Annotated in this window: 61 protein-coding genes and 2 riboswitches (2 of these 63 running past the window's edge); of the genes, 15 read left to right on the top strand and 46 right to left on the bottom strand. The window is 64.4% G+C overall.

The genetic code is table 11. The annotated features are described in order from the left end of the window. The 7 genes from J2Z17_RS12745 to hemN all read right to left on the bottom strand — a co-directional run. Positions 1 to 406, bottom strand: partial view of a lipid A biosynthesis lauroyl acyltransferase gene (locus J2Z17_RS12745; protein WP_209945528.1) — the 5' portion only. It extends 524 nt beyond the left edge of the window; only the first 406 of its 930 coding nucleotides appear in the window; it begins with the start codon at positions 404 to 406; its stop codon lies off the left edge, out of view. Positions 407 to 411: 5 nt separating this feature from the next. Then, entirely contained in the window at positions 412 to 1,440 is a 1,029-nt protein-coding gene (locus J2Z17_RS12740; protein ID WP_209945526.1) for a zinc-binding dehydrogenase, read from the bottom strand. 63 nt (positions 1,441 to 1,503) lie between these two features. Beyond that, the gene (locus tag J2Z17_RS12735; protein ID WP_209945523.1) at positions 1,504 to 2,790 is read right to left on the bottom strand and encodes a beta-ketoacyl-ACP synthase; all 1,287 of its coding nucleotides are present in this window, start codon (positions 2,788 to 2,790) and stop codon (positions 1,504 to 1,506) included. A gap of 10 nt (positions 2,791 to 2,800) precedes the next feature. Continuing rightward, positions 2,801 to 4,006, bottom strand: a complete 1,206-nt coding sequence (locus J2Z17_RS12730) for a beta-ketoacyl-ACP synthase (protein ID WP_209945521.1) — start codon at positions 4,004 to 4,006, stop codon at positions 2,801 to 2,803. A gap of 102 nt (positions 4,007 to 4,108) precedes the next feature. Further along, on the bottom strand, positions 4,109 to 4,582 hold the full coding sequence (locus J2Z17_RS12725) for a 3-hydroxyacyl-ACP dehydratase FabZ family protein (protein ID WP_209945518.1): 474 nt from the start codon (positions 4,580 to 4,582) through the stop codon (positions 4,109 to 4,111). A gap of 30 nt (positions 4,583 to 4,612) precedes the next feature. After that, a complete protein-coding gene (locus J2Z17_RS12720; protein ID WP_209945516.1) occupies positions 4,613 to 4,891 on the bottom strand; it encodes an acyl carrier protein in 279 nt (92 codons plus the stop codon). A 106-nt stretch (positions 4,892 to 4,997) separates the two neighbouring features. Further along, positions 4,998 to 6,362, bottom strand: coding sequence for an oxygen-independent coproporphyrinogen III oxidase (gene hemN, locus J2Z17_RS12715; protein ID WP_209945514.1), 1,365 nt, complete (start codon positions 6,360 to 6,362; stop codon positions 4,998 to 5,000). A gap of 215 nt (positions 6,363 to 6,577) precedes the next feature. On the opposite strand from hemN, the gene J2Z17_RS12710 reads away from it, so the two are divergent. Beyond that, positions 6,578 to 7,303: a Crp/Fnr family transcriptional regulator gene (locus J2Z17_RS12710; protein WP_377300078.1), complete on the top strand. Its 726-nt coding sequence runs from the start codon at positions 6,578 to 6,580 to the stop codon at positions 7,301 to 7,303. Positions 7,304 to 7,353: 50 nt separating this feature from the next. Here the strand turns inward: J2Z17_RS12710 and J2Z17_RS12705 are convergent, their stop codons facing one another. The 5 genes from J2Z17_RS12705 to cobA form a co-directional block, all read right to left on the bottom strand. After that, positions 7,354 to 7,782 carry a L,D-transpeptidase gene (locus tag J2Z17_RS12705; protein ID WP_209945510.1) on the bottom strand — a complete coding sequence of 143 codons (429 nt, stop codon included), beginning with the start codon at positions 7,780 to 7,782 and terminating at the stop codon, positions 7,354 to 7,356. Positions 7,783 to 7,910: 128 nt separating this feature from the next. Further along, a complete protein-coding gene (cbiB, locus tag J2Z17_RS12700) occupies positions 7,911 to 8,885 on the bottom strand; it encodes an adenosylcobinamide-phosphate synthase CbiB (protein WP_209945508.1) in 975 nt (324 codons plus the stop codon). Between the two features lie 2 nt (positions 8,886 to 8,887). After that, positions 8,888 to 9,892 (bottom strand): threonine-phosphate decarboxylase CobD, encoded by a 1,005-nt coding sequence (cobD, locus tag J2Z17_RS12695; RefSeq protein WP_209945506.1) that lies wholly within the window; start codon positions 9,890 to 9,892, stop codon positions 8,888 to 8,890. Further along, on the bottom strand, positions 9,889 to 11,196 hold the full coding sequence (locus J2Z17_RS12690; RefSeq protein WP_209945504.1) for a cobyrinic acid a,c-diamide synthase CobB: 1,308 nt from the start codon (positions 11,194 to 11,196) through the stop codon (positions 9,889 to 9,891). Before J2Z17_RS12690 ends, cobD begins: the two co-directional genes overlap by 4 nt. Further along, a complete protein-coding gene (cobA, locus tag J2Z17_RS12685) occupies positions 11,193 to 12,029 on the bottom strand; it encodes a uroporphyrinogen-III C-methyltransferase (RefSeq protein WP_209945502.1) in 837 nt (278 codons plus the stop codon). The genes J2Z17_RS12690 and cobA overlap by 4 nt, the downstream gene beginning before the upstream one ends. Before the next feature lie 92 nt (positions 12,030 to 12,121). Between cobA and J2Z17_RS12680 the strand changes: the two genes are divergently transcribed. Together J2Z17_RS12680 and J2Z17_RS12675 are read left to right on the top strand one after the other, a co-directional pair. Next, entirely contained in the window at positions 12,122 to 13,249 is a 1,128-nt protein-coding gene (locus J2Z17_RS12680) for a cobalt-precorrin-5B (C(1))-methyltransferase (RefSeq protein ID WP_209945500.1), read from the top strand. Next, entirely contained in the window at positions 13,239 to 13,925 is a 687-nt protein-coding gene (locus tag J2Z17_RS12675) for a cobalt-precorrin-6A reductase (protein ID WP_209945498.1), read from the top strand. The genes J2Z17_RS12680 and J2Z17_RS12675 overlap by 11 nt, the downstream gene beginning before the upstream one ends. Positions 13,926 to 13,928: 3 nt before the next feature. Here the strand turns inward: J2Z17_RS12675 and J2Z17_RS12670 are convergent, their stop codons facing one another. From J2Z17_RS12670 to J2Z17_RS12620, 11 genes are all read right to left on the bottom strand, one after another. After that, complete coding sequence (locus J2Z17_RS12670; RefSeq protein ID WP_209945496.1) at positions 13,929 to 14,405, bottom strand: cupin domain-containing protein; 477 nt, start codon at positions 14,403 to 14,405, stop codon at positions 13,929 to 13,931. A gap of 212 nt (positions 14,406 to 14,617) precedes the next feature. Continuing rightward, positions 14,618 to 15,196 carry a hypothetical protein gene (locus J2Z17_RS12665; RefSeq protein ID WP_209945494.1) on the bottom strand — a complete coding sequence of 193 codons (579 nt, stop codon included), beginning with the start codon at positions 15,194 to 15,196 and terminating at the stop codon, positions 14,618 to 14,620. A gap of 70 nt (positions 15,197 to 15,266) precedes the next feature. Further along, the gene (locus tag J2Z17_RS12660; protein ID WP_209945492.1) at positions 15,267 to 16,229 is read right to left on the bottom strand and encodes a nucleoside hydrolase; all 963 of its coding nucleotides are present in this window, start codon (positions 16,227 to 16,229) and stop codon (positions 15,267 to 15,269) included. Between the two features lie 88 nt (positions 16,230 to 16,317). Then, the gene (locus J2Z17_RS12655) at positions 16,318 to 16,776 is read right to left on the bottom strand and encodes a GFA family protein (RefSeq protein ID WP_209945490.1); all 459 of its coding nucleotides are present in this window, start codon (positions 16,774 to 16,776) and stop codon (positions 16,318 to 16,320) included. A 60-nt stretch (positions 16,777 to 16,836) separates the two neighbouring features. Further along, positions 16,837 to 17,130, bottom strand: coding sequence for a DUF1905 domain-containing protein (locus J2Z17_RS12650; RefSeq protein WP_209945488.1), 294 nt, complete (start codon positions 17,128 to 17,130; stop codon positions 16,837 to 16,839). 11 nt (positions 17,131 to 17,141) lie between these two features. Beyond that, complete coding sequence (gene cobM / locus J2Z17_RS12645) at positions 17,142 to 17,927, bottom strand: precorrin-4 C(11)-methyltransferase (protein WP_209945487.1); 786 nt, start codon at positions 17,925 to 17,927, stop codon at positions 17,142 to 17,144. A 412-nt stretch (positions 17,928 to 18,339) separates the two neighbouring features. Further along, on the bottom strand, positions 18,340 to 20,484 hold the full coding sequence (cobJ, locus tag J2Z17_RS12640) for a precorrin-3B C(17)-methyltransferase (protein WP_209945485.1): 2,145 nt from the start codon (positions 20,482 to 20,484) through the stop codon (positions 18,340 to 18,342). Continuing rightward, positions 20,481 to 21,218: a precorrin-2 C(20)-methyltransferase gene (gene cobI / locus J2Z17_RS12635; RefSeq protein WP_209945484.1), complete on the bottom strand. Its 738-nt coding sequence runs from the start codon at positions 21,216 to 21,218 to the stop codon at positions 20,481 to 20,483. The genes cobJ and cobI overlap by 4 nt, the downstream gene beginning before the upstream one ends. Before the next feature lie 136 nt (positions 21,219 to 21,354). Then, a complete protein-coding gene (cbiE, locus tag J2Z17_RS12630; RefSeq protein WP_377300076.1) occupies positions 21,355 to 22,596 on the bottom strand; it encodes a precorrin-6y C5,15-methyltransferase (decarboxylating) subunit CbiE in 1,242 nt (413 codons plus the stop codon). Next, entirely contained in the window at positions 22,589 to 23,233 is a 645-nt protein-coding gene (locus tag J2Z17_RS25225) for a precorrin-8X methylmutase (protein ID WP_245224097.1), read from the bottom strand. The genes cbiE and J2Z17_RS25225 overlap by 8 nt, the downstream gene beginning before the upstream one ends. A gap of 932 nt (positions 23,234 to 24,165) precedes the next feature. Continuing rightward, positions 24,166 to 25,527 carry a sirohydrochlorin chelatase gene (locus J2Z17_RS12620; RefSeq protein ID WP_209945480.1) on the bottom strand — a complete coding sequence of 454 codons (1,362 nt, stop codon included), beginning with the start codon at positions 25,525 to 25,527 and terminating at the stop codon, positions 24,166 to 24,168. Between the two features lie 339 nt (positions 25,528 to 25,866). Between J2Z17_RS12620 and J2Z17_RS12615 the strand changes: the two genes are divergently transcribed. Next, positions 25,867 to 26,652, top strand: coding sequence for a TSUP family transporter (locus tag J2Z17_RS12615; protein WP_209945478.1), 786 nt, complete (start codon positions 25,867 to 25,869; stop codon positions 26,650 to 26,652). Positions 26,653 to 26,671: 19 nt separating this feature from the next. Here the strand turns inward: J2Z17_RS12615 and J2Z17_RS12610 are convergent, their stop codons facing one another. The 14 genes from J2Z17_RS12610 to crcB form a co-directional block, all read right to left on the bottom strand. Then, positions 26,672 to 27,097, bottom strand: a complete 426-nt coding sequence (locus tag J2Z17_RS12610) for an EamA family transporter (RefSeq protein ID WP_209945476.1) — start codon at positions 27,095 to 27,097, stop codon at positions 26,672 to 26,674. Then, on the bottom strand, positions 27,097 to 27,726 hold the full coding sequence (gene cobO, locus J2Z17_RS12605; protein WP_209945474.1) for a cob(I)yrinic acid a,c-diamide adenosyltransferase: 630 nt from the start codon (positions 27,724 to 27,726) through the stop codon (positions 27,097 to 27,099). The genes J2Z17_RS12610 and cobO overlap by 1 nt, the downstream gene beginning before the upstream one ends. A 3-nt stretch (positions 27,727 to 27,729) precedes the next feature. Next, positions 27,730 to 28,170, bottom strand: coding sequence for a GNAT family N-acetyltransferase (locus J2Z17_RS12600; protein ID WP_209945472.1), 441 nt, complete (start codon positions 28,168 to 28,170; stop codon positions 27,730 to 27,732). Continuing rightward, the gene (locus J2Z17_RS12595; protein ID WP_209945470.1) at positions 28,171 to 28,560 is read right to left on the bottom strand and encodes a GFA family protein; all 390 of its coding nucleotides are present in this window, start codon (positions 28,558 to 28,560) and stop codon (positions 28,171 to 28,173) included. Continuing rightward, a complete protein-coding gene (gene cobN, locus J2Z17_RS12590) occupies positions 28,553 to 32,770 on the bottom strand; it encodes a cobaltochelatase subunit CobN (RefSeq protein WP_209945468.1) in 4,218 nt (1,405 codons plus the stop codon). The genes J2Z17_RS12595 and cobN overlap by 8 nt, the downstream gene beginning before the upstream one ends. A 24-nt stretch (positions 32,771 to 32,794) precedes the next feature. Beyond that, positions 32,795 to 33,865 (bottom strand): cobalamin biosynthesis protein CobW, encoded by a 1,071-nt coding sequence (gene cobW / locus J2Z17_RS12585; protein ID WP_209945466.1) that lies wholly within the window; start codon positions 33,863 to 33,865, stop codon positions 32,795 to 32,797. A gap of 6 nt (positions 33,866 to 33,871) precedes the next feature. Beyond that, positions 33,872 to 34,384, bottom strand: a complete 513-nt coding sequence (cobU, locus tag J2Z17_RS12580) for a bifunctional adenosylcobinamide kinase/adenosylcobinamide-phosphate guanylyltransferase (RefSeq protein WP_209945464.1) — start codon at positions 34,382 to 34,384, stop codon at positions 33,872 to 33,874. Beyond that, the gene (locus J2Z17_RS12575; protein WP_209945462.1) at positions 34,381 to 34,677 is read right to left on the bottom strand and encodes a hypothetical protein; all 297 of its coding nucleotides are present in this window, start codon (positions 34,675 to 34,677) and stop codon (positions 34,381 to 34,383) included. Before J2Z17_RS12575 ends, cobU begins: the two co-directional genes overlap by 4 nt. After that, complete coding sequence (locus tag J2Z17_RS25415) at positions 34,670 to 34,798, bottom strand: hypothetical protein (RefSeq protein WP_280923364.1); 129 nt, start codon at positions 34,796 to 34,798, stop codon at positions 34,670 to 34,672. The genes J2Z17_RS12575 and J2Z17_RS25415 overlap by 8 nt, the downstream gene beginning before the upstream one ends. 46 nt (positions 34,799 to 34,844) lie before the next feature. Further along, positions 34,845 to 35,222, bottom strand: a riboswitch (cobalamin riboswitch). A gap of 107 nt (positions 35,223 to 35,329) precedes the next feature. Continuing rightward, entirely contained in the window at positions 35,330 to 35,911 is a 582-nt protein-coding gene (locus J2Z17_RS12570; RefSeq protein ID WP_209945460.1) for a hypothetical protein, read from the bottom strand. Between the two features lie 93 nt (positions 35,912 to 36,004). Next, positions 36,005 to 36,799, bottom strand: coding sequence for an ATP12 family chaperone protein (locus tag J2Z17_RS12565; protein WP_209945458.1), 795 nt, complete (start codon positions 36,797 to 36,799; stop codon positions 36,005 to 36,007). Then, positions 36,792 to 37,463, bottom strand: coding sequence for an HAD-IA family hydrolase (locus J2Z17_RS12560; RefSeq protein WP_209945456.1), 672 nt, complete (start codon positions 37,461 to 37,463; stop codon positions 36,792 to 36,794). The genes J2Z17_RS12565 and J2Z17_RS12560 overlap by 8 nt, the downstream gene beginning before the upstream one ends. Further along, complete coding sequence (locus tag J2Z17_RS12555; protein ID WP_209945454.1) at positions 37,463 to 38,455, bottom strand: RluA family pseudouridine synthase; 993 nt, start codon at positions 38,453 to 38,455, stop codon at positions 37,463 to 37,465. The genes J2Z17_RS12560 and J2Z17_RS12555 overlap by 1 nt, the downstream gene beginning before the upstream one ends. Positions 38,456 to 38,557: 102 nt before the next feature. After that, on the bottom strand, positions 38,558 to 38,932 hold the full coding sequence (crcB, locus tag J2Z17_RS12550; protein WP_245224068.1) for a fluoride efflux transporter CrcB: 375 nt from the start codon (positions 38,930 to 38,932) through the stop codon (positions 38,558 to 38,560). A gap of 243 nt (positions 38,933 to 39,175) precedes the next feature. Between crcB and J2Z17_RS12545 the strand changes: the two genes are divergently transcribed. Then, a complete protein-coding gene (locus tag J2Z17_RS12545) occupies positions 39,176 to 39,448 on the top strand; it encodes a hypothetical protein (protein ID WP_209945450.1) in 273 nt (90 codons plus the stop codon). 66 nt (positions 39,449 to 39,514) lie between these two features. Here J2Z17_RS12545 and J2Z17_RS12540 read toward each other — a convergent pair whose 3' ends face one another. Both J2Z17_RS12540 and J2Z17_RS12535 read right to left on the bottom strand, forming a co-directional pair. After that, positions 39,515 to 40,549, bottom strand: a complete 1,035-nt coding sequence (locus tag J2Z17_RS12540; protein WP_209945449.1) for a copper chaperone PCu(A)C domain-containing protein — start codon at positions 40,547 to 40,549, stop codon at positions 39,515 to 39,517. A 105-nt stretch (positions 40,550 to 40,654) separates the two neighbouring features. Further along, entirely contained in the window at positions 40,655 to 41,029 is a 375-nt protein-coding gene (locus J2Z17_RS12535; protein ID WP_209945447.1) for a hypothetical protein, read from the bottom strand. A gap of 204 nt (positions 41,030 to 41,233) precedes the next feature. On the opposite strand from J2Z17_RS12535, the gene J2Z17_RS12530 reads away from it, so the two are divergent. After that, positions 41,234 to 41,647 (top strand): ester cyclase, encoded by a 414-nt coding sequence (locus tag J2Z17_RS12530; protein ID WP_209945445.1) that lies wholly within the window; start codon positions 41,234 to 41,236, stop codon positions 41,645 to 41,647. Between the two features lie 14 nt (positions 41,648 to 41,661). Here J2Z17_RS12530 and J2Z17_RS12525 read toward each other — a convergent pair whose 3' ends face one another. Next, complete coding sequence (locus J2Z17_RS12525) at positions 41,662 to 42,135, bottom strand: MarR family winged helix-turn-helix transcriptional regulator (RefSeq protein ID WP_209945443.1); 474 nt, start codon at positions 42,133 to 42,135, stop codon at positions 41,662 to 41,664. A gap of 115 nt (positions 42,136 to 42,250) precedes the next feature. Between J2Z17_RS12525 and J2Z17_RS12520 the strand changes: the two genes are divergently transcribed. The 9 genes from J2Z17_RS12520 (at position 42,251) to J2Z17_RS12480 (ending at position 50,871) form a co-directional block, all read left to right on the top strand. Further along, positions 42,251 to 42,439, top strand: a complete 189-nt coding sequence (locus J2Z17_RS12520; protein ID WP_209945441.1) for a DUF3008 family protein — start codon at positions 42,251 to 42,253, stop codon at positions 42,437 to 42,439. Positions 42,440 to 42,519: 80 nt separating this feature from the next. Beyond that, positions 42,520 to 42,607, top strand: a riboswitch (glycine riboswitch). 162 nt (positions 42,608 to 42,769) lie between these two features. Then, the gene (gcvT, locus tag J2Z17_RS12515) at positions 42,770 to 43,909 is read left to right on the top strand and encodes a glycine cleavage system aminomethyltransferase GcvT (RefSeq protein ID WP_209945439.1); all 1,140 of its coding nucleotides are present in this window, start codon (positions 42,770 to 42,772) and stop codon (positions 43,907 to 43,909) included. 68 nt (positions 43,910 to 43,977) lie between these two features. After that, entirely contained in the window at positions 43,978 to 44,340 is a 363-nt protein-coding gene (gene gcvH / locus J2Z17_RS12510) for a glycine cleavage system protein GcvH (RefSeq protein ID WP_209945437.1), read from the top strand. Beyond that, positions 44,337 to 47,201 (top strand): aminomethyl-transferring glycine dehydrogenase, encoded by a 2,865-nt coding sequence (gene gcvP / locus J2Z17_RS12505; RefSeq protein ID WP_209945435.1) that lies wholly within the window; start codon positions 44,337 to 44,339, stop codon positions 47,199 to 47,201. Before gcvH ends, gcvP begins: the two co-directional genes overlap by 4 nt. Positions 47,202 to 47,331: 130 nt before the next feature. Then, positions 47,332 to 48,255 carry a DMT family transporter gene (locus tag J2Z17_RS12500; protein WP_209945433.1) on the top strand — a complete coding sequence of 308 codons (924 nt, stop codon included), beginning with the start codon at positions 47,332 to 47,334 and terminating at the stop codon, positions 48,253 to 48,255. A 540-nt stretch (positions 48,256 to 48,795) separates the two neighbouring features. Continuing rightward, positions 48,796 to 49,005, top strand: a complete 210-nt coding sequence (locus tag J2Z17_RS12495) for a cold-shock protein (RefSeq protein ID WP_209945431.1) — start codon at positions 48,796 to 48,798, stop codon at positions 49,003 to 49,005. Between the two features lie 440 nt (positions 49,006 to 49,445). Next, positions 49,446 to 49,727, top strand: a complete 282-nt coding sequence (gene rpsU / locus J2Z17_RS12490; protein ID WP_209945755.1) for a 30S ribosomal protein S21 — start codon at positions 49,446 to 49,448, stop codon at positions 49,725 to 49,727. Between the two features lie 167 nt (positions 49,728 to 49,894). Next, entirely contained in the window at positions 49,895 to 50,110 is a 216-nt protein-coding gene (locus J2Z17_RS12485) for a hypothetical protein (protein ID WP_209945429.1), read from the top strand. Positions 50,111 to 50,544: 434 nt separating this feature from the next. Continuing rightward, positions 50,545 to 50,871 (top strand): flagellar basal body protein, encoded by a 327-nt coding sequence (locus tag J2Z17_RS12480; protein ID WP_209945427.1) that lies wholly within the window; start codon positions 50,545 to 50,547, stop codon positions 50,869 to 50,871. 26 nt (positions 50,872 to 50,897) lie between these two features. Here J2Z17_RS12480 and J2Z17_RS12475 read toward each other — a convergent pair whose 3' ends face one another. From J2Z17_RS12475 to sufD, 6 genes are all read right to left on the bottom strand, one after another. Beyond that, positions 50,898 to 51,152 (bottom strand): hypothetical protein, encoded by a 255-nt coding sequence (locus tag J2Z17_RS12475; protein ID WP_245224067.1) that lies wholly within the window; start codon positions 51,150 to 51,152, stop codon positions 50,898 to 50,900. Positions 51,153 to 51,337: 185 nt separating this feature from the next. Further along, complete coding sequence (sufA, locus tag J2Z17_RS12470; protein WP_209945425.1) at positions 51,338 to 51,730, bottom strand: Fe-S cluster assembly scaffold SufA; 393 nt, start codon at positions 51,728 to 51,730, stop codon at positions 51,338 to 51,340. Positions 51,731 to 51,852: 122 nt separating this feature from the next. Then, positions 51,853 to 52,230, bottom strand: coding sequence for an SUF system Fe-S cluster assembly protein (locus J2Z17_RS12465; RefSeq protein WP_209945423.1), 378 nt, complete (start codon positions 52,228 to 52,230; stop codon positions 51,853 to 51,855). A gap of 9 nt (positions 52,231 to 52,239) precedes the next feature. Next, positions 52,240 to 53,490, bottom strand: coding sequence for a cysteine desulfurase (locus tag J2Z17_RS12460; protein ID WP_209945421.1), 1,251 nt, complete (start codon positions 53,488 to 53,490; stop codon positions 52,240 to 52,242). Then, on the bottom strand, positions 53,480 to 53,875 hold the full coding sequence (locus J2Z17_RS12455; RefSeq protein WP_209945419.1) for a VOC family protein: 396 nt from the start codon (positions 53,873 to 53,875) through the stop codon (positions 53,480 to 53,482). The genes J2Z17_RS12460 and J2Z17_RS12455 overlap by 11 nt, the downstream gene beginning before the upstream one ends. Beyond that, positions 53,868 to 54,559: the 3' portion of a Fe-S cluster assembly protein SufD gene (gene sufD / locus J2Z17_RS12450; protein WP_209945417.1), read on the bottom strand. 589 nt of this gene lie beyond the right edge of the window; 692 of the gene's 1,281 nt are visible here — the last part of the coding sequence; the start codon falls outside the window, past its right edge; the stop codon is at positions 53,868 to 53,870. The genes J2Z17_RS12455 and sufD overlap by 8 nt, the downstream gene beginning before the upstream one ends.

The raw sequence follows: 54,559 nt of genomic DNA, 5'->3' as shown, positions 1-54,559 counted from the left end.
CGGTAAAGACGATGAAGGGCCGCGGATTGTCCTTCAGCTCCATGAATATCGGGATGCCGCTGACTTCCACCCGGCCGGCATCGGGACGCTCGGGATCGAAGTCGAAGAGATGGTCGAGGAACACGTATTCAGCCGCCATGCGGCCCATATGGCCCCAGGCCGCATGGGCGATCCGCTGGCGTTCCGCCTCGTCCTTTTCCGGAAAGGCATTGGCAAGATTGGTCAGCATCAGCCGGTGGCGGGACGTCTTCGGCCCGATCCACCGCATCAGCCGATCCGCCATGTCGATGGCGAAATCGGCCGGAAGGATCTTCAGCGCGCTGAGCAGCCCGAAGACCAGCTGGGCAATCAGCCACTGGCGGAAATGCTCGAGGTTGAGGACCAGCCGGGTAAGGAAGAGCTTCAAGCGCGTCAGTCCATCCGCAGCATGATCTTGCCGAAGATCTGGCGACCTTCCATGCGCTCCAGCGCCCGGTCGATCTCGTCGAAGCCGACTTCGGTGTCGATCACCGGATGAACGACGCCCCGCGCCATCTTCTGCATCGCATCGGCCATGTTCTCCATCCGGCAGCCGAAGGAGCCGAGCAGCTTCAGCTGTTGCTGGAACAGCATCATCAGGTTCATCTCGGTCGAGACACCCGATGTCGAACCGCAGGTGACAAGACGCCCGCCACGCTTCATGCAGAGCATGGACCCGGCCCAGGTGTCCTTGCCGACATGTTCGAAGACGACATCGACGCCCTTCTTCTTGGTCAGCTTGCGCACGACTCCCTCGAAGCGATCCTTGCGGTAGTTGATCACGTGGTCGGCGCCGAGCGCCTTGGCAGGCTCGATCTTGTCGTCCGATCCGACCGTGGTGATCACCGTGCAGCCGGTCTTCTTGGCGAGCTGGATGGCGGCCGAACCGATGCCTGAGCCGCCGGCATGGACCAGGATCGTTTCACCGGGCTCAAGCTTGGCATTGTCGAACAGCATGTGCTCGACCGTGCCGAAGGTCACCGGCGAAAGCGCTGCTGCGATTGCATCGACACCGGGCGGTGCCGGCACCAGCAGGCGGGCGGGAAGGTTGATCTTCTCCTGGGCAAAGCCGTCGAGATGGAAACCGTGCACGCCGCCGACATGTTCACAGAGATTATCGCGGCCTTCGCGGCAGGGCTTGCAAAGACCACAGGTCCGCGCACCATAAACCGCCGCCAGTTGGCCCGGCAGGATATTACCGACGCCCGGACCGATCGCTTCCACGACGCCGGAGGCTTCCGCGCCGATGACGAGCGGCATCTTGCGCTTGGCAAACGCCATGCCGCGCCAGCCCCAGACATCGATATGGTTGAGCGCAACAGCCTTGACCCTGAGCGTCACTTCCCCCGGACCCGGAGCATCGGGCTCCGGCAGATCGGTGATTTCCAGTTTACGGTCTTCGACAAGTTGCAATGCGCGCATAATTCATTCCCCGCCCGGAGGCGTGTGTTGACTTCGATGGCCGGTCAGGCTTGGGCCCGTGACTTAAGCCGGTTCCCGCGTCATGACAAGGCTGGCGTTCTGACCGCCGAAGCCGAACGAGTTCGACAGCACGCCGGAGACATCCGACTGGCGCTTCACATTCGGCACGACGTCGAGCTCGATTGCAGGATCGGGATTGACGTGGTTGATCGTCGGCGGCAGCGTCCCGGTCAGCATGGTCTGGATCGAGAACACCGCCTCGACCGCGCCGGCCGCCGTCAGCGTGTGGCCGATCATCGACTTGTTCGACGAACAGGGTATCGACTTCATCGCATCGCCGAAGACCTGCAGCATGGCGCCATATTCCATCTTGTCGTTTTCCGGCGTCGATGTGCCATGCGCATTGATATAGCCGATGCCCTCAGGTCCAAGACCGGCATCGTCGAGCGCGGCGTGAATGGTGGCGACGGCCGGTCCGCCGTCCGGCGACGAGCGCGTGCGGTGGAAATGGTCGGCCTTCTCGCCGCAGCCCTTGATGATGCCGAGCACCCTGGCGCCCCGGCCAATAGCAGCTTCCAGCGATTCCAGCACCAGTGTTGCCGCACCTTCTGCGATGACGAAGCCGTCTCGGTCCTTGCTGAACGGCTTGGACGCTTTCTCCGGCGGATCATTCTGGGTCGACAGCGCCGACAGCAGCATGAAGCGGATCAGCGCCTCGGCGCTGACCGAGCCGTCGGTCGCAACCGTCAGCGCCCGGGTGGTCCGGCCCTGGCGGATCGATTCGACACCGAGCTGGATCGCCGTTGCGCCCGAAGCGCAGGCGGTCGACAGCGTCACCGGCAGTCCGCGCGTGCCGAACCTGTCGGACAGCCGCTCCGAGATCGAGCCGAACTGCACGGCCTCGCTGAAGGCGGCATCGGGATGGGCGCGCATGGCTGCCAGCATCCGCTTGTAGGCATGGCCCTCGTTTTCGCTTTCGGGCGTGCGCTCGACGACCCGGAAACGGGCATCCCATTCCGGCTCGATCGGCGGCGCTGCGAGAAACAGCGGGCCCTCGAAATCACCGTTGATGCTGGCCTGGGCCAGCGCCTCGATCGTCGTCTCGCGCGCCATCGCATAGGACCGCTCGACCGCGTTGACGGCCGGCAGATCGAGGAAGTCGACCGTGCCGGAAATGCGGGTGCGCAAGCCTTCCGTCGGGAAACGGGTGATATTGTGGATGCCCGAAACGCCGCCCGTCAGGCGCGCCCAGTTGTCGGCGAGGCCCTGGCCGAGCGAGGTGATGACGCCCATGCCGGTGACCGCGACGATCGGACGGCCGAGATGATCGGTAAATCGCGACTGGCTCATGCTGTTGTCCTCAAACCTCTGCCGCGAGACGGGCAACGCCCTCACCGCGGACATATCCAACCGTCGTGACAATCGCGCCCGATGCGGGCCCTGTCATTGCGCCTTCGGCCGCCGGATCGAAGGCCGGCACGACCGCCTTCTGGTCAAGTGCCAGGGCGGCCAGCGCCAGACCCACCGGGAACTGCGCTTCCATCGACTGACCGACGAGCCCGCTATAGCCGCGCAGGGCAGCTTTGGGCAGCTTGTCGGTCAGAACCGATCTTTCACCGGCCGTCAGGCCATGCAGGCCGCTGGCGCCCGAGAAGACCACGAGATCGTCGCCGGCGTCGTTTGCGGCATCGCCGATCATCCGGCCAAGGCGCTTTTCGAAGCCGCCATTCTCGCGCTTGCCGCGATCGCCCTCGATCGACGTCAGGGTCGCATAGATGTGGGCGCCGCGTGCCTCGGCATGGGCACGGCTTTCCATGACGAGAAAGGCGCCGACCGTGCCAAGCACCAGACCGCCCCCGGCACCCGCTTCGCGCTGCCAAAGCGGCTGCCAGTCGCCGGTCGCATGGGCATTGGTGCCCTCGACCATCAGGAAAATGTCATCCCGGTCGGCGACGAAGGCGCCGCCGACCAGCTGATGCGTCGACTGGCCGGCGAGAATGCGCGAATAGGCGGTGGCCACGGCCGAAATGCCGGCGGCCTCCTCGCCCATGAAGGTCCGCGACGAGCCGGTGACCTTGTGCACGATCGAGATATTGCCGGCGAGAAGATTGGACAGCTGGGCCAGAAACAGCGTCGGGCGCAGTTCGGTCGTCAGCTTCTCGTTGACCAGTTCGGCGCGGTCATTGCGCTTCAGGCCTTCGTCGATGATCAGCGTGTCGACCGCGATATCGCGTTCGCCACCGCCGGCCGCGACGATCATGTCCATGGTGCCGCAGAGGTCGGCATCGTCCTTCAGCCCGGCATCGTCAAGTGCGAGACCGGCCGCGTAGACGCCGAGCCGCTGCCAGTTTTCCATCTGGCGCTGGTCGCCGCGTTTGGGAATCTGCGTCGACCAGTCGATCTCCGGCAGGGGATGGATCGGATAAGGGGCGAATCGTTCGGCCTCCAGCACCGGCTGCGGCGTCGCGCCGGACTTGATCAGGTCGAGATGGACATCCTTGCCGGTGCCATGGCTTGTTACGATGCCAATACCGGTGATGACGACGTCATTCGGCTTCTTTGTCATATGTCATCCTCTCGCGTGCGAGACAGGCCCCGCAGCGGTAAAGAGCGCATGCCGGCAGTGCCGTCAACCACGTCGCTCATCTCAACGGGAGTGGCTGTGGGTTCAGGCGCCGGCCGCAATCGCGTCGATCAGGCCGACTTCGCCGGCGCGCGACTTGACCAGATCGCCGATCGGTATCTCGCCGAAGGGGATGGTCTTGAGCTTGAGCTGCGCGTCGCAGATCTTCTTGCCGCCGGCGGTGATCTTCGCCTTGGTGACGCCGAAACCCGACCCGTCATGCTCGAGCCGTGCCTCGACCTGAAGCTCGGTTTCGGGCTCGACGAAGCTGCGCATCTTGGCGCCGTCGACCGTCATCAACAGCGGCATGGCCGTGAACTTGTTGACGGCGAGCAGCAGGAAACCGGAGGCCTGGGCCATGGTCTCGATCAACAGCACCCCCGGCACCAGCGGCATTCCGGGAAAATGCCCCTCGAATACCGGGCTTTGGGCTGGAACGACGGAGCGCGCGACGAGCACGCCTTCCGTCAAATCGACGCTCTCGACCCGATCGATCATCTGGAAATATTCCAGCAGCATGCGCGTCTCCTTCGAGCCGTCCGAAGCCGATCAGGCCTTGGCGGCGCGCAGTTCGTCGATCTTGGCGCAGAGATTCTTCAGCACGAAATAGTCCTCGGTCGAGGCCTTGCCTTCGTTGACTTCCTGCGTCCACTGCTCGAGCGGAATCTTGATGCCGAATTCCTTGTCGATCGCAAACACGATGTCGAGGAAGTCGAGGCTGTCGATGCCAAGATCGTCGATCGTGTGGCTTTCGGGCGTAATCGTCTCGCGATCGATTTCGCTGGTTTCAGCAATGATGTCGGCAACCTTATCAAATGTAGCAGTCACGCTAGCGTACCTCTTGGTATCCAAATCTGGCCCCCAGATATGAAACTCTGGCCAAAATGCCAATGGCCTTGCACGCCGAATGCATCATTTCGCACCAAAGTGTTGCCTAAACAGCAATCGAATGACGCCCCTTGCCGGTCTGCAGATAGGTATCGAAGGCGGCCGCGACGCTGCGGGCGAAGACGCGGGCCTGCGGCCTGAGGCTCAGGGCGTCGCCATCGAGCGCCACGAGTTCTCCGCCATCGGCGGCCGCCAGGCGTCGCGCCTCGGCGATCAGCGGCTCGGCCGCCGGTCCCCATTCTGCCCGCAACTGCGCGAAATCGATGCGGAAATCGCACATCACCCGCTCGATCGCATCGCGCCGGATCCGGTCTTCCAAGGAAACCTCGATGCCGCGAACCACGCAGAGCGAACCGCTTTCGGCCATGCGCTGGTATTCGCCGGTCGCCGGCATGTTCTGCACATAGCCCTGCGGCAGCCGCCCGATGGACGAGGCACCCAGCCCGATCAGCGCACCGTTGGCGTCGTCGGTATAGCCCTGGAAATTCCGCTTCAGCCGCCCGTCCCGCATGGCGACCGCCAGCCTGTCGTCCGGCTTGGCGAAGTGATCGATGCCGATCGCCCGGTAACCGGCCTCCGTCAGCATGGCGCCCGCCCGCTGCATCTGCTCGAACCGCGCCTCCGCACCCGGCAAGGCCTCTGCCGGAATCATCTGCTGATGCTTCTTCATCCATGGCACATGGGCATAGCCGAACAGCGCGATACGGTCCGGATCAAGCGACAGGATGTCGCTGACCGTGCGTTCGAGGCCGGCCAGCGTCTGATGCGGCAACCCATAGAGCAGATCGCAATTGATCGAGCGGACGCCGCGGGCGCGCACCGAATCGACCACAGATCTGGTCTGTTCGAAGGTCTGAATGCGGTTGATGGTCTCCTGCACCTTCGGATCGAAATCCTGCACGCCGAGGCTGGCGCGGGTCATGCCGATCGCGGCCAGCGCGTCGTAGCGCGGCACATCGAGATCGTTCGGGTCCATCTCGACACTGATCTCGACATCGTCGGAAAACCGGAAGGCGACGCGCAGCCGGGCCATCAGGTCGACCATGTCTTCGGGCAGCAGCATGGTCGGCGAACCGCCACCGAGATGCACGGCGCGGACGCAAGCACCGGCCGGGACCAAGCCGCCAACCGTATCGATTTCACGGTAGAGCGCCTTCAGATAGGCGGTGATCGGCGCATAGCGCAGGGTCTGCCTGGTATGGCAGGCACAGAACCAGCAAAGACGGTCGCAATAGGGAATATGCACATAGAGCGAGAGGCCCTCGCCCGGATCCAAGGCCTGCAGCCACTGCGCATAATTGTCGCAGTCGATCCCCTGGTGAAAGTGCGGCGCGGTCGGATAGCTGGTATATCGCGGCACCTGTCCGCCAAACCTTGCAAGAAGAGACTGTGTTTTCAGATCGATAGCCATGGTGACCCTGCCCGTTTCGTATGTTTCGGATTGATAGTCGCCGGGCCGCGGCCTGGAGTTGACTTCAGTCAAATTGTCGATGGCTTTTTTCGCCCGTCCCGGTAGTATCCAATCGACTGGTCTTTCGCGACCGGTGGCGGTAAGACCGCTGCGGGCTAGGTGTCGGTTCGGGGATGAACCGACAGGCTTTACGACTTCAAAGGGGGTTGAGCACCGTGGACACGTCACGACGCGACCGCATTCTGGACGAGCTGCCAGCAGTCTGCCGCGCCTGCGAAGCGCGTCATGGCGGGCTTTGCGGTACGCTGACAACGACCCAGCTGGCCGAACTCAATCGCCATTCCTCGCGCCGCACCGTCGAGGCCGGAAGCGAACTCGTCGGCCAGGGCGACGACGTCGATCACTACAGCAATATCCTGCGCGGCGTGGTGAAGCTGTCGAAGATGATGAGCGACGGGCGCCAGCAGATCGTCGGCCTGCAATTCGCCCCCGATTTCCTTGGCAGGCCCTTCCATCCGGAAAGCGCGCTCTCGGTCGAGGCAGCTACCGATCTGCAGCTGTGCAGCTTCCCGCGCACCATCCTGGAACGGATGATCGTCGCAGCCCCCAGCATGGAGCGCGGCCTGCTCAACCAGGCCTTGAAGGAGCTGGACGAAGCCCGGGACTGGATGCTGACCCTCGGGCGCAAGAATGCCAACGAGAAGGTCGCAAGCTTCCTCTTTCTGATCGCCACCCATTATGATGCCGAGGAAAGCCGCACGACGGTGTTCGACCTGCCGCTGTCGCGGGCGGAAATCGCCGATTTCCTCGGCCTGACGATCGAAACCGTCAGCCGGCAGATGACCAAGCTGCGCAAGGAAGGCGTGATTGCGATCGAGAACAATCGCCACATCACCGTGACCAATATGGACCGGTTGGCAAGCGCCGCAGGCGAGGACTGATCCCCTCGGTGGGCGCAAGGCCCCCACCCCGCGGCGTGCATGGCTGGAAACTACTGCGTGATCACGATGCGCGTATTGGCAAGGCCGTAGCGCTGGGTCATCGAAAACAGCCGCGCCGCATTGTCGGGATGCAGCCTGACGCAGCCATGCGAGGCCGGCCGTCCCAGGCGTTTCAGGTCATAGGTGGCGTGCACCGCATAGCCCCCCTTGAAGAAGATGGCGTAGGGCATCGGCGCATTGTCGTATTTGCGCGAGCGATGATGGCGCGACAGCCATTTGGCGCCGTAACTGCCCCGCGGCGTCACATAGCCGCGTCGGGCGGTGGAAACCTTCCAGCGGTCGGTCACGACGCCGTTTTGCACCAGTGTCAGCGTCTGGTTGCGCAGACTGATGCGCGCCACAAGGCCACCGGCTTCCGCCAGAACCGCATAGAAGAAAAGACAGCAGAACGCCGCCGCGAAAATAGAAATTCTGCTCATGGTCCCCTCGCCTTGTCGTTGTCGGTCAAATTGAAGACGACAGGCGCGGCAAAAGCAATAGAACAAGGCGATGTATTCGCGTTAACATTACCGGCGGATATTTGTTTGACGATTATTTGACGCGATACTCACAGTAGAATGGCAAGCGTTGCAAGTCCTGCGACCGTCGCGAGCCAGGTACAACTCAGCCAGAACAGTTTCAGCGCGCGGTCGATATCTGGCGCAGTCGCCGTGTCGTGGCCGGCGGCGTTGATCATCGGCTCGCTCACCCGCTCGCGGCCATAGACACGCGGACCGGCAAGCTGCAGGTCCAGCACGCCTGCAAAGGCGGCCTCCGGCCAGCCGGAATTGGGCGAGCGATGCAGGCCGTGATCGCGCAGGGTCACCGCGACGCCGCGCCGCGCGACCCTGATGCCGCCCATGCTCAGGGCCGACAGCGCCACCAGCACCAGCGAAAGCCGGGCAGCCGGCCAGTTGGCGATGTCGTCGAGCCTGGCGGAGGCCCAGCCGAAATCGCGATATTTGTCGCTGCGATGGCCGATCATCGAATCGGCGGTGTTGAGCATCTTGTAGGCGAGCAGCCCCGGAAGGCCGGCCACCGCATACCAGAGCGCCGGGGCCACGACGCCGTCGGAAAAATTCTCCGCAAGGCTCTCGATCGCCGCACGGCAGACGCCGGGCTCGTCGAGTGTCTTCGGATCCCGCCCGACGATCATGGCAACGGCCAGTCGCCCGCCCTCCAGCCCGTCGCGGCGCAAACCGAGCGCCACGGCGCCGACGTGATCGGCGAGGCTTTTTTGCGCGAGGAACACCGTAACGACGACGACTTCCAGCAGCGCGCCGACGAAATGCAGCCGCAGGAACAGGGTGTGCAGCACCAAGCCCGTCAGGATGGCAATGGCCAGCAGGCCCGCGATGGCAATCACGCCATTGCGCCGCCGCGTGTGGCCGGTTGCCTTGCGGTCGTTGAGGGCGCGATCGAGGGTGTCGATCGCCGCGCCGAACAGCACCACCGGATGCTTGATCCGGCGCCACATCCAGTCGGGATCGCCGACAAGGCGATCAAGCAGCAGGGCGACGAGGAGCACGAGCATATGCAGCATGTTCAGCGGTCACCGAATGCGGCCAGCGCCACGCCCAGCCGTGCGTCGGCGGCGCGGTCGGGGCAAAGGCCGAGACGCAGCCATGTCGGCGCGTAGTCGAACACGCGCGTCAGGATATGCCGACGGCAGAGATGATCGTGCAACTGCGCGGCACGGTCGCTCTCGACCAGCGCGAACAGAGAGGTTCCGCCCAACGGCTGGAGGCCGTTGGCGTGCAGGATATCCATCTGCGCCGCCTTGCGTGCGGCAATCGTCCGGTGAATGGCGCTTGTGTCACCCGTCATCAGCCTGGCGGCCACGCAGAGCGCCGGTCCGGAGACGGCCCAGGGACCAAGCGTGGTTTCCAGCGCTTGGCGCAGCGCGTCACCGGCAAGCACGAAGCCGATGCGGATGCCGGCCATGCCGAAAAATTTGCCGAAGGAGCGGAAGACGAGCAGATTGGGATGATCGTGGACCACGGGCGCAAGGCTGATGCCCGGCGTGCAGTCGGCAAAGGCTTCGTCGACGACGAGCAGCGCGCCGCGGTCCGCCATCTGCCCGGCCAATGCCGCAAGCGCGTCCGGGCGGTATGTCCGGCCATCCGGGTTGTTCGGATTGACGACCACGACGAGGCGGTGATCCGCCGTCACGTCGGCCAGGGCGGCAATGCGGTCCATCGCAAAGCCGGCCTCGGCAAATACCCGTCCATATTCGCCGTAAGTCGGGCTTACGATCGCGACCCGGCGACCCGGCTGCACCAGACCCGGCAATTGCTGGATGGCGGCCTGCGTGCCGGCAACGGCCAGCGGGCGCATGCCGACGGTGCCGTAGAAGCGGGCGGCTGCCGTTTCAGCCTGGTCGAACAGCTCGCGGTCGGGCAGGCGATGCCATGCCGCGTTGTCGAGCGCCGGCAGGTCGGGTGGACAGGGGTTCAGCCCCGTCGACAGGTCGAGCCAGTCGGACTTCGCGCCGCCAAACCGGGCGATGGCCGCCCCGATCGCACCGCCATGGGCGATCGCTCCGCTCATGGCGCCTCGCCGGCAATATCGATCAGGTGCATGAACGACCCCGCGACAGTGCCGCGGACACGGCCTTGCCGGCCGAGCGGCATGCCGAGCGCATCCTCCGCCTCGAACAGGGCCTCGCCCTCGCCTTCCGAGACGATCGTCGCATAATGAAACTCGTGTGCAGCAAGCGCGGTGTCGAAGAAGTCGCCCCCGACCGGCCTGATCCTGCGGTAACCGAGATGCCGCTTGCGGGTCTCGTAGCTGGTGACCACCGGCAGCAGCCCCAGCATCTCATGCCGGACGCCCTCGGCGTCGATCAGGCCCTCGCCCATCACCATATAGCCGCCGCACTCGCCGAAGATCCGCACGCCGCGATCGCGCGCGGCGATCATCCCGGAGCGGAAGGTGGCGGCGGCGGCAATCTTGCCGGCGTGAAGCTCGGGATAGCCGCCCGGCAGATAGACGGCGTCGCAGTCCGCCTCCGGCGCCTCGTCGGCAAGCGGCGAGAAGAAGGAGATCTCCGCGCCACGGCGGCGCCAGCCGAGCAGCATGTGCTCGTAGCAGAAGGCCGAGGCGATATCGCGGGCAACGGCAATCCGCTGGCCGAGCGGCGGCAGCCGGGCGATATTGGCGTCCGATGTCCGGTCCGGGATGGCCCGGGCGGCCCGCATCAGGGTGGCGAGGTCGAGATTGCCGGCCACCACGTCGCTGGCATGCTCGATGAAACTGTCGAGTTCGCCGTGCTCGCCGGCCTGGACCAGGCCCAGATGCCGTTCCGGCACGGTGAGCGCCTGTTCGGAGCGGATGACGGCGAAGACCGGCATGCGGATCTTGTCCATCGCGCCGCGCAGCATGGTCTCGTGACGATCGCTGCCGACCCGGTTGAGAATGACGCCGACAATGCGGATGTCGATGCGGAAATTGGCAAAGCCGCTGACCAGGGCTGCGATCGAGTGGGAGGATTTGGCGCAGTCTACGACGAGGACGACCGAGAGGCCGAGCATGGAGGCGAGATCGGCGGCCGAGCCCGAGCCGTCGGCAGCCCCGTCGAACAGGCCCATCATCGCCTCGATCACCAGCGTCTTGCCGCCCGACATATGCAGCGCCGCATTGGCGACCAGCAGCTCGCGGCGCATGCCCCAGGGGTCGAAATTGAGACAGACTTCGCCGCTCGCGGCCGCATGGAAGGCCGGGTCGATATAATCGGGTCCCGCCTTGCCGGGCGCCACCGGATAGCCGGCCTTTTTCAGTGCACGTAACAGGCCGAGCGTAACAGTCGTCTTGCCCGACCCGGTTGTCGGTGCGGCGATCATCAATCCACTCATGCCCTGTCTTTCTGATTGGCCTCGGCGAAGGGGTCCGGCTGCAGCCGGCGCCCGGACAGCGCGCCCAGCCAGTCGAGCGACGGCCGCAGGCGCACGACCTCGCCGACGACGACGATGGCCGGCGGCTCCAGCGTGCGGGCTGCGGCCTCCGCGCCTTCAAGCGTTGTTTCGACGACGCGCTGCCGGTCGGTGGCGGCATCGCAGACAAAGGCGACCGGCTCGTCTGACGATCGTCCGCCGGCGATCAGCGCCGCGGCGATATGGCCGATATGCTTCATCGCCATATACATGACGATCACCGGCGACCCCCTGGCGATCGCCTGCCAGTCGATCCGGTCGGGCACCAGCCCGGACGAATCATGGCCGGTAAGGAAGGTGACGGCATGGTTGACCTCTCGGTGGGTGACGGGAATGCCGGCATAGCCGAGCCCGCCTATGCCGGCGGTAATGCCCGGCACGATGCGGAACGGCACGCCATGTTCGACCAGCGTCATCGCCTCTTCGCCGCCCCGGCCGAAGACGAAGGGATCGCCGCCTTTCAGCCGCAGCACGCGCTTGCCTTCGCGGGCAAGTTCGACCAGCCGCAGCGAGATGTCGCGCTGCCGGGCAGACGGCTTGCCACCGCGTTTGCCGGCATATTCGAGGGCAGCTCCCGTGCGCGCAAGCTTCAGGCAGTCCGCGTTGACCAGCGCGTCGTGAACGATCACATCGGCCTCGCCGAGCGCCTTGGCGGCAAGCAGCGTCAGCAGGCCCGGATCGCCCGGCCCCGCACCGGCAAGCCAGACATGACCCAGCTCCAAAGACGGCAGATGCGCAAAGGGACTGTCACTCATGGCACCCGTCTATGCCTCACTCCCGAAAATTGCAACGCCGCACGGAAAGGCACCGGCTTTCGCCCTGCTGCGACCTGTCCTATAACGGCGCCATGAGCACGCCCGCCCCGCCGATCGATGACACCGCGTCTGCCACAAGGCAGCGTCCGGAAGGCGTGCTTCGCACCGGCTGGACGACCGGTGCCTGCGCGACCGCGGCGACCAAGGCCGCCCTGACCGCGCTGCTCACCGGCAGCTTCCCCGACCCGGTGACGATCACGCTGCCGCGCGGCCAGACACCGGCCTTTGCGCTTTGCCACGAGGCTCTCGACGACGGCCTTGCCGAAGCGGCGATCGTCAAGGATGCCGGGGATGATCCCGATGTGACCCATGGTGCCACGATATCCGTGCGCGTGCGGCAACTGCCAGCGGCAAGCGGCATCCGCTTTGTCGCCGGCGACGGCGTCGGCACGGTCACCAAGGCGGGCCTGCCGATCGCGGTCGGCGAAGCGGCGATCAATCCGGTTCCCCGCGCGATGATGACGGCGGAGATCGAGGCGCTCTGTGCAGAGCATGGCCTTGCCGCAGATATCGAGGTGACGGTTTCTGTTCCAGACGGGGCATCGATCGCGCAGAAGACCTGGAATCCGCGGCTCGGCATTGTCGGCGGCCTGTCGATTCTCGGCACCACGGGCGTCGTGCATCCGTTTTCCTGCTCGGCCTGGATTCACTCGATCCACCGCGGCATCGACGTCGCCCGCGCGGAAGGTCTGAGCCATGTGCTGGGTGCGACCGGTTCGACATCGGAAAAGGCGGCGCAGGCCTTTCATCGCCTGCCCGACGGCGCCTTGCTCGACATGGGCGATTTCGCCGGTGGCCTGCTCAAATATCTGCGCGTGCATCCCGTGCCGCAGCTGACGATCGCCGGCGGCTTTGCCAAGCTGACCAAGCTCGCCCAGGGCGCGCTCGACCTGCATTCGGCCCGCAGCCAGGTGGATTTCGATTTCTTCCTGAACCTGCCAGCATGCCGCGACTTGGCCCAACCGGTAAAGGCACGGATAAAGGCCGCCAATACCGCCCTCGAAGTGCTGGAAATCACCCGCGGGTTGGGTATCGATCTTGCCGGCCCGATCGCCGCGCTGGCGCGCGAAACGGCGCTTGCGACACTGCGCGGTGCGCCGGTGAACGTCGACGTCCTGCTCGTCGACCGCAAGGGAGCGATCATCGCCCATGCGGTCTAGAGACACGGTGCTGATCCTGGGCGGTACGGCGGAGGCGGCAGATCTGGCCGCCCGACTGGTGGCAGAGACAACCGCAAGGGTGATCACCTCGCTTGCCGGCCGGACGATGGATCCGGTGCTGCCGCCCGGCGAAGTGCGGATCGGCGGCTTTGGCGGTGCGGACGGACTGGCAGGGTATCTGAAGGACGAGCAGGTGAGCCGGGTGATCGATGCAACGCATCCCTTCGCCCGGCGGATTTCACAAAATGCGGTCAGCGCCTGTGCCGCGGCCGGCATCCCGCTGGAGCGCGTCGAGCGCCGGCCATGGCTTGCCGGGACGGGCGATCGCTGGACGGACGTTGCCTCGCTCGACGCGGCCGCCGCCGCCCTGCCCCGCGGCGCGCGGGTGTTTCTGGCGCTCGGGCGGCAGTATCTCGATGCCTTCCGGGCCCGCACCGATTGCCACTTCGTCCTGCGCATGGTCGACCCGCCGGAAGTGCCCCTAGGGTTCGCCAGCCATGATCTGCTGATCGGCAAGCCGGCGGATGCCGACAGCGAGGCGGCGCTGCTGTCTGGCCATCGCATCACCCATGTCGTGTGTCGCAATTCCGGCGGTGCTGCCGGCTTCGGCAAGATCGAGGCCGCGCGGATGCTCGGCCTGCCGGTGATCCTGATCGCCCGCCCAGAACCATCCTGATGGTCAGGCGTGCTCCGGCACGGTGAGAGGTGGACCCAGGAATTCGACGTCCCATCGAAGGCCGAAGGCATTCAGGGCCTCCCGGTCGGGACGCCCGTCCCGCATGACATGCGCCAGTCCCTCGAAGAAGGCCCGGGCGTCGAGGCCGGGCGTGATCAGGATATATTGCCGCGCCGGCCTGTCGGTGACATTGACGAAGGCATGCGCCGCACCGCCCGGAACCGTCACCACATCGCCTTCGCCGGCATGGAATTGTTCGCCGTCGACCTCGAACAGATAGCGTCCTTCCAGCACCCGGAAGACCTCGGTCTCGCGGTGGCGATGGCGCGGCGGCCCGAATCCCGGCGCATTGACGGTGTCGATGCATGCATATTGCCCGCCCGTCGCCTCCGGCGCCACCCGCACCATCAGTTCCAGCCCGATCGCCGGGATCAGGATCGCCGGCTCCCCGGCCCGCGAATGCCCTTTTTCAATCGCCATGTCCAAGCATCTCCCTCACGCCTGACGCTACACTGCAGCGAGATTCCTATCCCAATGACGGGTAAATTGAAGGCTAAACCGGAAAGCGAACACGCCGAATATGGACGTTGCGGCGAAGACAAAAAATGAAGGATGGGACTGTTGATGCGGTTCAGTCCTGCCTGCATCTGGCCCACTACTTTCGCCGCGCTTCCTCACGGGTAACCTCAAAATCACGCAGTGCGGATCAGACCACAGGCGATCGCCCCGCACACGATCGCGGCGATCATGCTTGGCACCGGCCTGAAAGCCAGACCGGATGCCAGCGATAACAGAAGAGCGCTCACCGGCAAGGCAAAAAGGAAGAGAAGTGCGGGAAACGCCAGAAACTCCGGAACAAGCCATATCCACAGTCCGGCCAGGATCAGCGCGAGGCTGAATTGCGCGGTGCCGAGCACCGAACGAAACTCCGCTTGGCTACGGTCGCGCTTCCAGTGCTTGCGAAACCAGGCATTGATCCGCAAGCTCAGGCTTGGGCCTTCCAGTGCACTGCATCCCCTGACGATCAGAAGAAAGGCCGAGGCACTGCAAAGTTCGAAAACCATCACAAGCACGGGCACTGTCGATATCGAAAGGTCAAAGTAGCCGACGACAATCTTGATCGGCTCAGACCCGGTCGCGACGACGATGTTCTCGCTCACCACCAATGCCATGACGAAGGCGATGCACATGGCGAACGTGACGGCATGTTTCAATTCGCTGGTGGCAGGGGCACGCCGCCTGGCAGGCACGGGATTGTCTGGCGAGGTCATGCTGCCATCGTGGTCGACGCCGCGCCGAAAAGTGTTGGACGACGCGTCCTGTTGCAACCGGCCACGGTCCTCAATCTTCCTTCACCGACACGATCGTGTCGTGGATCAGCCGCAGCACGGCCTCGGCGTCGATGCCGGTGCAGATCGTCTGGCTGACAATGCCGTCCCAGTCGGACGGGCCGAAGCCGCGGCCGTCGGGCTTCTGGATCGTCTGGCCGTCGGCAATGCCGCCGCAGACGACGCGGATGGCGCCGGCGCGGGTCTGAAACAGCTCGGGCGCCACGACATAGACGGCGGCGCAGCTGTCATGCACCACCATGCCGTCCGGCACACGCCCCTGGTAGAACTGGATGTAGAATTGCGAGAGATCGAACAGCAGCCGCGCGCGGCTGGAACCCGCGGCATCGCGGATGTCGGCCAGCTGTGTATTCGTCATCACCGTCTGCATGGTGACGTCGAGGCCGACGACGACGACCGGCCATTTGGCGGTGAAGACGATGTCGGCCGCCTCCGGGTCGCCGTGGATATTGGCTTCCGCCGCCGGCGTGACATTGCCGTTGCAATCGAAGGCGCCGCCCATGATCACCACCTGCTTCACCAGGTCGACGATCTCCGGATCCTCCTTCAGCGCATGCGCCAGATTGGTCATCCGGCCGACCGCGACCAGCGTCACCTCACCCGGATTGGCGCGGATGGTGTCGACGATGAAGCGGTGCGCCGGACGCCCGTCCTCGGGCAGGTCGATCGTCTCGGGCACGCCGATATTGCCGAGGCCGTCATGGCCATGGATCAGCACCGGCGGCTCGTGGCTGGGGCGGTGCGGGATGAAGGTTTCGCCGGCGCCGCGCGCGACCGGACAATCGATCTTCCATTCGCGCTTCAGGAACAGCGCATTGCGCGTCGTCGTCTCGATCGTCGCATTGCCGAAGACGGTGGTGATCCCGAGCAGATCGATTTCCTGGTGATGGTGCAGGAAGAGCAGCGCCATGGCGTCGTCGACGCCGGGATCCGTATCGTAGATAACCTTGTGCATGAAACCACCAGATGTCTGTTTTCCGGCTGCGACGCGCAACCTTCAGACCGGCTTAGCGAAGCCCGCCCCTCGGTTCAAGCGGCAAGCCTCAGCCGGTGTAGTCCGACTGGGCGAAGGCCTCCATCATCTTCGGATAGGCGGCGGGTGCCGGGAAGCGTTCGAAGCTGTGCACGGCAGGCGTAGTGGCCCAGGGCAGCTTCTCCGCCGTCTGGGTTTCCATGAAGGGTTTGAAGTGATGGGCATTGTCGAGCATGGTCGCGCGCACATTGACGAAAGGCCCCATGCCGTCGAAGCGGGTAAACATCCAGCTCTTGCAGTCGGGGCAGCAGAAATGGCGGATTTCGCCCTGCGTGCCGCCGAGCACCGGCTCCTTGCCCGCGACCTCGAAGGCCTCCTGCGGATAGAGCGCGCTCAACGAAAAGGCGCTGGCCGACATCTTCTGGCAACCGGTGCAATGGCACGCCATGGTCATGACCGGCTTACCGCGCACCTTGAGCTTCACCTGACCGCAGCGGCAGCTGCCCTGGACCACGCCTTCCGACGACATGCCTAATCTCCCTGTTGGTTGTCGCGCCGAGATTATCCCCGCCATTGGCCGGCGCAAGTGTCATCTGAGCCCAAGCAGTACGCCGACCGACGTGCCGGCCGAAAGCCGTTCCGCCTTGCGCACCGCAGCCTTGACCGGCAGCAGGTAGCTGCCGCTCGCCCTGTCGGGAAACAGGCTGGTGTGAAACCGGGTGTCTCCGATGGTGGCATCGACCGCGACCTGTCCGAAGCCCGGGAGCCCGCCGGCCGACTCGGAGCGGATCTGGAAGCCGATATCGGGTGGGACGGTGACGAAATGCCAGGAACCCTTGCCGCTATATTCCCAGAGTTCCGCCTCGAAGGCCCAGGTCTTCATCTTGGCCTCGGTCAGACCGGATCAGACCGCCTTTTCTTCTTGCCGACATTGCGCAGTACATGGCTGAATTCGGAATTATAGAGGTCGCTGTCACGGAATTCGGCGGAGCCGAACACCTTGCCGACCATGATCAGCGCCGTGCGGGTGATCTTCGCCTCGCGCACGGCGCCTTGCATGTCCTTCAGCGTCGTGCGGAGGAACAACTCGTCCGGCCAGGTGGCGCGATAGGCGATCACCACCGGGCAGTCCTCCCCGTAATAGGGCGTCAGCGTGTCACGGATATGCGGCAGGTTGCGGATCGACAGATGGATCGCAAGCGTTGCGCGGGACTTACCCAGGATCTCCAGCGTTTCGAATTCCGGCATCGACGAGGCCTTCATCCCGGTGCGGGTGACGATCACCGTCTGGGCAATTTCCGGCAGGGTCAGCTCGGTTTTCAGCCGCGCCGCGGTGGCGGCGAAAGCCGGCACACCAGGCACCACATCGTAAGGGATCTCCAACGCATCGAGCCTGCGCATCTGTTCGGCGGTGGCGCCGTAGATCGACGGATCGCCGGAATGGACCCGCGCCACGTCCTGGCCGCGCCCGTGCGCGGCCACAATCTCTGCGATGATCTCGTCGAGATGCATCGGCGCGGTATCCCGGACGATCGCCCCCTCGGGCGCCGCGTGGACGATCTCCTCCGGTACCAGCGATCCGGCATAGAGGCAGACCGGGCAGCGCTCGATCAGCCGCAGGCCCCGCACGGTGATGAGATCCGGCGCGCCGGGTCCGGCGCCGATGAAATAGACGGTCATGATGTGGGTCCCGTGAAATGGAGGTTCGGCTGGTGGGTGCGCCCGCCTTGCGGCGCGCGATCACAATCACCGCGCTGGCCGGTGTCTACAGACCGCGGTCGGGCAGTGGAATGCGACGGGCAAACTGTTTGCCGGTCGGTACCCCCCTCTGCCCTGCCGGGCATCTCCCCCTCAAGGGGGGAGATCGGCTGGAGGCGGCCGCTCGCTTCAAAACTGAGGCCGAGATTGGCGGAAAGGGCCGGCCGATTTCGACCTTTCGCAGCACGAGTGTTGCGAGAGGTTCGGCACCGTCGCGACACGGTGATCTCCCCCCTTGAGGGGGAGATGTCCGGCAGGACAGAGGGGGGTGAGCCAAGTCCACCACCGTGAACGATTGCTGCGACCGCGATTCCCGTCGATCGGCCGGGATCACTCATTCCGCCGCTCCCGTCATGGCCGTATCGGCCTTTCCGGAATAGCCGCGCGGGGTATAGACCCAGGTCTTCCCGTCGCCGGTTTTTACCGTGCGGCTTTCCGATGAGCCGACGACGACCACGGTCAGCATGTCGACATCGTCCACGTCGAGCTCGCCGAGCGGCACGGTGCGGACATTTTCGCCCGCGCGACCGAGATTGGTGGCGAGCACGACGGGAGACGAGGCGGGACGGTATTTCATCAGTTCGTCGCGCGCCCAGGCAAGCTGGGTACGGCGCTTCATCGACACCGGATTGTAGAAGGCGATGACGAAATCCCCCTCGCCGGCTGCCCGCACCCGCTTCTGGATATGCTCCCACGGTGTCAGCAGGTCCGACAGCGAAATCGTGCAGAAGTCGTGCCCGAGCGGTGCGCCGATGCGGGCGGCGGCGCCCTGGAGCGCAGAAATGCCGGGCGAGCACTGGACCGCGATGCGGCTTGCGGCATCCGATATCCCGCCCTTGTCGAACAGCTCAAAAACGAGCGTCGCCATGGCATAGATGCCGGCGTCGCCGGAGCAGACGAGCGCCACGTCGCGCCCCTCGCCCGCCAGTTCCATCGCATGGACGACGCGCGCCTCCTCCTTGCCCAGATCGAAATCATGGCGCGTCTTGCCGGTGGTGAGGTCGCCCAGCAGGTCGAGATAAAGCGAATAGCCGACGAGGTCGGTCGATGCCGCGACCATGCGCGACACCTCCGGCGAGCGCCAGGCCTCGGAGCCCGGGCCGATGCCGACGACATAGAGGCGCCCGCGCGACCGGCCGAAGCGTGAGGGATCGAGCAGCATGTTCGATCTGGCAATGGCCGCCGTGACACCCTTCGACTTGATCTTCTCGACAACCAGCGTGCCGCCGGGTCCGGCGGCCGCGAGAGCCGCACCTTCCGCCACGCCGTGGCAGCCCACCTCGGCAAAGACGATATCGGACGGGTTGACCAGGCGTGGTGCCTCGGCCTCCAGCGTTGCCGCGTCAAAGAAGCGCGCCGGCACGCCGAAATGCGCGGCGACTGCATGTACCGCAGCCTCGTCGGCCTTGAGATCTATCGAGCAGACGGCCGCCAGGCTCTGGCGGGCATGGCCACTATCGGCCAGCGCCGATTCCGCCAGCGCGATCGCCTCTTCACTGGACGCATGCCGCTCGCAGCCCATGCCGAGCACCAGCGTCTTCGGATGGTAGACGAGTTCGAGGTGTGCGGGCGATTTTGCCCGGTCAGTGATCGTCAGGGTGACGGCGGCGTCATCGGCAAACGGGATGCGGGATCGGGTGAGCCAGTCGGCAATGTTGTGGTTGTCAGGGGACATACCCCCCTCTGCCCTGCCGGGCATCTCCCCCTCAAGGGGGGAGATCGACTCGTGGCCGGCCAATTGGCCAATCTTTGAATTGGCGACTTGATGTTGCGCCGCTGTCGATACCGCCTCGAATGTCCCTGGAATGCCGTCCCCCTGTGCAGGCGTTTCACCTGACGCCGCTGCGGGATCCGCCAACACCGCTGAAGCCGGCGCGGTCGCCCCCAGCTGATCGCCCCCCTTGAGGGGGAGATGGCCGGCAGGCCAGAAGGGGCGCGCCACGGGCTCAGCGCCATCGTTCGTCAAGTTCACCACGTCCAACCGAGCCGAACCGCCCGCCACCAGTTCCGCCATCACCCCCTTGGCATCCGCCGGATTGGCGAGCACCAATCCCTGCGGCGGCTGGTCGAGGGCGACGCCGAATTTCAGATCGCCGGCTGTGGTGATCGCGGCATGCGCCTGAAGGCCGGCCGCGATGGCACGCGCGAGATCATTGGCGCCATGATGGCCGCCGAGCAGCGGAACGACGGAGGCGCCGTCCTCCGACACGGCGACAACCGGCGGATCGCTCGTCTTGTCGGACAGCAGCGGCGCCAGAAGCCGGATCAGCGCGCCCGATGCCATGACCGCAATGATCGGCCGACCCTCGCCGAAGAGTGCGCCGACATGCTGCCGGAGATCGTCAAACAGGACCGAAGCGCCCCTGGTGCGCCCGGCCGCGCCATGCACCTCGCCGCCGGTCAGCGCGGCAATGCGCCGGCCGAGGTCCAGGGTCGGCTCCGAGAGGATGATGACGGCGGGATGGGATAAAGACGTCATGAGGTGGGTCCATTGCTGGTGGCAAGGGCCGGATGCCAGGCCTCGCCACCTTTGTAGATCAGGATCATCGAGAAATAGGGGGCGGCGTCTTCCGCGACATCGGCAAGCGGCATCACGCGCTGTTCGGCAAGGCTGACGCGTTCGGCATAGGCTGCATGGGTCGTCAGCCCCATGGTGTCGATCAGGGCGCGGATACGGGCGAAATGCCGGCCGAGCTTGATGATGGCGACCGCCCCGGCCGCATCGATGCCGGCTTTGATCCGATCATCGCTGAGCGGTCCGGGCAGCACGCTCAGCACGTCGTTGCGTGCCGCAAGCGGCCGGCCAAGGGCGGATGCGGATGCCATGATCGAGGACACACCCGGCACGACCTCGGTCGGATAGTGGTGCGCCAGCCGCTCGAACAGATACATGAAGGAGCCATAGAAAAACGGATCGCCCTCGCAGAGCACCGCCACATCGCGCCCCGCATCGAGATGGGCTCCGATCTCGTCGGCAGCCTTGGTGTAGATTTCCTGTGCCGGGAACCGTTCCACCCGCATCGGTACGAGGATCGGCACCTCGATCTGCTCGGGGATCAGATACGGTGCGGCGATGCGCCGGGCGAAACTCTCGCCGGTATCCGGCGCCGGATAGGCAATCACCGGCACCGAGCGGATGATCCGGTGCGCCTTCAGCGTGATCAGCTCCGGGTCGCCCGGCCCGAGGCCGAGGCCATAGAGCTTGCCGGTCATGCTGCGCCCCCGCTTTCGATGAGGTGAGGCCCCCGCTTTGCGCGTTGCAGTGACGGTTTCCTGGATGCAGATGACATCGTGCGAGACGGCGGGCAGCGCGCAACAGTGCCACGCCTATCGAACGCCAAACCGGTCCTCATGCCGCGCGCTCCTTCACCACGCTCCAGATGGTCACCGGCATCAGCGGTTTCCAGCCGCTGAAGCGCCCGACGGGGCCTGCGCGCGAGACCTGGAGGCGCACGAGTTCGCCGCCATGAACGCTGTGCAGATAGGCGATCTGCCCCTCGCCTTCGACGGTCACCGCATTGGCGACCAGAATGCCGCCAGGCTTCAGCGCTTCCCAGCAGGTCTCGAACACGCCTTCATGGTTGATGCCGCCACCGATGAAGATCCGGTCGGGGTCCGGCAGATCGGTCAGCGCATCGGGTGCCAGACCCTCCACCAGCTGCAGGTCCGGCGTGCCCAGCAGATAGGCGTTCTGTTCGATCAGGCCGATCCGCTTCGGCTTGCTTTCGATGGCGATTGCCTCGAGGCCCATGCCGCAGCGCAGCCATTCGATCGAGATCGAGCCGCAACCGGCCCCGACATCCCACAGCAGAGCGTTCGGATGGGGTTTCAGCAGCGACAGCGTGACGGCGCGGATCTCGCTCTTGGTCAGCTGGCCGTCATGGCGAAAGGCATCGTCCGGCAGGCCGGGGATCGGCGACAGCACCGGGCCATCGGCGGCGCAATCGATGGCAAGGGTATAAAAGTCGCTGACCTCCGGCCGTTGATTGGCCAGATCGAGCGCGGTGCGGCGGATGATCCGCTCCTTCGCCCCGCCCATATGTTCCAGTATGCTGAGCACGGAGCCGCCGAAGCCATTGGCGACCAGCATGTCGGCAACGTCGAGCACGGTGTTGCGGTCACCGGTCAGCGACAGGATGCGCGCGCCCGGCAGGATGTGGCGTGCCAGATGGGCGACGGGGCGACCATGCAGCGATATCTGCGCCACATGCTGCAGAGGCCAGCCAAGCCGGGCGGCGGCCAGCGAAAAGGCGGACGGGCTCGGCAGCACGCGCATTTCGCGTGCCGGCAGATAGCGCCTGAGCGTCGCGCCGATGCCGAAATGCATCGGGTCGCCGGTCGCCAGCACCGTCACGGGCGTACCGCGCAGTTTCAGCACTTCATCGAGGGTGTCGCGAAAGCCGGCGGACCAGTTCAGCACGCGCTTCAGATCCGGCAGATTGCTGCCGGTCAGCACCGTCTCCAGCCGCTCGCCGAGCACGATCGTCTCGGCCTGCCAGACAAGCGATTGCGCCTCCGGCGTCAGGCTGGCAAGCCCGTTGTCACCGATGCCGATCACGGTCAGCCAGGGTGTTACGCCCATATCAGACATTGGTGCCGAGCCCTCCCGCCAATGCGTTGACCGCGGCCGATGCCATCGCCGAGCCTCCGCGCCGTCCCTCGACGGCAATATACGGTATGCCGCGGCTGTTTCCGATCAGCGCCGCCTTGCTCTCGGCAGCCCCAACGAAACCGACGGGAAAGCCGAGAATGATGGCCGGCTTCGCGGCGCCGGCGTCCAGCCGTTCCAGCAGGCGGAACAGCGCTGTCGGTGCGTTGCCGATCGCGACCACGGCGCCTTCGAGCAGGCCGCGGTCTTCCCAGAGATCGATTTCGGCCGCCGAGCGGGTATTGCCGATTTCGGCCGCTTTCGGGCGCAAGGCCTCGTCGGAAAGCAGGCAATGCAGATCGTTGTCGGCCGGCAGCAGGCGGCGGATGATGCCGTGGCGCACCATCTCGGCGTCGCAGAGCACCGCGGCGCCGGCCGCAAGCGCTGCAGCGCCCACCTCGAAGGCCCCGGCGGAAAAGGCGATGTCGTCGGCAAGGTCGGTCATGCCACAGGCGTGGATGAGCCGCACGACCAGCGGCTGCATGGCAGATGGAAAGCGATCGAGCGTCACCTCGCACTGAATGGTCTCGAAAGACTTACGGTAGATCGCCGCGGGGTCGCGCAGATAGTCGAGCGGCATCGCGTTCGACACGGGCTCCTCGACCTCCGGCGGCTGGCGGCGCGTGGTCAACGCCCGGTGACCGATACCGAGCACCCAGCCCTCTTCGGCTACAGCGAGACGCCTATCGTCCGCGTCGAGCCCCTCCGGTGCCTCGAACAGCCGCCCCAGCACGCCGTCGATGTCAAAGCGCCCGAAGGCTTCGGCCACCGTCTTGACCTGAGCCGCATCCTTGACGACGTCGCCAGCCGGCAGATCGAAGAGCGACGGATAGATCTCGGCAAAGACGACAGGCTTTTCAAATTTGCCCACGAAGCCGGTCTCGAACGGCCAGACGGCTACGCAGTCGCCAAAGTCACTCTCGTCGAGAAAGCGCGAGAGACGGGCGATGCCGAGCAGCGTCTGGCTGCCGACCACACCGGCCCCATTTAGCTGCCAGACCGGTTTCGCGCCCTTGGCGAAATGTTCGGACCGGCGAAAAGCAAATGGCGGCGTCTTCGGCGCTTCCGGTCTGGTGTCCGAGAGATCGGCATAGGCATGCTGATGCGGCCGGCCCCAGAAACGCGGCTCGCCGGAGAAGTATCGGGCATTCCAGCGCGAGGCCAGCTCGAAACGGTTATTGGAATTGTCCGGCCCATCGGTCACCTCGTTTGCAACCTTGCGCCAGAGCGCGCGCCAGTTTGCCTCCCCGGCAATGCGCAAGGCGGCGCCTGCCGGATAACCGAAGGCAAAGTCGAATCCGACAAGCAGCCGCTCACCGGTTGCCACGCATTGGCGCAGCACCGCCTCCAACCGCTGCATGAAAGCGTCACGCGTGCGAAAATTCTCGGTCCAATCGATCTCCACCCGGCCGTGATCGCAGCGCACCAGGCAAGCCCAGAGCGAGTTCTTTCCGGTCACCGGTTGCCCGGCCCCGGACCAGTCGACGATCAAGATGCGATCGAACAGCCGCATCAGCGCTTCTTCTGCATCGACTTCGGTCCCAGCGGGTGATCGGCATGGGGATATGGCGCATGATGGTGGTCGTGGGAATGATCATGCCCGTGGGAGTGGGCATCGCTGTGGCCGTGGCTGTGCGAATGATCATGCGCGGCACCATGCGCATGGTCGTGCCCATCATGGTGGCGATGTCCGTGGTCATGGTGATGATCGCGGCCGCAGCCGCAATCCGGGCCGTGTTCGTGGCCGGCGGTCTTGCCGGAGGATGGCGCATCCATCACCGCCTGCAGTTCGGCATCCGGGGTTGCGTCCGTCAGATGGGCGTATTTGCCGCCGAGCGTGAAGGAGGCCGAATAGTCGAAGGCCGGCGCCAGGTCGTTCGGCTCGGCATGGGAATGGACCGGCGTCCACGGCAGACCGTGCTTCCTGCAGAACTCCTCGTCGCGACAGGAGGCATCGCAATCGCCTCCGCAGGGACAGTCTTCCAGTCCGCCGCCAATGCCTTCGACATGGTGATGATGGCTCTCCTGCGGCTGGCCGATATCGGCCTCGAAGCCCAGCACCTGCTCGCGATATTTGCACATCTGGCAGTTCATCACCGCCGCACCGTGCAGAATTTCCATGACGCGGTCCTGGAAGGCGTCGAGCACCAGCGGGTGATCGTTTAGGTAGCCGGCCTTGACGAACTGGATGTCGGGATATCGGGCCGCCACCTCGTCGGTATAGGCATGGATCCGCTTCACCAGCACGCCGGTGAACAGGAAATAGGGAAAGACGATGATCCGCTTGTAGCCAAGCTTGGCGGCATGGGTGAGCCCCGGCTCGACCAGCGGAAAGGTGACGCCGGAATAGCAGGTCTCGCCCCAGCCGAAGCCCATGCCTTCCCAGAGCATGCGCATGACCTTGGTGGCGTTGGAATTGGCGTCGGGATCGGAGGACCCGCGACCGACCACCATCAGCAGCGTGTCGTGCTTGTCGACGGTGCCATGCTCGGCATTGGCTGCATCGACGGCGGCCTGGATACGGTCTCCGGCAGCCCGGATCATCTTCAGGTCGATACCGAGCTCGCGCCCGTAATTGATCACCATGCCCGGGTTCTGCGCCTGATAGGTGTTGAGCACCGAGGGAATGTCGTTCTTGGCATGTCCCGCGGCAAACAGCATGCCGGGCACCGCCAGCACCCGGGTGACGCCCTGTTCGCGCAGGCTGTCGAGACCTGCCGAGATCACCGGATTGCAGAATTCGAGATAGCCGTATTCGACCGGCAGGTCGGGATTGCGCGCCTTCAGACCCTCAGCGATCACGGCGAATTCGCGGGCCGCATTCTGGTTGCGGCTGCCGTGGCCGCAGACCATGATTCCGAGTTTTTCCGCCATATTGCCTGGCCTCCTGCTTCGTTATGTCCGATGTACGAAGCGCCGGAAACACGATCGAACCGACCGCATCCCCATGGCCTTTGGGACAGCTCCGGAATTGGCCCCCTGATTGGGTCGGCCGCACCGGACTATTTCCAGCCTGTCGAACAGGCGCCGTCGCACATTGTGTCGAGGTTTAGCGAAGCCCGGCCCGAGGGTCAAATCCGTTTGCGGCGGATCGTGTCAGCGATGCGCAACGGGGCTACAGATCCGGCAATCGCGGGCCCATGGATTGCACAAATTCCAGGCCTGGTGCATGAGGACGCTCGCAAATCCGCACGCCCTGCCATGAGCCATCCCTTGACCGATATCGCCCTCCACGTCTTCATCCTCCTGTTCTTTGCCGCCTTTTTCGCAGGTTTCGTCGATTCGATTGCCGGCGGTGGCGGGCTGATCACCATTCCGGCGCTGCTGATTGCCGGCATTCCGCCCTTGCATGCGCTCGGCACCAACAAGCTGCAGGGACAGTTTGCCGCCGCATCCTCGACGATCGCCTATGCGCGCAAGGGCCACATGGACATCAAGGCGCAGCTGCCGATGGCGCTGGTGGCAGCGGCCGGCGGTGCGATCGGTGCGATCACGGCGGCCTATGTGCCGGGCACCGTGCTGCAGATCGTCATGCCCTTTCTGCTGGTCGCCGTTGCCATCTATTTCGCCCTGAAACCCAATCTGAGCGATGTCGACGGCCACCGCCGCCTGACCCCGATCGTCTTTGCCGCCACCGTCGTGCCGGTCGTCGGCTTCTATGACGGCCTCTTCGGTCCTGGCACCGGCTCCTTCTACATGCTAGGCTTCGTCACGCTGTCCGGCTATGGCATGCTGAAGGCGACGGCGCACACCAAGCTGTTGAATTTCGGATCGAATGTCGGCGCCTTCATCGTCTTCATCTTTTCCGGCGCCATTCTGTGGAAGCTCGGCTGCGTGATGGCCGTGGGCTCCGTGCTGGGCGCGCAGGTCGGGTCGCGGCTGGCGATGAAGAACGGCGCCAGGATCATCAAGCCGCTGCTGATCGTCACCTGCCTTGCCATGGCCGCAAAGCTGCTGGCCGATCCGGCCAATCCGGTGCGGATGTGGATGGGTTTCTAGCCGACGCGAAGCCCCACGCTCAGAACAGCGCCACCAGCACGGTTCCGGCAGCGATCATGGCAATGCCGCCCCAGGCGACCGGGCTCAGATCTTCGCCGAGAAAGAGGGTCGCGAAGATTGCGACGAAGACGATCGAAAGCTTGTCGATCGGTGCCACCTGCGAGGCGTTGCCGATCTTCAGCGCCCGGTAATAGGCAATCCACGAACCGCCGGTCGCCAGTCCCGAAAGCGCCAGGAAGACCCAGGTCCGCGCCCCGATCGTCGACGGTGCCTGCCATTCGCCGCTCATCGTCACGATTCCGACCAGCACGCAGAAGATGACCACGGTGCGGATCAGCGTCGCCAGATCGGAATTGACACCGGCCACGCCGACCTTGCCGAAGATCGCGGTCAGCGCCGCAAAGGCCGCCGAGACCAGCGCCCAGAACTGCCAGCTCTGCGTCATCAGAATTCCACCCCGATCTGCGCCTTGATGCCGGAGCGGAAGGGATGCTTGATCAGTTCCATCTCGGTCACCAGGTCGGCAATCTCGATCAGGCCTTCCTTGGCATTGCGCCCGGTCAGCACGACATGGGTCATGTGCGGCTTTTCGGTCGCCAGGAATTCGATGACCTCGGCCAGATCGATATAGTCGTAGCGGATCGCGATATTGATCTCGTCGAGCAGAACCATGGCATTGGCCGGATCGCGGATCAGGTCCTTGGCCTTCGCCCAGGCGGCCTGCGCCATCTCGATGTCGCGTGCCTTGTCCTGGGTTTCCCAGGTAAAGCCCTCGCCCATGGTGTGGAATTCGCAGAGATCGGAAAACCGGGCGAGGATCATGTCGCGCTCACCGGTCGACATGGCGCCCTTGATGAACTGCACGACGGCGCATTTCCGGCCATGGGCGATATGCCGGAAGATCATCCCGAAGGCGGCCGACGACTTGCCCTTGCCCTTGCCGGTATGCACGATGATCAAGCCTTTCTCATCGGTCTTGGTCGCCATGATCTTGTCGCGCGCAGCCTTCTTCTTGGCCATCTTTTCCGCGTGGCGGGCAAGATCGGCGTCAGCCGCGGCTGTCTCTTCGGTCATGGTCTATTCCTCGGTTTCGAATGGCTTGGCGAACCAGATGCGTTCGGGCGCACCGGCGACAGATGGCAGGCGGCCGATCTCGCGATAGCCTTGGCGTGCATAGAAACGTGGCGCCTGAAATGAAAAAGTGTCGAGATAGACGCCTGCCAGCCCCAAGCGGCGGGCTTCCGTCTCGGCTGCCGCAAGCAGTTTCGCGCCGATTCCCAGATTGCGGGCGTCCTTGTCGACCGCCAGATATTTGACGAACATCCAGCCCTGGACCGTATTTGCGAAGAGGCCGCCGATCAGCCGTCCCTCTCCATCCGCAGCCCTGATCCGGAGATCGTCGCCGTCGAAGGATCTGCCGAGTGCCACGGCACTTTCGGTGAGGATTGCCAGCGTTTCCGCAAGAAAAACCTCATCCTGCTCCGGCAGGATCCGGATGGCGATCGTTCCGACGTCCATTCAGCCCTCGCGCTTTTCAAGGTCATCGACGATATCGAGCCAGGAGACGCGCTCCTCCCAGTGATCGTGGGCCGTTACCCTGACACCGGAGGGATCGTCGAGCGTCACCAGATAGAGATCGAGCTCGCCCGGCCGGTTTTCCGACTCATAGGACATCGGCGAGCCGCAATGGCTGCAGAAACCGCGCCGGTGTCTCGGCGACGACTGGTAAAAGGCAAGGCTTGCGCCCGCAAGCTCGGCATCGTCGGCGCGCACGGTAAAAAAGCTGGTCACCGGTGACGACGTCGCCCGCCGGCAACTCTCGCAATGGCAATGATTGGCCTGTATGACCGGCCCCGCCGCCCTGTAACGTACCTGCCCGCACAGGCAGTGTCCCGTCAAATCAGCCATCCACGCGTCTCCCCTCGACAAGCTCCGTCAGGGCAAATCTCGCCGAATTGCTGCGCGGCGTCCAGAGCCCGCGGTCGATGGCCTCGATCAGCCGGTCTGCCAGTTCCCGCAGTGCCGGCGCGTTCTTGTCCGCCATGAAGTCGCGCACCCGCTCATCGACCAGGAAGGCCTGGTAGGCGGCCTCGAAATGATGGTCGCGCACGGCACCTGTGGTGGCGGCGAAGGCAAACATGTAGTCGACCGTGGCGGTGATCTCGAAGGCGCCCTTGTACCCATGGCGCATGACGCCCTCGATCCATTTCGGATTGACGACACGGGCCCGTACGACGCGGCCGATCTCCTCTTCGAGACTGCGGATGACGGGTTTTTCCGGGCGCGAATGGTCATTGTGATAGACGGTCGGGCGCGCGCCGGAGACCTGCTCGACAGCAGCCGTCATGCCGCCCTCGAACTGGTAGTAGTCGTCGCTGTCGAGCAGATCGTGCTCGCGGTTGTCCTGGTTGTGCACGACCGCCTGCACCGAGCGCAGCCGCTGCTCAAACAGCCCGCGCTCGGCTTTGCCCTCGACATCGGCGCCATAGGCATAGCCGCCCCAGACCATATAGGCTTCGGCCAGATCCTCGCGGCTTTCCCAGCCCTTCTCGTCGATCAGCGCCTGCAGGCCGGCGCCGTAAGCCCCGGGTTTGGATCCGAAGACGCGGTAGCCGGCACGGCGCAACGCTGCCGTCTCGTCCAGCCCTTCTGCGGCCAGCCGGGTTGCCTCCGCCTTGACGCGCGCGGCAAGCGGATTGTCGGCCGCATCCTCGTCAAGGCCTGCAACCGCCCGCACCGCGCGGTCGAAGAGTGCGATCTGATCGGGAAAGGCGTCGCGGAAGAAACCGGAAATCCGCAGTGTCACGTCGACCCGCGGCCGGCCGAGCACGGCCTGGGACAGGATTTCGAATCCGGTCACCCGGCGCGAAGCCATGTCCCAGAGCGGCCTGACGCCGATCAGCCCCAGCGCCTGGGCGATATCGTCCCCGCCGGTGCGCATGTTGGACGTACCCCAGGCCGTCAATCCGAACGATGTCGGCCAGTCGCCGTGGTCCTGCACATAACGGGCGATCAGCAATTCGGCCGATTTCCGGCCGAGTTCGTAGGCTGCCGGTGTCGGCACGGCGCGGCTGTCGATCGAATAGAAATTGCGCCCCGTCGGCAGCACATCGGGCCGTCCGCGGCTGGGTGCACCGGACGGTCCGGGGGCGACAAAACGGCCATCCAGCCCCTTCAGCAGGCCCTCGATCTCGGCCGGACCCGAGCGAATGATCGAGGGCCTTAGCCGGCTATCGATTTCCGCGAGGACGGCGGCCGTGTTCGTCCAGTCCGGCGCGCAGACGGCCTCTTCGGCAACGAGGGCCGCAGCCAGCAATTCGATCCGCTCGACGGTGTCGCCGTGTGTACGCCAGGGATCGTCACTGACACCGGCGAGCACCGCCGGCCGGTCTCCGGTCCAGGGTTGCGACATGACGCAGTCGAGAGGGTCGAACTTGGGCGCGGTGGGGATGCCACCCCCCTGTGTCCTGCCGGACATCTCCCCTTCAAGGGGGGAGATCGGCTCGTGGGGAGGCCCCACTGCCGTCTCGGAAGCCGGGTTGGGGAAAGCCGTCACAGTGCTGTCGGCAATTCCATGCGAGGGGTGGTCTATAGTTGCCGAACCTTTCGCCTCGGATGCCATATCCGACTGATGCTGCGACCTCGCCTCCGTAATCTCCCCCCTTGAGGGGGAGATGTCCGGCAGGACAGAGGGGGGTGCCCTCCGCTCTCGACCGAAGCCCTCTGTGGCACAAGAGGGATGGTTCACGAGCAGGTCCGTCGCGATCGCCCGCTGCAGGCTCTGGTCGCCGCCCTCGCCCTGGCCGCGCGGCACCCGGGCAAGCGCGACCGTCAGATCGGTCAACAGCCGGCCTTCGGGGGCCCTGCCGAAAATGTGCAGGCCGTCGCGGATCTGCATTTCCTTGAGATCGCAGAGATAGGCATCCAGCTTTTCGAGTGCTGTGTCCTCCGCCTCCCCGCTGGCGATCCCGGCATCCTGGTCGAGACCGATATCGGCGATCAGGTCGAGGATCTGTTTCTTCAACAGCTTCAGCCGCCGCGGGTCGCCACCGGCCGCCTCGTAATATTCGTCGACCAGCGCCTCGAGATCCTTCAGCGGCCCATAACTCTCGGCCCGCGTCAGCGGCGGCGTCAGGTGGTCGATGATGACGGCCGAGGTTCTGCGCTTGGCCTGCGTGCCCTCGCCCGGATCGTTGACGATGAAGGGATAGAGATGCGGCAGCGCGCCGAAGACGGATTCCGGATAGCAGGCCTCGCTAAGCGCCAGTGCCTTGCCCGGCAGCCATTCGAGATTGCCGTGCTTGCCCATATGGATAACGGCATCAGCATCGAAGCCTTGCCGCAGATGCGCATAGAAGGCGAAATAGCCGTGCGGCGGCACCAGATCCGGCGAATGGTAGCTGTCCTTCGGATCGATATTGTAGCCGCGGGCCGGCTGGATTCCGATCAGCAGATTGCCGAAGCGCGACAGCGGCAGGGCAAAGACATCCTCGCGAAAGAACGGATCGTTTTCGGGCGGACCCCATCGGTCGGACACAGCCTGCCGGATCGCATCCGGAAGGGCGTTGAAGAAACCGAGATAGTCGGCCAGCGATATCGTCTCGCGGATCTCTCGGGCGTCGGCGACCGCATTGGTCGGCCCTGCCATCAGATGCGCCATCAGCGCGTCGCCGTCCGCCGGAATCTCGGCCATTTGGTAGCCGGCTAAGGACATCGCGCGCAGAACCTCGATCGTGCCGGCCGGCGTATCGAGCCCGACGCCATTGCCGAGACGGCCATCGCGGTTCGGATAATTGGCCATGACGAGCGCCACGCGCCTTTCGGAGGGCGCCGCCTGCCGCAGCCTTGCCCACCGCGCGGCAAGTTCCGCGACGAACCGCATCCGCCCACGATCGGGCTCATGGGTGACGATATTGGCCTCGACGGCCTCGTCGAAGCGCGCCGCGGTCTTGAACGAGACGGCGCGCGTCATCACCCGGCCGTCGATCTCGGGAAGGGCGACATGCATGGCGAGATCGCGGGCCGACAGGCCCTGGCTGGACGCGGCCCAGCTTTCTCTTGCGGAGCTTGAAAACACGCTCTGCAGCACGACCGCGCCGGTCTCGTCGAGCACGGTCGACGGCCTGTCGCTGCCCGGCGCCGAAACGGCAAAGCCGGTCGTATTGACGACGACGCACGGCGCCGCCGCGGCAAAGACGTGCCGGAGGGTGTCGACGGAAACAGGGTCCTTCAGGCTGGAGACGAAGACCGGCAGCGCGGTCATTCCCTTAGCCGCCAAGGCCTCGATCAGCGCTTCCACCGGCCGGGTCTCGCCGCTCTGCACCAGGGCGCGGTAGAAGGAAATGGCGATGACGGGGGCCGCAGGCTCGCCCGCACCTCCCGGCTGCTGCTCTTGGCCGTCAGAGTGCCGGGAAGCCCCTGTGGTCGCATCCGGGCCGTGGCTTCCGGCTGATGCGGCGATGTCGGCCGGGCCGATGACGGAGGATGTCTTGTGCGGCGCCGGGCGCTTGCGTCCTGCAATCTCCTGCCAGGTCTCGACCCCGATCACCCCGCGCCCGGGCCACCAGATGCCGGCCTTCATCAGTGGAAGGGCGGCCGGCGGCTTCTCGTTGCGAAGCTGCAGCAGATAGGCGCTGTAATCCAGAAGCGCGTCGGCATTCTCCGCGCCGCCCTCGGTAAGGTAGGACCAGATCTCGCCGAGCGTCGCCGCATCGAGGTTGGAATAGGGCATCAACCCTTCATCCGGCTTGTCGTCCCCCGGCAGCACGGCAATTTTTGCACCGCTGCGCCCCGCCGCCGCATGCAGCGCTTCCAGCAGATACTGGAAATAGCTGGCGCCGCCGAGCGCCCTGACGATGATCAGCCGGGCGTGCCGGGCGGTGCGTTCGACATAGGTGTCGACCGACATCGGGTGTTTCAGGCTCATCAGGCTGGCAAGCCGCACCGTCATCTGTCCTGTCGCCGCCTGCTGCTCGTGCCTGCGGGCGACCGCTACAGCGATCGATGCCAGTTCTGTATCGGCGGCAGACAGGATCAGCACGTCGGCCGGAGTCTGGCCGAGATCGACCGCCTCCTCGCCGTCGGCGATCGACCCTTTCTGGGCTAGAAGAAGGTGCATGGCGAAACCGCCCTTTGGCCCTGATCAGACAGCGTTGCGGATCGCCTCGGCGATCGTCGCCTGGTCGAGATCGTGAAGACCGATGACGACGAGCCGGGTCGCGCGCGGATCCTTGGCCCAGGGGCGGTCGAAATGGGTATCGATCCGGCTGCCGACAGCCTGCACGACCAGACGCATCGGCTTGCCCGGCACGTCGACGAAGCCCTTGAGACGCAAGACGTCGTGCTCGGCGATGATCGACTTCAGGCGGTCGACGAAACCATCCGGGTCGGTGACACTGCCGGTCTCAACGACGAAGCTGTCGAACTCGTCGTGATCATGGTGATGGTCATGCGCCTCGCCGGAGGCATGCAGGGCATCATGCTCGCGCTCGTGATGCGACTTGCGGTTTTCGATGTCGGCTTCCGTGCCGGCGCCCAGACCCAGCAGGACGAAGCCCGGCACCTCGCCGTTCTTCGCCTCGATCAGGGTGGGCTTGCGGGCGGTGCGGCCGCTGACCTCGGCCCGGACTTTGGCAAGGCCCGCGGCATCCAGCAGGTCTGTCTTGTTGAGCACGATCAGATCGGCGCAGGTCAGCTGGTCCTCGAACAGTTCCTCGATCGGGCTGTCATGGTCGAGGCTCTCGTCGGCCACCCGTGCCGCATCCACCCGGTCATGATCGTCGGCAAAACGGCCGGCAGCGACCGCAGCACTGTCGACCACCGTCACGACGCCGTCGACGGTCACCCGGGTGCGGATATCCGGCCAGTTGAAGGCGGCGACCAGCGGCTGCGGCAGGGCGAGCCCGGAGGTCTCGATGACGATGTGATCGGGCTTCACATCCCGCTCCAGCAGCTTCTGCATGGTCGGCACGAAATCGTCCGCCACCGTGCAGCAGATGCAGCCATTGGTAAGTTCGATGATGTCGTCCTCGGTGCAGTTTTCCGCGCCGCAGCCCTTCAGCACGTCGCCATCGACGCCGAGATCGCCGAATTCATTGATAATCAGCGCGATCTTCTTGCCGCCGGCATTCATCAGCATGTTGCGGATGATCGTCGTCTTGCCGGCCCCGAGAAAACCGGTGATCACCGTGGCGGGGATCTTCTGTTGCAACATCTCACGTCAACCCTTCATTTTGAGCGGCAATCCGGCCGCCACGAAATAGACTTCGGCCGCCACCGCGGCGATGGCCTGGTGCAGCCGTCCGGCATGGTCGCGAAAGGCGCGAGCCATCGCATTTTCCGGCACGATGCCCAGACCGACCTCATTGGTCACGAAAACGATCTCTGCCTTGAGTTCCGGCACCAGCGCGGCAAGCCGCCTGCCCTCCGCCTCGACATCGGCCTGCGCCATCATCCGGTTGGTCACCCAGACCGTCAGGCAATCCACCAGAACCGTCCGTCCCGGCGCATCGATCCGTTGCAGCAGCGCGGCCAGCGCCTCCGGCTCCTCATGCGTCGTCCAGCCGGCATCCGCCCGATCGGCCTTGTGCCGGTCGATACGCGACCGCATCTCGTCGTCGAAGGCACGGCCCGTCGCCACATAGTGTTTCTCAAGCCCGGTCCGGGCACAGAGGTCTTCGGCAAACCGCGACTTGCCGGAGCGCGCGCCGCCCATCACCAGCACGCTGCTCATGGAGTGGCAGCCTCGCCCTCTGGCTTTTCGGGGCTTGCATAGAGGCCACCGTCCTGCTTCTGGAACGCCGGCCAGTTGCCCTTCGGCTGCGGCGCATCGCCTTGCCTGGGCCGGGTGGTAAATTCGGCTGGAACGGTCGCCGTCGGCGTCGAATCCGGAACATCGACGGCACGGGCCTCCCGCTCATTGTTGGATTTCCCCTCCTCGACGAGCAGCGGACGAATGAAGAAAGCAAGCGCTGCCACGACCAGCAGCCCGCAGGCCAACATCAGATAAACGGAGCGCTCACGCATGGCTTGCCTCCCGAAATGGTTGAAAAATATGGTCCGGCGCCAAAACGGCGCTTTCTAGCCCCGGCACGGACAGCCAGGCATCGGCAAGACGCAGATCTGCGCCTGTCAACTCTGCCGCCATGACAACCTCCGTGCTGGCAACGGGGATCAATCCCCAGGTTCGGGCAATATCGCCCCGGTGGATGGCAGGTCTCCTGGCTCGCGGCTGCGGGCTCCGACAGGAGCCCACGGTTTAACCTCGCCTTCCCGGCATGCAGCGCAGACTGTGAAAAGGTGGACGATTCGTAGATATAGAGGCGTCCAGCCCCGGTTCATCACATCTGCCATACCAGTGGCTTTTCCGGCATCCCGTCCGTGCCATCCCGCGGCACCATGCCACGGACAATGAACCCGAACGCGAAACCGGACGGCAAAACCTCGCCACTCTACAGTCGCGGGGTCGGCTGCGATTGAAACACCCGCAACGGGCACGTTCCTCCGCATTCCCTTTTGCTTTCCCAAGGCCGCAAACGCGGTCTCCGGAAACCATCCTTAACGCTCTTCACTTAGGTGCTTCGCCGGGGGAAGTCAACGAATGCCAAGCGTGCGCTGCCGGCGTCGGCATGGCGGACGGGCATGTCGGATGCAAAGCAGATTGCGGGCCGTGACCGGATCAGCGGGACGCGGCCAGCGGCCTGCGCTGGCCGGTCACGGGGTTGACCTCGAACACCGTCTCATCCGGCATGCCGCTGCCGACCGGCGCATAGGCGGTCTGGACCGTGCGGGTCTCCATCGGTGACGGTTCGGTCCGCGCTATCTCGCCGATATCCGGCGGGCGCAGGCTGAAGGCAAAGCGGATGCGCGACGCGGCTTCTTCGGCAAGGCTTTCTGCGGCCCAGGCGGGGTGGCCGGTCCGGGCATGGACGACAAAGGTGCCGGCGGCCACCGGCAAGCCGCTTTCTATGTCGGCGGCCGTCACGATGAATTCCGCCATGGCCCGCGGATCTCCCGGTGTCTTGCCGCCGGCTCGATAGCGCTGGTATTTGACGGTCAGCACGACGCGCTCCATCGGCGTGAGCCGCCGGGTCGATTCGATCGACGCCCGCACCCGCCGGTCCGTTCCGGCCAGCAGTGCCCCAGGCATGGTGTCCTGGCCGATCACCGCGACCTCGCGCACATCATAGATCGGCGGCTGGACGCTCGTGCCGAAGCCGGCGCCAACGCAGGCCGAAAGGCAGACGCCAAGCAAGGCCATTATAAAGGTCTGACGCAGCAGACGGCACATGAACGGTTTCTCCCGCGGCTCGAGCCGTATGCCGGAGAGTGACCTGTCATGGTTAGTGAAGCATTAATCGCGCCCTCTATGGGCGTGGAAGAGCTGCGCTGCGGCCTGCATCTCCTCAAACCGCTTCTGCCGTCGGGCCTGCGCCTCGGCATCGAAGCCCCAATGCTCCTCCGTCCAGTCCTCGTCGACATGGGCAAGCGCCCAGGCCTCTTCGGTCGTCAGGCGTCCCTCGGCAACGGCCAGCGCCAAAAGCGCCGAACCGGTCAGCGTCGTCATGACATGCAGGCTGGAAAGCGAAAAGGGTTCGTGATGCCGGGAAAGGGCCGCGGCGAATGCGGCCAGCGATTCGGCCGGCTGCTGCCGGTGGACGACACCTTCGGCCAGAATGAACCGGGCCCCGAGGTCTGCCGCAGCCCATTCGATAATCGGGTTCCAGGCCGCGTTCTGGCGGGCGACGAGCTCCTGCGGCGTGTCCGCGCGGTAGAACAATGCGTCCGTGCCGGCGAAATTCAAAATCTCCTCGGCCACCGCATCGAGCTGCTGCGAGACCGCATCGATCGCCGTATTGGAAAGCTTGGTGATCGGCATGGTCGCGGGATTGATCACGTCGACCTGCGCACGCCATTCGTCCGCCACCAACCCGGCCAGCGCCGGGGTCCTGAGCTGCAGGGGATTGCGGCCCGGCGTCTTTACCGGCTTGCCGTCGAGCTTCACCGCAAAACCCTGATCCTCGGGCTCGACCGTCACATCGGTATAGAAACGCTTGGGCAGCGGGCGATGCATCTGGATCTGCGCACGCCGCACCGGATCCTCATGGCTCTGTTCCGGCGTGAAAATACCGGAAAGTTCGTCACGCATCGGCTCGCTCCCGCAAGATCAGTCCCAGAAGGTCGGCAGGCGTCTGAGCAATCACGTCGGCACCCGCAGCTTCGAGCTCGGCCACCGAGGCATAGCCCCAGGATACGCCGATCGCATGGGCGCCGGCGGATTTTGCCATCTGCATGTCGTAGATCGCATCGCCGATCACCACCGTATCGCGGGCATCCGTTCCCATTTGCGCGCAGCACTCCGTTACCATGGCGGGATGCGGCTTGGATGGGCAATCATCGGCCGTCCGCCCGACCTGGAAATGGTCGCTCCAGCCATTGCTTTCAAGCACCAGGTTCAGCCCGCGGCGCGCCTTGCCCGTCACCGCACCGATCAGCACGTCCTCGCGCGCAGCCAGTGCCGCGATCACCTCCGGTATCCCGTCATAGGGCCGCTCGGTGGCCAAGCCGCCGGCGCGCACGCCGGCAAAGATCTGCTTGTAATGGGCCATCATCGCCACCGCCTCATCGTCGGCATGGCGCTTGCCCTGCAATCTGGCAATCGCGATGTCGAGCGTCAACCCGATGATCGACTTGGTCTCGGCAAAACTCGGCGGTGCGTGGCCGAAATGCACGAAGGTGCGGACCATGACCTCATGGATCAGGCCGGCGCTGTCGACCAGCGTGCCGTCGCAATCGAAGAGAACCAGCAGCATCAGTCGTCGTTCTCCCGGCCTTCCAGATCGAAGCCGAGCAGGTTCCAGCTCTGTACCATATGCGGCGGCAGCGGCGCCGTGACCTTCAGCCGTCCTCCGTTCGGATGGGGAATGTCGATGTGTCGGGCATGCAGATGCAGCCGCTTCTGGATGCCGCCTGGAAATTCCCAGTTGTGATCCTCGATATAGTATTTCGGGTCGCCGATGATCGGATGGCCGAGATGCAGCGCATGGATGCGCAACTGGTGCGTCCGGCCGGTATAGGGCTGCATTTCGAGCCAGGCCATCGTCTGGGCCGCGGTTTCCAACACGCGGTAGTAGGAGATCGCATGATCGGCGCCCTCCTCCCCGTGCCGGGCGATGCGCATGCGATCGCCGTCCTCGGTCTCTTCCTTCACAAGCCAGTTCGACAGCTTGTCCTCGCGCTTGCGCGGAACGCCCCTGACCAGCGCCCAATAGGTCTTCTTCGTGTCGCGCTCACGGAACGCCGCCGTCAGTTTCTGCGCCGCACCGCGGGTCCGCGCCACGACCAGCACGCCGGACGTATCGCGGTCGAGGCGGTGCACCAGGCGCGGCTTCTCGCCCTTCTTGCTGGTCCAGGCCTCCAGCATCTTGTCGATATGCCGCGTCAAACCGGAGCCGCCCTGCACGGCCAGGCCAGCCGGCTTGTTCAGAACGAAGACCTTGTCGTCCTCATGCAGCAGCATGCGCGACAGCAACTCGCCGTCTTCCCCATGCTTCAGGTCTTTCAAGGCGATCGGGCCGGATTTCGGCGCCTTGGCATCGACATCCATCGGCGGGATGCGGATCGTCTGTCCCGGCTGCACCCGCGCATCGGTCTTCACCCGACCGCCATCGACGCGCACCTGGCCGGAACGCAACAGCTTCTGCAAAGCGCCGAATCCGAGACCGGGATAGTGAATCTTGAACCAGCGGTCGAGGCGCATGCCGCTCTCGTCCTGTTCAACCGTGATGTGCTCGATACCCGCCATGGCGCTACTTTCCGTCAGGCGATCCCGTCGCCAATTCGCTGCTTGGCGCCGGCTTTACTGCATTTCAGGGCATTCCCACAACCGCAAAGGCCGAATTCGGCCTCAGAACATCATCCGGCCCAGGGTGAGGCCGGCAAAAACCGCCAGCAGCGACAACAGGACGCTGGCGATCAGGTAGCCCCCGGCGGCCACCACCTGCCCCCGCTCAAACAGGGCGACGAAATCCAAGGAGAAAGCGGAAAACGTGGTGAAGCCGCCGAGAAAGCCGGTGACCAGCAGCACCCGAAGCTCAGGCGAAGCGTTGAAACGGCGTGCGACCATCTCGGCAAAAAGGCCGATGACGAAGGAGCCGATTATGTTGACCGTGATCGTGCCCCAGGGAAAATTCGGGCCGAACGTGCGCAGGGTCAGTATCCCGACCAGGTAGCGAAGGACCGAGCCGGCCGCGCCGCCGATGGCGACCAGAAGAAGATGCATGACGTAGAGGCTCCAGATATTCCGAGGTTTTCGCAGGGGCAAACTACACATTCGCTCCGCAGAATCCAGCACCGGCCATCCGCGCATGGCTGAAGCTGACACAGCTACGGGCAGGGCCGCAAAGCGGAAAACCTCAATAAACAGGGTATATTAGCGCGAATTCATTAAAATGCGAGGGACTGATTTTACGGTCCATCGACGTCTCGTCCCTAGAATAAGAGGGGATAACCAACGGTGAACGCGATGACACAGGTAATTACAGTGTCGGCCCACACGGCCGCCTATGCCTCGGATGCGGTGCGCAAGCCCCAACGCACCGACCGCAAGACCTATGTCGAAGAGAATATGCGCAGCACCGCCCCCAAGGACGGCGACGGCGGCACCGGTGAGACACTGGAAATCACCGCCGTCCAGGCATCGGCGCTCAGCCTGGGCATGCTCGACACCGGACAACCGCGCAATTACGAGACCACGCTGAAGCAGGCGCTGAAGGCCTACAAGGAAAACGGCAAGTAGCAGCTCATCGGCAGCACCCGGGAGAGATGCTGCCGATCAATTCGGATGCCGGCTGCCGTCAGCCCGTTAGTTCTTGCCACGCGCGGAAACGATCGGCAGATCGAGCGTCACCGCGCCTGCCTTCTCGAAGGTCAGGGTCACGGCAACGCTGCCGCCTTCCCTGAACGGCGTCTTCACCTGCATGAACATCAGATGCATGCCGCCCGGCGACAGCGAGACCGTCTCGCCGGCCGCAACCGCAATGCCGTCCTTCAGCTTGCGCATCGTCATCACGCCATTGTTCATCGCCATGTCGTGCGTCTCGACCATGCCCGCATCCGGCGACGCGACGCTGACGAGCCGGTCATCGGTGGCCCCGGCATTGGCGATCGTCAGGAACCCGCCACCGACCGGCTGGCCGGGCAGCATGGCGCGAACATAGGCGCCGGTGATCGTCAGGTCGCCGATCGTCGCGGTGCCGTCCGTCGAGCCCGCCTCGGCCTTTTCGGCCTCTGCGCCGTGATCCATCGGCATGGCCTCCATTTGCATGGCGCCCATGTCGTGTTGCATCTCGCCCATGTCATGGCCGGCATGATCGTGATCCATGGTATCGTCGGCAGCCAGTTTTAGCACGGGTGCCGGGCTCTTCAGCGCATGGGGATCGGTGCCTTCGGGCGCGACCTGATCCCAGGCGACCCTGGCATCTGCGCCGCAGATCTGCACCGTCGGAAACGCGAGCCCGCCGGTACCGGCCGCCACCTGACCGTAAATCGTGAAGGTGTCGTAGAAGTCGTCCGGCAGCGAACCGTTCTTGAAGCGTATCTCGACCGGTCCGGATGTGACGGCCTTGCCGTGGCTGTCATAGGATTTCTGGTAGTCGCCCGTGACGATCTCGATCTCCCATCCAGGCTTGACCATCGGCTTGGCGGCGATGAAGCCTTCGGGCAGTTTGACGTCGAGTTCCGTCGTCACCTTGCCGTCGCAGCCATGCGGCACCTGCAGGGTGGCGGCGACATAGGCGCCAACCTTGACCGGTGCATTGGTAAAGCTGACATGGGCAAAGGCGGAGCCGGCGGACAAGGCAACGAGTGCTGCGGTACTGATTGTGATTGCGGTTGTCATTTGGGTATTCTCCTGATCGGCAGGCAGGCGCGCTCCTGTTCAAGAGGGCGCCGCTGACCGTATGGCGGCCGTGACTAGGCCAATGATCTTCAGATGAGGACTGGATCAGGAGAGGCTTGGTGGTCCGCGCGAACGCGGCTGGCCGATGGCCGTTGCATTGTCGGCGACGGCCTCGGAAACCAGAGGATTGGCCAGCGCGACGAAGTGGCGGATGAGGAACCCGTCGTCGGCAGGCGCCGGCAGACAGGTCTGGCCGCCCAGCATGCAGGCTTCGCAGGCGCCCGCCGGCACACCGGGAATATGGGTGCCCTTCTCGCCGAGGCAGAGATCGGCATAGGAGCCGTCGGGAAGCTGAAGAGAGGCCGTCTCGATGATCGCGGCCAGCAGCTGCGGCGGCCTGTGGGCGAACCCGAGCGACAGCAAGGCGACGGCGCAGACGAGGCGCAGCCAGGCTTTCCAATCGTTCAGTCCGTTCGCCATGACGTCCCCATCACCCCTCGGGTCATGGACTAAGCGGATTGCCGGGAAAAAGCAATCCGCCCCGCCTTGCGGCATTGCGCAGCAGGCAACCCGAAACGCAGCCGCTTGCCGCCGCGTCTATTGGCGCATATATACAGTCTACCTGTACAATATCTTCGAGTGTCGGCACAGCCCGGCCGCAGACGGAATGGAGTAGACCACGACATGAACAGCAATGATCCCAAGTCCATCGTCAGACGTTTCAACAAAGAGGTCATCGAAGGGGGCGACAGGGCGGCGTTCGAGGCCCTGATGGCCACCGATTTCATCAACCACGCAGCACCGCCCGGCGCTCCGACCGGCGCGGAGGGCATGTGGAACACCTTCGAGGCGGTTCTGCGCCCGGCCATTGGCGGCCTGACGGTCGAGATCCACGACCAGATGCTCGAGGGCGACAAGGTCACGACACGAAAGACGATCAGCGGCACGCACACTGGCCCCCTGCTCGGCATCCCCGCTACGGGCAGGCCGGTGCGGATCGAGGTGATCGACATCGTGCGGGTGACAGACGGCCGCTATGTCGAGCACTGGGGCATCAACACCCTGCCGAGCCTGCTGCAGGCGCTTGCCGCCCGCTGACACTGATGCGGACGTCAGGCCAGCAGTGCTTCCAGTAATTTGATCGCGCGGCGCAGCTCGGCCTGTTCCGCCGCCGACAGCCGGTCCGCGATGGCGGCGGAGATCCACCGGGAGCGCGCCTGCCGCCCTGTGGCCAGCGCTTCCCGGCCCCGCGGCGCGATGACCACGAGGCGGCTGCGCTGGTCCTGCGGGTTGTCGGCCCGCTCGACCAGGGCCTCGGTCTCCAACTGGGCGATGACCAGCCGCATGCTCTGGTGCCGGACATTGCGCAGACGCGCCAGATCGGCGACGGTCATGGGCCCGTTGCGATCCAGATAGCCGAGGGTATCGATCTGCGCGGAGGTCGGCGTGTCGGCATCGCTTCGGACCTTGCGCACGAAGTCGCCGACCACCCGGCGCAGATCTTCGGCAAGCCCGATCACCTCTGCATCGATCCGGCCCGGCGCGCTCTTTTCCATCTCTTTCGGCCTTTCCCGCATGCGCTTCATCCTGCTGCCATCCCTAACGGAAGCGGCGCCGAGCGTCGATAGCCGGGGCTCGGGTGGAACTTCGCAGCAGCTGGCGATTTTTGAGAAAACCGGAAGACAAAAGGAGGATGAAAACATGCCCGCCACATCGAAAGCCCAGCAGAAAGCCGCCGGCGCCGCCCTGTCGGCCAAGCGCGGCGAAACGCCGAAATCCAAGCTGAAGGGTGCGTCCAAGGAGATGGTCGAATCCATGAGCGAAAAGCAGCTCGAAGACTTCGCCGAAACCAAGCGCAAGGGCCTGCCGGCAAAGAAGAAAAAGGACTGACCGGACGTCGGCGCGACAAAAATTTGGCCGATAACGACGTTTGGCTCTTGCCAAGCGTCCGCGCGCACCGATAATGGCAGCCGACCTTGTTGGGAGAAACCGGTTCGATCCGGTGCCGAAGGAGCAACCGCCCCGGAAACTCTCAGGCAAATGGACCACAAGGTGCCGAAAGGAACTCTGGAGAGAGGTTCCGGTTCATTGGGCCGGAACACGCCGAAGGGATAACAATCTCAGGCGCAAGGACAGAGGGGGCTTTGAATCGTGCGGCGCGTCAGGCGCCAAAGTTTGAAGCCGGCGCAGCCTTGTGCGCGCCATGACCCGGAGGCTCCGTTGGACGATACCGCCCGACTGAAGAGAACACCCCTTTACGATCTGCATGTCGCACTCGGCGCCCGCATGGTGCCGTTCGCCGGCTACGAGATGCCGGTGCAATATCCGGCCGGCGTGCTCAAGGAACACGTCTACACTCGCCAGCACAGCGGCCTGTTCGACGTCTCCCATATGGGCCAGGTGCTCGTGAAGGCGAAAACCGGCCTGTATGAAGATGCGGCCCGCGCACTTGAAGCTTTGGTGCCTGTCGATCTCGTCGGACTGACCAAGGGTCGCCAGCGCTACGGCTTCTTCACCGACGCGGCCGGCGGCATTCTCGACGATCTGATGATCACCAATATGGGCGATCATCTCTTCGTCGTCGTCAACGCTGCCTGCAAGGACGCCGATCTTGCCCATATGCAGGCGCATCTCTCCGACACCTGCACGGTCGAATTGCTGGACGACCGGGCGCTGATGGCACTGCAGGGACCGCAGGCTCAGGCGGTTCTGGCCGAACTTTGGGCCGGCCTGTCGGGCATGAAGTTCATGGATGTGCGCGAAGTCGAACTCCACGATATCCCGGTCATCGTCTCGCGCTCGGGCTATTCCGGCGAGGACGGTTTCGAGATTTCGGTGCCGGCGGACAAGGCCGAGACACTGGCGAAGATCCTGCTCGATCATCCGGATTGCCAGCCGATCGGCCTTGGCGCCCGCGATTCGCTGCGGCTCGAGGCCGGCCTCTGCCTCTACGGCAATGACATCGACACGACGACCTCGCCGATCGAGGCTGCGCTGCAATGGGCGATCCAGAAGGCACGCCGTGCCGGTGGCGCGCGCGAAGGCGGGTTCCCGGGCGCCGAGCGTATTCTCGGCGAGCTTGCCGATGGTCCGGATCGGCTGCGCGTCGGCCTGAAGCCGGAGGGCAAGGCACCGGTCCGCGCGCCGGCGAAACTCTACGGCGATGCGCAAGGTGTCCGCGAGATCGGCCATGTGACATCCGGCGGCTTCGGTCCGCGCGTCGAGCATCCGGTCGCCATGGGCTATGTCCCGCGCGACATGGCCGAACCGGGTACGCAGGTCTTTGCCGAAGTGCGCGGCAAATATCTGCCGGTGACCGTCGCCGCCCTGCCCTTCATCACGCCGACCTACAAGCGATAAGCCATGATGGGCCATGCCGCGCCTGTACCACTTCAAACTCCGTTCCCATTCCTCAAGAGGACCTTCCCATGCTGAAATTCACCGCTGAACATGAATGGTTGAAAATCGAGGGCGATGTCGCGACCGTCGGGATCACGGCGCATGCCGCCGAACAGCTGGGCGATCTCGTCTTTGTCGAGCTGCCGGACGTCGGTGCCGAATTCGACAAGGACGGCGATGCGGCGACCGTCGAGAGCGTCAAGGCGGCCTCGGATGTCTTCTGCCCGCTCGACGGCGAGATCGTCGAAGTCAACCAGGCGATCGTCGATGATCCGTCGCTGGTCAATTCCGATCCGGAAGGTGCTGCCTGGTTCTTCAAGCTGAAGCTGAAAAACGTTGCCGACGCCGACGCCCTGCTCGACGAAGCCGCCTACAAAGAGCTGATTGCATGACCACGCCTGTCGAATTTTCCTTCACCGACTACGATCCTTACGACTTTGCCAATCGTCGCCATATCGGCCCCTCGCCGGCCGAGATGACCGAGATGCTGAAGGTCATCGGCTACGATAGCCTGGACGGCCTGATCGATGCGACGCTGCCGCCGTCGATCCGCCAGGCCGTACCCCTCACCTGGGGGGCTGCGATGACCGAGCGCGAGGCGCTGGACAAGCTGCGCGAGACAGCCAACAAGAACAAGGCGCTCGTTTCGCTGATCGGCCAAGGCTATTACGGTACGATCACGCCGCCTGTGATCCAGCGCAACATTCTGGAAAACCCCGCCTGGTACACGGCCTATACGCCCTACCAGCCGGAGATTTCGCAAGGGCGCCTCGAAGCCCTGCTGAATTACCAGACGATGGTCACCGACCTGACCGGTCTCGACGTCGCCAATGCCTCGCTGCTCGATGAGGCGACGGCGGCTGCCGAGGCCATGGCGCTCTGCCAGCGCAGCGCCAAGAACAAGGCGACCGCCTTCTTCGTCGACAAGGACTGCCATCCGCAGACCATTGCCGTGATCGAGACGCGGGCCGCGCCGCTCGGCTGGACCGTCATCGTCGGCGACCCCTTCACCGATCTCGATCCGACCGAGGTGTTCGGCGCGATCTTCCAGTATCCGGGCACGCACGGCCATGTCCACGATTTCTCAGGCCTGATCGCAAGGCTGCACCAGACCGGCGCACTGGCTGCGGTCGCCGCCGACATCATGGCGCTGCTGCTGCTGAAATCGCCCGGCGAAATGGGCGCCGACATTGCCATCGGCACCACCCAACGCTTCGGCGTGCCGGTCGGCTATGGTGGTCCGCATGCGGCCTATATGGCGGTCAAGGACGCGATCAAGCGCTCCATGCCCGGCCGTCTCGTCGGCGTCTCGGTCGATGCGCGCGGCAACCGCGCCTATCGCCTCAGCCTGCAGACCCGCGAGCAGCATATCCGCCGGGAAAAGGCGACGTCGAACATCTGCACCGCGCAGGTGCTGCTCGCCGTCATGGCCTCGATGTATGCCGTCTTCCATGGTCCCGACGGGCTGAAGGCGATTGCCCAGCAGGTGCACCGCAAGGCCGTGCTGATGGCCAAGGGACTGGAAAAGCTCGGCTATACCATCGAACCGGAGACCTTCTTCGACACCATCACCGTCGAGGTCGGCCACATGCAGGGCCTGATCCTGCGCGCCGCCGTCGCCGAAGGCGTCAATCTGCGCAAGGTGGGCGCCACGAAGATCGGCATTTCGCTGGACGAGCGCACCCGACCGGCGACGCTCGAGGGCGTGTGGCGCGCGTTTGGCGGCACTTTCGCCGTCTCGGATTTTTCGGCCGACTATCGCCTGCCGAAGACCCTGATGCGCCAGAGCCCGTATCTGACCCATCCGATCTTCCACATGAACCGCGCCGAAAGCGAGATGACCCGCTATATCCGGCGGCTGTCGGATCGCGACCTGGCACTCGACCGGGCGATGATTCCGCTCGGCTCCTGCACGATGAAGCTGAACGCCACCGCGGAAATGCTGCCGATCACCTGGCCGGAATTTGCCGAGATCCATCCGTTCGCGCCGGCCGACCAGACGCTCGGTTACAAGGAGATGATCGACGATCTCTCGGAAAAGCTCTGTGCCGTCACTGGCTATGACGCGATCTCGATGCAGCCGAATTCCGGCGCGCAGGGGGAATATGCGGGCCTTTTGACGATCCGCAACTACCACCTTGCCAATGGCGACACGCATCGCACGGTCTGCCTGATCCCGACCTCGGCGCATGGCACCAACCCGGCCTCGGCCCAGATGGTCGGGATGACGGTGGTGCCGGTAAAGGCCAAGGAGAATGGCGACGTCGATCTCGACGACTTCCGCGAGAAGGCCGAGAAGCACGCTGACAATCTCTCCTGCTGCATGATCACCTATCCCTCGACGCATGGCGTGTTCGAGGAAACGGTGCGCGAGATCTGCGACATCACCCATGCCCATGGCGGCCAGGTCTATCTCGACGGCGCCAACATGAATGCCATGGTCGGCCTGTCGCGGCCGGGCGATATTGGCTCCGACGTCTCCCATCTCAACCTGCACAAGACCTTCTGCATTCCGCATGGCGGCGGCGGGCCGGGCATGGGGCCGATCGGGGTCAAGCAGCATCTGGCCGGGCATCTGCCGGGCCATGTGGCGACCGACGGTCGCGCCGGTGCCGTGTCGGCCGCCCCTTACGGGTCGCCGTCGATCCTGCCGATCTCCTGGTCGTACTGCCTGATGATGGGCGGGGAAGGCCTGACGCAGGCAACCAAGGTGGCGATCCTCAATGCCAATTATATCGCAGCCCGGCTGAAGGGCGCCTATGACGTGCTCTACAAGTCGGCGGCCGGTCGCGTTGCGCATGAATGCATCGTCGACACCCGCCTGCTCAACGCCTCGGTCGGCGTCACCGTCGACGACATCGCCAAGCGCCTTGTCGACTGCGGCTTCCACGCACCGACGATGAGCTGGCCGGTCGCCGGCACGCTGATGGTCGAGCCGACCGAATCGGAGACGAAGGCCGAGATCGACCGCTTCTGCGAGGCGATGCTGGCAATCCGCGAGGAGGCCCGCGCCATCGAGGACGGCCGGATGGACCGGGACAACAACCCGCTGAAGAACGCCCCCCACACGGTGGAGGACCTGGTCGGCGAATGGACCCGGCCCTACAGCCGGGAGACTGCCTGCTTCCCGCCCGGCGCCTTCCGGGTGGACAAATACTGGTCGCCGGTCAACCGTGTCGACAATGTCTATGGCGACCGGAATCTCATCTGCACCTGCCCGCCGATGGAAGCCTATGCGGAAGCGGCAGAATGATTGATGGAGGGCCGGCACCGCGTCGGCCCTCCACCACCACCAGAACTGCCCCTCTCGTCCGCCTGCCCGCTTGCCTTTCGCCCGGGATCGCCGCATAGCTCGCGCAATCCCATAGTGGCGGGTCTGCCCCATGTTTTTCTACGACGCTCTGGCCATCGGTTCGGCCGTCTGCATCGCGGCATCGTCGATGTTCGTCAACGAACTCAACGGCCGCGTGCCGCTGATGCGGCTTGCCCGATGGCAGCTGACCGCAGCCTTCGTGCTGACCGCGCTCGCCGCGACCTTTGCCGGCGGCTGGGTAACGCTCGAGCTCTGGCAGGTCAAGGCCCTGATCGGCTCCAGCCTTGCCGGCATCGTCATTGCCTCGACCACCTATTTCGCCGCGATCTTTACCGCCGGTCCCCGCGTCACAGCCCTGCTCTTCTCGCTTGCCTCGCCCTTTGCGCTGCTGCTCGGCTATCTGGCGCTCGGCGAGACGATCACGCCGGTACAGGGTGCCGGCGTGATCCTTATTCTGGCCGGCATCGCGATTGCCATCGGCATGCGCCGGCGACGTCCGGCGCCGATGATTCCGCTCGTCGACGCCAGGCCGATCGAGGCCCCGGCGCCGCCGACCCCGCCGATATCCCTGCTTGGCATCGCCTTCGGCATCATCACCGCGCTTGGTCAGGCGGTCGGAAGCCTGCTCGCCAGACCCGCCATGGCGTCGGGCGTCGAGCCTTTCGCGGCCATGGCCGTGCGCGCCGGCTTTGCCGTTCTGGTCTTCTGGGCGCTGCTTGTCCTGCCGCGCATGCGCCGCGACACGGATCGCCTTGTCGCCCGTGATCTCGGCCTTGCGGTCACCGCCGCGTTTTTCGGCACGGCGCTCGGCATGTCGCTACTGATGGCGGCCCTCTCCGGCGGCAATGTCGGCATCGTCTCCACCCTGTCGTCCATGACGCCGATCGTCATCCTGCCGATGGTCTGGCTCAGAAGCGGCCAGAGGCCGCGGGCCCGTGCCTGGGGTGGTGCAGCACTCGCCATCCTCGGCACCGCCCTGATCAGCCTCAACTAGCGCCGCAAGTGCCAGGCTCCGACTGGCAGGACCAGGTGCAGGCCCGACCCGAAAAGAATCGTTCCTGCGGGCTAAGTGGTTTTTCTGCCTGATGATTCTCGGTTCACAAGCCGCTTGCTTCACGCGATTGCCGCGATAACGGAAAAAAATAGCATGCGCCGAATTGGGTCTCGAATGCCGTTGTCTCTCCGATCCAACGCCGCTGCGATCCATCTTTCACGCATCACAGGAGAGGCACGCAGGCCCTTGCTCACAGGGGTTCACCGCCGCAGACACGGCATCTTGAAGTGGCCATGATCGGCCGGTAAACACGATGAAACCGCTTGCAACCGGGGTTACCTCAGCACAACCCTGGCTCGCGCAGCGCAATTTATTTTCGCCTGAGCCTTGCATATTTTGAAATAAAGCTTAAGTTCCGGTCATCGAACTTTGCTAGCGACTTTCTAGGCAGCCTTCGGCTTTATCCAGATCTCCTCTCAACGTCGATTACATTGTCGGTCAATATGACCGGGCCCACACTACGATTGAAAGGAAATCGTTATGAGCATTGGCACCGTAAAGTGGTTTAACAGCACCAAGGGTTTTGGTTTCATCCAGCCGGAAGATGGCAGCCAGGACGTTTTCGTCCACATTTCTGCCGTTGAACGCGCTGGCATGGGCAGCCTGAACGAAGGCCAGAAGATCTCGTACGACATCGTACAGGATCGCCGTTCTGGCAAGAGCTCCGCTGACAACCTGCGCGCTGCTTGATTTGTCATTGCGCTGCGTGACCACGGATGTACTGGCACGCATATAGCTGCAGTGGCTAAGGAAGGTCGGGAGAAGTCCCGGCCTTTTGCTTTTTTGGCTCTAGCCGATTGTGTTTAAAGTGCGAGAATGCTTGTATGCATTCTCTCGTCCGTCGTCAGGCGGATATGGCAATATCGGTTTCCAGTGCGCTCGCCATCTGGATCCGCGCCGCACCTGAGGCCTCCCGAATCGACATTCGGACCTCGAGGAACTGCCGCAACAATGCATGCAGTGCACTCACGAAGCCTTCGAGCGACGCATCGCGTTTTCGCGACGTCGACGCCCGCCCGCAGCACGCAGCGGACCTGGCCATTCATGCCGGTCCATCGTCCGTGCAGTCGGGCAACCGGGAAGGGTCACCTTCCCCCACAACCAGCGGCCTCGCCGCCCAAGGAGATGTTTTGCAAGTTATCGTACGGGACAACAATGTCGATCAGGCGCTCCGCGTCCTCAAGAAGAAGATGCAGCGCGAAGGCGTATTCCGCGAAATGAAGGCACGTCGTGCGTTTGAAAAGCCGTCAGAAAAGCGCGCGCGCGAAAAGGCAGACGCCATCCGCCGTGCACGCAAGCTGGCCCGCAAGAAGATGCAGCGCGAAGGCCTGCTGCCCGCACCGAAGAAGAAGGTGTTCACCCGTGGCGCCGGAGCTGGTGCCGGGACTGGCACAGGCGGTCCGGCACGCTGATGCCGACGCGCTTCGGGCCGGCCCTGGTTCGAAGACAACAATTCCAGCGCATAGCGCGCTAGGGCGTCCCACCGGTGCCACGCCTGCTGCGTGACACTGCCCCATGGCGCTTTTCAAGGTGCGGCACGAAAGATGTGCCGCACTCCGGCGGTCGAAGGAGGAATGACGTGACTGAGACGAATGACGCTGGCACGAAGCCGGTCAAGTTGACACTGCAGGCCCGCGCCGAGCGCACCGACGTCATAGCCCGCGAGATCATGGCCTCCGAAGTGGCCGAGCGCGAAAAGAAGACCGCCCGTCTGCGCGAGATGCGCCTGCAACAGACGGTTGACGAACCCGCGCCGGAGAAAAAGCCCCGCGCACGCAAGACCGTCAAGAAATAATTTCTCCCCACACACCATCCAAAGCCGGTTCTCGAGCCACGTCCCGATCTTCCAGATTCGTTTGCGTGTCGCCATTACCCGTTTTTGTACCTGTCTCCCCCGGTATCGTGCCCCTTTCGGGTGACCCCGCGCCAGCCGTATACGCTGCCGCGTTTCCCCGTCGTGCCCGCATTATCCTGAATTTCCGCAGGCCCTGACGCCTCCGCACGGGATCGCAGGCTTCGGCCCTGATCCCCGGAAATCGACGGGTTCCGCGCCGCAGGCCCGCCCCGGTAGGGCAAAGTCCGGCCCGAAACGTTGAGCAGATCTTGCGCCTTTCGTTCAAATGCGAACGAGACCGGCAAGCCTTCATACAGATAGCTTTTTTAGCATTTGATAGTGGTTACCCGCCTATAACGGCAGCTCACGACCGTCTGCGCATGGGGACTACTGTAATGACGATTGCCGCAGCCATGACAACCGCCGTGTCGGGGATGAGGGCGCAGACCACGCGCCTCTCCGCCACGGCGGACAATATCGCCAACAGCATGACGCCGGGTTACGACCGGCGCGTTACGTATCTGGACAGCCCTTCCGGCGCCGGTGTCACGGCAAAGGTCGCTTCCTCCGGCGGACTGCCATCGCCGACAGGATCGAATGTCGACCTTGCAGGCGAAATGCTCGACACCCTGACGGCCAAGACCGCCTTCCAGGCCAGCGCCGCCGTCTTCGAGACCGGCGCGGACATGTGGGACGTGCTGATGTCGATCAAGCGGGACTGACGCTTGGGTGACGTCATCCGCCACGTTCAGACCGCGTATTTGGCGGCCCCTGCCTTGAGGCGATCGGAGTATTCGTAGATCTGATCGAGCGTATCGACGATCAACCGCTCCTCGGCTTCCCCGTCGAAGAGGCCGATATATTTCACCGACCTGTTGAACCACAACCGCGCCAGAGGCTTGCGGTTGTTGTTGTCGATCAGAATTCCGCAATAGCTTTTCTGATCGCGCATGAAGATCCGCTTGGGGCTGATAGTCTCGCGCACGATCGCCTTGACGATCATATACCCCTAACGTTCTTCGTCGGTCGTGAACACGTGCGTATTGTGTCGCGCTGGGTGATTACCGATGGGGTGAAAAGCCGCCCGTCGAGCGCATTGGCCGACACGGGTCACTTGAAGTCGTCGCAACCCACGAAAAAGCCCGGCGCGCTGGCCGGGCTCAGGCATCGTCATCATGTCTCGAAGAATCAGCCTGAAACGCCGGCCGCCTGTTTCTGGCGGGCGAGTTCTGCGAGGTCGGCGGCTTTCAGCTCGACCGACTCGCCGCAGCCGCAGGCAGACGTCTGGTTGGGATTGGTGAAGGTGAAGCCGGAGCGCAGCTTGGTGACTTCGAAATCCATCTGCGTGCCGAGCAGATAGAGCACGGCCGCCGGGTCGATCCAGACCGAGGCACCGTCGCGGCCGATCAGATCGTCCTTGGCATTCGGCTCGGTCACCAGGTCGACGGTATATTCCATCCCGGCGCAGCCGCCCTTCTTGATGCCGACGCGCACACCTCTTGCGTCACCGCCGGCATTGTCGACGATTGCCCGCACACGGTCTGCCGCCGCCTGCGTCATGCTCATGACTTGAAAGCCCATTTTAAAAATCTCCTGTGACAACCGGGGTCAAGGTCCGGTGCCTTGAAGGGAATCTAGTCAGAGTCCCCGCCGACATCAAGGCCGGCTGGGACTGTGGCGCCCTTGCGGGCGCAAGAAGTCGCCTAGTACCAGCCGACGGCGACCTGCGCCTCTTCGGACATGCGGTCCGGCGTCCATGGCGGATCGAAGCTCATCTCGACGTCGACATGCGAGACGCCCTCGACGGCACTGACGGCATTCTGCACCCAGCCCGGCATTTCGCCGGCCACCGGGCAGCCCGGCGCCGTCAGCGTCATGACGATGTTGACCGAGCGGTCGTCCTCGATGTCGATCTTGTAGATCAGGCCAAGTTCGTAGATGTCGGCCGGGATTTCCGGATCGTAGACGGTCTTCAGCGCACCGACGATATCGTCCGACAGACGCGCCAGTTCCGCCTGCGGGATCGCCGAGTTGATGATGTCGTCGCGGCTGTTGGCCGGGGTTTCGCTTTCGGTGCTCATGGTCGTCTCCTAGGCGAAGAAGGTTCGGGCATAGTCCAGCGCATCGGCCAGAGCATCGACTTCTTCGCGGGTATTGTAGAGGGCAAAGGACGCCCGGCAAGTGGATGTCACTCCATATCGTGCGAGCAGCGGCTGAGCGCAATGGGTGCCGGCCCGGACCGCAACACCCTTGCGGTCGATCACCATCGAGACGTCATGGGCATGGATGCCGGCAAGCTCGAAGGAGAAAATCGCTCCCTTGCCCGGCGCATCGCCGAAGATCCTCAGAGAATTGACCGCTTTCAGCCGCTCGTCGGCATAGGCCTTCAGGTCCGCCTCATGCGCCGCGATCGCTTCGCGGCCGAGGCTTTCCATATAGTCGAGCGCATGGCCAAGGCCGATCGCCTGGACGATCGGCGGGGTACCGGCCTCGAAGCGGTGCGGCGGGTCGGCATAGGTCACCATGTCCTCGGTCACCTCGACGATCATTTCGCCCCCGCCCATGAAGGGCCGCATGTCCTCCAGCGCCTCCGCCGTGCCATAAAGCACGCCGATGCCCGAAGGACCGTAGAGTTTGTGGCCGGTCATCGCATACCAGTCGCAGCCGATGTCGCGCACATTGACCGGCATGTGCACGGCCGCCTGGCTGCCGTCCACCAGGACCTTGATGCCGCGCTCACGCGCGATCCGGCAGACGTCCTTGACGTCGACGACCGTGCCAAGCGCATTCGACATATGGGTGATGGCGATAAGCTTGGTGCGTTCCGTCAGGCAGGCGTCGAAGGCCTCCATGTCGAAGGCGCCATCATCGGTCACCGGTATCCAGACGATCTTCGCACCCTTGCGCTCCCGCAGGAAATGCCAGGGCACGATGTTGGAGTGGTGCTCCATGATCGAGATGACGATCTCGTCGCCTTCCTCGATATGGGTCATGCCCCAGCCATAGGCGACCGTGTTGATCGCCTCGGTCGAGGATTTGGTGAAGACGATCTCGTCCACCGAGCCGGCGCCCAGGAACCGGCGCACGGTTTCGCGCGCCGCCTCATAGGCATCGGTCGCCGCATTCGACAGGAAATGCAGGCCGCGATGGACATTGGCATATTCGTTGGAATAGGCGTTCGAGATCGCCTCGATCACCTGGCGCGGCTTTTGTGCCGAGGCGCCGTTGTCGAGATAGACCAATGGCTTGCCGTCATGGACGGTGCGAGACAGGATCGGAAAATCCGCCCGCACCTTGTCGATGTCGTAGGCTGTCGCTCTGCCTGAAGCGTTAGTGTCCATAGCTCATGAACTCCATCAGGGACCCGTCGGGGTCACGGAAGTAGACGCTCGTGCCCGGCCCCTGCGCGCCATAGCGCTCGACGGGGCCAAGCTCGATGACGACGCCCTGCGTCGCCAGATGCTCGATCGCGGTTTCGATCGGTCCATTCCAGCAGAAGCAGAGATCGCTGTTGCCCGGAACGACCGGCACGCGTGCCAGCGGTGCCGCGTCTTCAAGGCCCGGACCATGGACGTTGAGTTGCTGGCGCCCCAGGCGGAAGACATAGGTGCCGTCGCCACGCCCGATCGCTTGTGTACCGATGACCCGCGTGTAGAAGTCGCGGGCGACTTCCCAGTCGGAGACATGGATGACGCAATGATCGAGGCCGACGGGCAACTCAGCCATGGTGTTCCAACCAGTTGGAGATCACGGCTTCCAGCGCCTCGACCAGCGGCTCGTCGTCCAGTTCCTCGATCACTTCGGCGACGAAGGCATTGATCAGCAGGCCTCGGGCCTTCTTTTCCGGAATGCCGCGCGCCATCAGGTAATAGAGATGGGTGTGGTCGATATCGGCAACCGTCGCGCCATGGGCGCACTGCACGTCGTCGGCGAAGATCTCGAGTTCGGGCTTGACCGAATACTCGCCGTCGTCGGACATCAACAGCGTGTTGCAGGCCATCCGCGCATCGGTCTTCTGCGCATCCGGCGCCACCCGGATCTGCCCCTGGAACACGCCCTTGGCGCGGTCGAAGACCACGTTGCGGATCACTTCCGTCGAGGTGGTGTTCGGCAGGTCATGGGCAAGCGTCATGGTGACATCGGTGTGGGTCTCGCCGCCGAGCAGGTTGACGCCGCGCAGGATGAAGTCGGAGCCCTCGCCCTTGGTCACCACATGCACTTCTTCGCGTACCAGCTTTCCACCGGCATTAACGATGAACAGCCGCAGCTTGGAATCGGTGCCGAGCTTTGCCTTGAACTGGCTGAGATGCGTATCCTGGGCGCCCTGTCCCTGGACGATGATCCAGGTGATCTCGGCGCCGTCGCCGACCGTCACGTCGCTGACGGCCGAGACGAATGCCGGGGCATCGC

Source organism: Heterorhizobium halophytocola, from assembly GCF_017873095.1.
Classification (GTDB): Bacteria; Pseudomonadota; Alphaproteobacteria; order Rhizobiales; family Rhizobiaceae; genus Allorhizobium; species Allorhizobium halophytocola.
The sequence above is the reverse complement of the archived record's forward strand: the minus strand, read 5'-3'. Positions and strand labels throughout refer to the sequence as shown.

Excerpts from the sequence above, each read along its gene's own strand:
- cobN (WP_209945468.1), bottom strand. The coding sequence starts at position 32,770 with ATGCACCTTCTTCTAGCCCAGAAAGGGTCGATCGCCGACGGCGAGGAG.
- sufA (WP_209945425.1), bottom strand. The coding sequence starts at position 51,730 with ATGGGCTTTCAAGTCATGAGCATGACGCAGGCGGCGGCAGACCGTGTG.
- J2Z17_RS12595 (WP_209945470.1), bottom strand. The coding sequence starts at position 28,560 with ATGGCTGATTTGACGGGACACTGCCTGTGCGGGCAGGTACGTTACAGG.
- gcvP (WP_209945435.1), top strand. The coding sequence starts at position 44,337 with ATGACCACGCCTGTCGAATTTTCCTTCACCGACTACGATCCTTACGAC.
- J2Z17_RS12570 (WP_209945460.1), bottom strand. The coding sequence starts at position 35,911 with ATGGCCTTGCTTGGCGTCTGCCTTTCGGCCTGCGTTGGCGCCGGCTTC.
- cbiE (WP_377300076.1), bottom strand. The coding sequence starts at position 22,596 with ATGTCTGATATGGGCGTAACACCCTGGCTGACCGTGATCGGCATCGGT.
- J2Z17_RS12525 (WP_209945443.1), bottom strand. The coding sequence starts at position 42,135 with ATGAAGCGCATGCGGGAAAGGCCGAAAGAGATGGAAAAGAGCGCGCCG.
- J2Z17_RS12655 (WP_209945490.1), bottom strand. The coding sequence starts at position 16,776 with ATGTCGTCGGAAGGCGTGGTCCAGGGCAGCTGCCGCTGCGGTCAGGTG.
- J2Z17_RS12620 (WP_209945480.1), bottom strand. The coding sequence starts at position 25,527 with ATGGCGGAAAAACTCGGAATCATGGTCTGCGGCCACGGCAGCCGCAAC.
- cobU (WP_209945464.1), bottom strand. The coding sequence starts at position 34,384 with ATGAGCAGCGTGCTGGTGATGGGCGGCGCGCGCTCCGGCAAGTCGCGG.
- J2Z17_RS12500 (WP_209945433.1), top strand. The coding sequence starts at position 47,332 with ATGTTTTTCTACGACGCTCTGGCCATCGGTTCGGCCGTCTGCATCGCG.
- gcvH (WP_209945437.1), top strand. The coding sequence starts at position 43,978 with ATGCTGAAATTCACCGCTGAACATGAATGGTTGAAAATCGAGGGCGAT.
- cobJ (WP_209945485.1), bottom strand. The coding sequence starts at position 20,484 with ATGACGTCTTTATCCCATCCCGCCGTCATCATCCTCTCGGAGCCGACC.
- J2Z17_RS12670 (WP_209945496.1), bottom strand. The coding sequence starts at position 14,405 with ATGGCGATTGAAAAAGGGCATTCGCGGGCCGGGGAGCCGGCGATCCTG.
- J2Z17_RS12680 (WP_209945500.1), top strand. The coding sequence starts at position 12,122 with ATGAGCACGCCCGCCCCGCCGATCGATGACACCGCGTCTGCCACAAGG.
- J2Z17_RS12560 (WP_209945456.1), bottom strand. The coding sequence starts at position 37,463 with ATGCTGCTGGTTCTCTTCGATTGCGACGGCACGCTGGTCGACAGCGCC.
- J2Z17_RS12475 (WP_245224067.1), bottom strand. The coding sequence starts at position 51,152 with ATGATCGTCAAGGCGATCGTGCGCGAGACTATCAGCCCCAAGCGGATC.
- J2Z17_RS12705 (WP_209945510.1), bottom strand. The coding sequence starts at position 7,782 with ATGAGCAGAATTTCTATTTTCGCGGCGGCGTTCTGCTGTCTTTTCTTC.
- J2Z17_RS12725 (WP_209945518.1), bottom strand. The coding sequence starts at position 4,582 with ATGCTGCTGGAATATTTCCAGATGATCGATCGGGTCGAGAGCGTCGAT.
- J2Z17_RS12530 (WP_209945445.1), top strand. The coding sequence starts at position 41,234 with ATGAACAGCAATGATCCCAAGTCCATCGTCAGACGTTTCAACAAAGAG.
- J2Z17_RS12460 (WP_209945421.1), bottom strand. The coding sequence starts at position 53,490 with ATGGACACTAACGCTTCAGGCAGAGCGACAGCCTACGACATCGACAAG.
- J2Z17_RS12520 (WP_209945441.1), top strand. The coding sequence starts at position 42,251 with ATGCCCGCCACATCGAAAGCCCAGCAGAAAGCCGCCGGCGCCGCCCTG.
- cobW (WP_209945466.1), bottom strand. The coding sequence starts at position 33,865 with ATGTTGCAACAGAAGATCCCCGCCACGGTGATCACCGGTTTTCTCGGG.
- J2Z17_RS12690 (WP_209945504.1), bottom strand. The coding sequence starts at position 11,196 with ATGAGTGGATTGATGATCGCCGCACCGACAACCGGGTCGGGCAAGACG.
- J2Z17_RS12730 (WP_209945521.1), bottom strand. The coding sequence starts at position 4,006 with ATGACAAAGAAGCCGAATGACGTCGTCATCACCGGTATTGGCATCGTA.
- J2Z17_RS12465 (WP_209945423.1), bottom strand. The coding sequence starts at position 52,230 with ATGAGCACCGAAAGCGAAACCCCGGCCAACAGCCGCGACGACATCATC.
- cobA (WP_209945502.1), bottom strand. The coding sequence starts at position 12,029 with ATGAGTGACAGTCCCTTTGCGCATCTGCCGTCTTTGGAGCTGGGTCAT.
- J2Z17_RS12675 (WP_209945498.1), top strand. The coding sequence starts at position 13,239 with ATGCGGTCTAGAGACACGGTGCTGATCCTGGGCGGTACGGCGGAGGCG.
- J2Z17_RS12600 (WP_209945472.1), bottom strand. The coding sequence starts at position 28,170 with ATGGACGTCGGAACGATCGCCATCCGGATCCTGCCGGAGCAGGATGAG.
- J2Z17_RS12740 (WP_209945526.1), bottom strand. The coding sequence starts at position 1,440 with ATGCGCGCATTGCAACTTGTCGAAGACCGTAAACTGGAAATCACCGAT.
- J2Z17_RS12540 (WP_209945449.1), bottom strand. The coding sequence starts at position 40,549 with ATGACAACCGCAATCACAATCAGTACCGCAGCACTCGTTGCCTTGTCC.
- J2Z17_RS12665 (WP_209945494.1), bottom strand. The coding sequence starts at position 15,196 with ATGACCTCGCCAGACAATCCCGTGCCTGCCAGGCGGCGTGCCCCTGCC.
- cobD (WP_209945506.1), bottom strand. The coding sequence starts at position 9,892 with ATGAGCGGAGCGATCGCCCATGGCGGTGCGATCGGGGCGGCCATCGCC.
- J2Z17_RS12455 (WP_209945419.1), bottom strand. The coding sequence starts at position 53,875 with ATGGCTGAGTTGCCCGTCGGCCTCGATCATTGCGTCATCCATGTCTCC.
- J2Z17_RS12610 (WP_209945476.1), bottom strand. The coding sequence starts at position 27,097 with ATGACGCAGAGCTGGCAGTTCTGGGCGCTGGTCTCGGCGGCCTTTGCG.
- J2Z17_RS25225 (WP_245224097.1), bottom strand. The coding sequence starts at position 23,233 with ATGCCGCTCGACTATCTGCGCGACCCCGCGGCGATCTACCGTAAGTCT.
- cbiB (WP_209945508.1), bottom strand. The coding sequence starts at position 8,885 with ATGCTGCATATGCTCGTGCTCCTCGTCGCCCTGCTGCTTGATCGCCTT.
- J2Z17_RS12565 (WP_209945458.1), bottom strand. The coding sequence starts at position 36,799 with ATGCGTGACGAACTTTCCGGTATTTTCACGCCGGAACAGAGCCATGAG.
- J2Z17_RS12535 (WP_209945447.1), bottom strand. The coding sequence starts at position 41,029 with ATGGCGAACGGACTGAACGATTGGAAAGCCTGGCTGCGCCTCGTCTGC.
- J2Z17_RS12575 (WP_209945462.1), bottom strand. The coding sequence starts at position 34,677 with ATGCGTGAGCGCTCCGTTTATCTGATGTTGGCCTGCGGGCTGCTGGTC.
- J2Z17_RS12735 (WP_209945523.1), bottom strand. The coding sequence starts at position 2,790 with ATGAGCCAGTCGCGATTTACCGATCATCTCGGCCGTCCGATCGTCGCG.
- cobO (WP_209945474.1), bottom strand. The coding sequence starts at position 27,726 with ATGACCGAAGAGACAGCCGCGGCTGACGCCGATCTTGCCCGCCACGCG.
- J2Z17_RS12495 (WP_209945431.1), top strand. The coding sequence starts at position 48,796 with ATGAGCATTGGCACCGTAAAGTGGTTTAACAGCACCAAGGGTTTTGGT.
- J2Z17_RS12480 (WP_209945427.1), top strand. The coding sequence starts at position 50,545 with ATGACGATTGCCGCAGCCATGACAACCGCCGTGTCGGGGATGAGGGCG.
- cobI (WP_209945484.1), bottom strand. The coding sequence starts at position 21,218 with ATGACCGGCAAGCTCTATGGCCTCGGCCTCGGGCCGGGCGACCCGGAG.
- crcB (WP_245224068.1), bottom strand. The coding sequence starts at position 38,932 with ATGCATCTTCTTCTGGTCGCCATCGGCGGCGCGGCCGGCTCGGTCCTT.
- J2Z17_RS25415 (WP_280923364.1), bottom strand. The coding sequence starts at position 34,798 with ATGGCGGCAGAGTTGACAGGCGCAGATCTGCGTCTTGCCGATGCCTGG.
- cobM (WP_209945487.1), bottom strand. The coding sequence starts at position 17,927 with ATGACCGTCTATTTCATCGGCGCCGGACCCGGCGCGCCGGATCTCATC.
- J2Z17_RS12555 (WP_209945454.1), bottom strand. The coding sequence starts at position 38,455 with ATGGCGGGTATCGAGCACATCACGGTTGAACAGGACGAGAGCGGCATG.
- J2Z17_RS12545 (WP_209945450.1), top strand. The coding sequence starts at position 39,176 with ATGACACAGGTAATTACAGTGTCGGCCCACACGGCCGCCTATGCCTCG.
- J2Z17_RS12660 (WP_209945492.1), bottom strand. The coding sequence starts at position 16,229 with ATGCACAAGGTTATCTACGATACGGATCCCGGCGTCGACGACGCCATG.
- J2Z17_RS12650 (WP_209945488.1), bottom strand. The coding sequence starts at position 17,130 with ATGAAGACCTGGGCCTTCGAGGCGGAACTCTGGGAATATAGCGGCAAG.
- hemN (WP_209945514.1), bottom strand. The coding sequence starts at position 6,362 with ATGGCTATCGATCTGAAAACACAGTCTCTTCTTGCAAGGTTTGGCGGA.